At 72.2% G+C, this 52,997-nt stretch carries 64 protein-coding genes, 2 tRNA genes, 1 other RNA gene and 1 pseudogene (1 of these 68 running past the window's edge); 40 read left to right on the top strand and 28 right to left on the bottom strand.

Annotation, left to right across the window (positions count from 1 at the left end):
* A protein-coding gene (locus SM611_RS14780; RefSeq protein WP_371950105.1) for a helix-turn-helix transcriptional regulator crosses the window boundary here: on the top strand, positions 1-435 show its 3' portion. The gene continues 420 nt to the left of window position 1, outside the view; 435 of the gene's 855 nt are visible here — the last part of the coding sequence; its start codon lies beyond the left edge, outside the window; the stop codon is at positions 433-435.
* A gap of 1 nt (position 436) precedes the next feature.
* Here SM611_RS14780 and SM611_RS14775 read toward each other — a convergent pair whose 3' ends face one another.
* Positions 437-1,561 (bottom strand): methyltransferase, encoded by a 1,125-nt coding sequence (locus SM611_RS14775; RefSeq protein ID WP_371950104.1) that lies wholly within the window; start codon positions 1,559-1,561, stop codon positions 437-439.
* An 18-nt stretch (positions 1,562-1,579) separates the two neighbouring features.
* On the opposite strand from SM611_RS14775, the gene SM611_RS14770 reads away from it, so the two are divergent.
* Positions 1,580-1,750 (top strand): DUF2568 domain-containing protein, encoded by a 171-nt coding sequence (locus SM611_RS14770; protein WP_371950103.1) that lies wholly within the window; start codon positions 1,580-1,582, stop codon positions 1,748-1,750.
* Positions 1,751-1,887: 137 nt separating this feature from the next.
* On the opposite strand, the gene SM611_RS14765 is transcribed toward SM611_RS14770, so the two are convergent.
* Entirely contained in the window at positions 1,888-2,769 is an 882-nt protein-coding gene (locus SM611_RS14765; RefSeq protein ID WP_371950102.1) for a helix-turn-helix transcriptional regulator, read from the bottom strand.
* Positions 2,770-2,977: 208 nt separating this feature from the next.
* On the opposite strand from SM611_RS14765, the gene SM611_RS14760 reads away from it, so the two are divergent.
* Together SM611_RS14760 and SM611_RS14755 are read left to right on the top strand one after the other, a co-directional pair.
* Positions 2,978-4,363 carry an MFS transporter gene (locus SM611_RS14760; protein WP_371950101.1) on the top strand — a complete coding sequence of 462 codons (1,386 nt, stop codon included), beginning with the start codon at positions 2,978-2,980 and terminating at the stop codon, positions 4,361-4,363.
* An 11-nt stretch (positions 4,364-4,374) separates the two neighbouring features.
* Positions 4,375-5,130, top strand: a complete 756-nt coding sequence (locus SM611_RS14755; protein WP_371950100.1) for an SDR family NAD(P)-dependent oxidoreductase — start codon at positions 4,375-4,377, stop codon at positions 5,128-5,130.
* Between the two features lie 45 nt (positions 5,131-5,175).
* On the opposite strand, the gene SM611_RS14750 is transcribed toward SM611_RS14755, so the two are convergent.
* Complete coding sequence (locus SM611_RS14750) at positions 5,176-5,538, bottom strand: nuclear transport factor 2 family protein (protein WP_371950099.1); 363 nt, start codon at positions 5,536-5,538, stop codon at positions 5,176-5,178.
* Positions 5,539-5,779: 241 nt separating this feature from the next.
* Here SM611_RS14750 and SM611_RS14745 point away from each other — a divergent pair, with 241 nt between their 5' ends.
* The 3 genes from SM611_RS14745 to dnaN all read left to right on the top strand — a co-directional run bounded on the left by SM611_RS14745 (position 5,780) and on the right by dnaN (position 8,970).
* On the top strand, positions 5,780-7,252 hold the full coding sequence (locus tag SM611_RS14745) for an AlkA N-terminal domain-containing protein (RefSeq protein WP_371950098.1): 1,473 nt from the start codon (positions 5,780-5,782) through the stop codon (positions 7,250-7,252).
* Positions 7,253-7,260: 8 nt separating this feature from the next.
* Positions 7,261-7,761 carry a methylated-DNA--[protein]-cysteine S-methyltransferase gene (locus tag SM611_RS14740; RefSeq protein ID WP_371950097.1) on the top strand — a complete coding sequence of 167 codons (501 nt, stop codon included), beginning with the start codon at positions 7,261-7,263 and terminating at the stop codon, positions 7,759-7,761.
* Between the two features lie 63 nt (positions 7,762-7,824).
* Positions 7,825-8,970 (top strand): DNA polymerase III subunit beta, encoded by a 1,146-nt coding sequence (dnaN, locus tag SM611_RS14735; protein WP_371950096.1) that lies wholly within the window; start codon positions 7,825-7,827, stop codon positions 8,968-8,970.
* 132 nt (positions 8,971-9,102) lie between these two features.
* Here the strand turns inward: dnaN and SM611_RS14730 are convergent, their stop codons facing one another.
* Positions 9,103-9,666: a helix-turn-helix domain-containing protein gene (locus SM611_RS14730; RefSeq protein WP_371950095.1), complete on the bottom strand. Its 564-nt coding sequence runs from the start codon at positions 9,664-9,666 to the stop codon at positions 9,103-9,105.
* 260 nt (positions 9,667-9,926) lie between these two features.
* Here SM611_RS14730 and SM611_RS14725 point away from each other — a divergent pair, with 260 nt between their 5' ends.
* Entirely contained in the window at positions 9,927-10,592 is a 666-nt protein-coding gene (locus tag SM611_RS14725) for a B3/B4 domain-containing protein (RefSeq protein WP_371950094.1), read from the top strand.
* The gene (locus tag SM611_RS14720) at positions 10,592-11,473 is read left to right on the top strand and encodes an EamA family transporter (RefSeq protein WP_371950093.1); all 882 of its coding nucleotides are present in this window, start codon (positions 10,592-10,594) and stop codon (positions 11,471-11,473) included. The genes SM611_RS14725 and SM611_RS14720 overlap by 1 nt, the downstream gene beginning before the upstream one ends.
* A gap of 54 nt (positions 11,474-11,527) precedes the next feature.
* On the opposite strand, the gene SM611_RS14715 is transcribed toward SM611_RS14720, so the two are convergent.
* The 3 genes from SM611_RS14715 to SM611_RS14705 form a co-directional block, all read right to left on the bottom strand.
* Positions 11,528-11,612: transfer RNA gene (locus SM611_RS14715), tRNA-Ser, on the bottom strand.
* A 10-nt stretch (positions 11,613-11,622) separates the two neighbouring features.
* Complete coding sequence (gene tadA / locus SM611_RS14710) at positions 11,623-12,060, bottom strand: tRNA adenosine(34) deaminase TadA (RefSeq protein ID WP_371950492.1); 438 nt, start codon at positions 12,058-12,060, stop codon at positions 11,623-11,625.
* A 127-nt stretch (positions 12,061-12,187) separates the two neighbouring features.
* Positions 12,188-12,625: a tRNA adenosine deaminase-associated protein gene (locus SM611_RS14705; RefSeq protein WP_371950092.1), complete on the bottom strand. Its 438-nt coding sequence runs from the start codon at positions 12,623-12,625 to the stop codon at positions 12,188-12,190.
* A gap of 187 nt (positions 12,626-12,812) precedes the next feature.
* Between SM611_RS14705 and SM611_RS14700 the strand changes: the two genes are divergently transcribed.
* Positions 12,813-14,138 carry an alkaline phosphatase family protein gene (locus SM611_RS14700; RefSeq protein ID WP_371950091.1) on the top strand — a complete coding sequence of 442 codons (1,326 nt, stop codon included), beginning with the start codon at positions 12,813-12,815 and terminating at the stop codon, positions 14,136-14,138.
* Between the two features lie 119 nt (positions 14,139-14,257).
* Here SM611_RS14700 and SM611_RS14695 read toward each other — a convergent pair whose 3' ends face one another.
* Together SM611_RS14695 and SM611_RS14690 are read right to left on the bottom strand one after the other, a co-directional pair.
* Positions 14,258-14,743, bottom strand: a complete 486-nt coding sequence (locus SM611_RS14695) for a tRNA adenosine deaminase-associated protein (RefSeq protein ID WP_371950090.1) — start codon at positions 14,741-14,743, stop codon at positions 14,258-14,260.
* A 155-nt stretch (positions 14,744-14,898) separates the two neighbouring features.
* The gene (locus SM611_RS14690; protein WP_371950089.1) at positions 14,899-15,111 is read right to left on the bottom strand and encodes a hypothetical protein; all 213 of its coding nucleotides are present in this window, start codon (positions 15,109-15,111) and stop codon (positions 14,899-14,901) included.
* Positions 15,112-15,393: 282 nt separating this feature from the next.
* On the opposite strand from SM611_RS14690, the gene upp reads away from it, so the two are divergent.
* The 7 genes and pseudogenes from upp (at position 15,394) to SM611_RS14655 (ending at position 21,576) form a co-directional block, all read left to right on the top strand.
* Positions 15,394-16,032 (top strand): uracil phosphoribosyltransferase, encoded by a 639-nt coding sequence (gene upp, locus SM611_RS14685; RefSeq protein ID WP_371950088.1) that lies wholly within the window; start codon positions 15,394-15,396, stop codon positions 16,030-16,032.
* Between the two features lie 192 nt (positions 16,033-16,224).
* Positions 16,225-16,482, top strand: coding sequence for a hypothetical protein (locus SM611_RS14680; protein ID WP_371950087.1), 258 nt, complete (start codon positions 16,225-16,227; stop codon positions 16,480-16,482).
* Between the two features lie 160 nt (positions 16,483-16,642).
* Positions 16,643-16,801 (top strand): hypothetical protein, encoded by a 159-nt coding sequence (locus SM611_RS14675; RefSeq protein WP_371950086.1) that lies wholly within the window; start codon positions 16,643-16,645, stop codon positions 16,799-16,801.
* A gap of 10 nt (positions 16,802-16,811) precedes the next feature.
* Positions 16,812-17,321, top strand: a pseudogene (locus SM611_RS14670) (PH domain-containing protein); the annotation flags it as partial.
* Between the two features lie 408 nt (positions 17,322-17,729).
* Entirely contained in the window at positions 17,730-19,214 is a 1,485-nt protein-coding gene (locus tag SM611_RS14665) for a helix-turn-helix domain-containing protein (RefSeq protein WP_371950085.1), read from the top strand.
* A 188-nt stretch (positions 19,215-19,402) separates the two neighbouring features.
* Positions 19,403-20,116, top strand: a complete 714-nt coding sequence (locus SM611_RS14660; protein WP_371950084.1) for a FadR/GntR family transcriptional regulator — start codon at positions 19,403-19,405, stop codon at positions 20,114-20,116.
* 197 nt (positions 20,117-20,313) lie between these two features.
* The gene (locus tag SM611_RS14655; protein WP_371950083.1) at positions 20,314-21,576 is read left to right on the top strand and encodes a CynX/NimT family MFS transporter; all 1,263 of its coding nucleotides are present in this window, start codon (positions 20,314-20,316) and stop codon (positions 21,574-21,576) included.
* A gap of 1 nt (position 21,577) precedes the next feature.
* Here the strand turns inward: SM611_RS14655 and SM611_RS14650 are convergent, their stop codons facing one another.
* On the bottom strand, positions 21,578-21,886 hold the full coding sequence (locus tag SM611_RS14650; protein WP_131884496.1) for a type II toxin-antitoxin system VapB family antitoxin: 309 nt from the start codon (positions 21,884-21,886) through the stop codon (positions 21,578-21,580).
* A 203-nt stretch (positions 21,887-22,089) separates the two neighbouring features.
* On the opposite strand from SM611_RS14650, the gene SM611_RS14645 reads away from it, so the two are divergent.
* Complete coding sequence (locus SM611_RS14645) at positions 22,090-22,542, top strand: Lrp/AsnC family transcriptional regulator (RefSeq protein WP_371950082.1); 453 nt, start codon at positions 22,090-22,092, stop codon at positions 22,540-22,542.
* 71 nt (positions 22,543-22,613) lie between these two features.
* Here the strand turns inward: SM611_RS14645 and SM611_RS14640 are convergent.
* Together SM611_RS14640 and SM611_RS14635 are read right to left on the bottom strand one after the other, a co-directional pair.
* A tRNA-Ser gene (locus SM611_RS14640) sits at positions 22,614-22,701 on the bottom strand.
* A 10-nt stretch (positions 22,702-22,711) separates the two neighbouring features.
* Positions 22,712-23,056 carry a DUF952 domain-containing protein gene (locus tag SM611_RS14635; RefSeq protein ID WP_371950081.1) on the bottom strand — a complete coding sequence of 115 codons (345 nt, stop codon included), beginning with the start codon at positions 23,054-23,056 and terminating at the stop codon, positions 22,712-22,714.
* Between the two features lie 59 nt (positions 23,057-23,115).
* On the opposite strand from SM611_RS14635, the gene ffs reads away from it, so the two are divergent.
* Positions 23,116-23,211: signal recognition particle sRNA small type (gene ffs, locus SM611_RS14630), an RNA gene on the top strand.
* Positions 23,212-23,280: 69 nt separating this feature from the next.
* Positions 23,281-25,449: a DNA polymerase III subunit gamma and tau gene (locus tag SM611_RS14625; RefSeq protein WP_371950080.1), complete on the top strand. Its 2,169-nt coding sequence runs from the start codon at positions 23,281-23,283 to the stop codon at positions 25,447-25,449.
* A 45-nt stretch (positions 25,450-25,494) separates the two neighbouring features.
* Here the strand turns inward: SM611_RS14625 and SM611_RS14620 are convergent, their stop codons facing one another.
* Both SM611_RS14620 and SM611_RS14615 read right to left on the bottom strand, forming a co-directional pair.
* A complete protein-coding gene (locus SM611_RS14620; protein WP_371950079.1) occupies positions 25,495-25,842 on the bottom strand; it encodes a VOC family protein in 348 nt (115 codons plus the stop codon).
* A gap of 108 nt (positions 25,843-25,950) precedes the next feature.
* Positions 25,951-26,529 carry a sugar O-acetyltransferase gene (locus SM611_RS14615; protein ID WP_371950078.1) on the bottom strand — a complete coding sequence of 193 codons (579 nt, stop codon included), beginning with the start codon at positions 26,527-26,529 and terminating at the stop codon, positions 25,951-25,953.
* Between the two features lie 227 nt (positions 26,530-26,756).
* Between SM611_RS14615 and SM611_RS14610 the strand changes: the two genes are divergently transcribed.
* The 3 genes from SM611_RS14610 (at position 26,757) to SM611_RS14600 (ending at position 28,349) form a co-directional block, all read left to right on the top strand.
* Complete coding sequence (locus tag SM611_RS14610; protein ID WP_371950491.1) at positions 26,757-27,146, top strand: YbaB/EbfC family nucleoid-associated protein; 390 nt, start codon at positions 26,757-26,759, stop codon at positions 27,144-27,146.
* A gap of 65 nt (positions 27,147-27,211) precedes the next feature.
* Positions 27,212-27,811 carry a recombination mediator RecR gene (recR, locus tag SM611_RS14605; RefSeq protein ID WP_371950077.1) on the top strand — a complete coding sequence of 200 codons (600 nt, stop codon included), beginning with the start codon at positions 27,212-27,214 and terminating at the stop codon, positions 27,809-27,811.
* The gene (locus tag SM611_RS14600; RefSeq protein ID WP_371950076.1) at positions 27,804-28,349 is read left to right on the top strand and encodes a DUF5063 domain-containing protein; all 546 of its coding nucleotides are present in this window, start codon (positions 27,804-27,806) and stop codon (positions 28,347-28,349) included. The genes recR and SM611_RS14600 overlap by 8 nt, the downstream gene beginning before the upstream one ends.
* Before the next feature lie 22 nt (positions 28,350-28,371).
* On the opposite strand, the gene SM611_RS14595 is transcribed toward SM611_RS14600, so the two are convergent.
* The gene (locus SM611_RS14595) at positions 28,372-28,716 is read right to left on the bottom strand and encodes a hypothetical protein (protein WP_371950075.1); all 345 of its coding nucleotides are present in this window, start codon (positions 28,714-28,716) and stop codon (positions 28,372-28,374) included.
* A 319-nt stretch (positions 28,717-29,035) separates the two neighbouring features.
* The gene (locus tag SM611_RS14590; protein WP_371950074.1) at positions 29,036-29,398 is read right to left on the bottom strand and encodes a hypothetical protein; all 363 of its coding nucleotides are present in this window, start codon (positions 29,396-29,398) and stop codon (positions 29,036-29,038) included.
* A 250-nt stretch (positions 29,399-29,648) separates the two neighbouring features.
* Between SM611_RS14590 and SM611_RS14585 the strand changes: the two genes are divergently transcribed.
* The 3 genes from SM611_RS14585 (at position 29,649) to SM611_RS14575 (ending at position 32,894) form a co-directional block, all read left to right on the top strand.
* Positions 29,649-30,923: an aspartate kinase gene (locus tag SM611_RS14585; RefSeq protein ID WP_371950073.1), complete on the top strand. Its 1,275-nt coding sequence runs from the start codon at positions 29,649-29,651 to the stop codon at positions 30,921-30,923.
* A 131-nt stretch (positions 30,924-31,054) separates the two neighbouring features.
* Positions 31,055-32,119: an aspartate-semialdehyde dehydrogenase gene (locus tag SM611_RS14580; protein WP_371950490.1), complete on the top strand. Its 1,065-nt coding sequence runs from the start codon at positions 31,055-31,057 to the stop codon at positions 32,117-32,119.
* Between the two features lie 106 nt (positions 32,120-32,225).
* Positions 32,226-32,894 (top strand): TetR/AcrR family transcriptional regulator, encoded by a 669-nt coding sequence (locus tag SM611_RS14575; RefSeq protein WP_371950072.1) that lies wholly within the window; start codon positions 32,226-32,228, stop codon positions 32,892-32,894.
* Between the two features lie 26 nt (positions 32,895-32,920).
* Here SM611_RS14575 and SM611_RS14570 read toward each other — a convergent pair whose 3' ends face one another.
* The 3 genes from SM611_RS14570 to SM611_RS14560 form a co-directional block, all read right to left on the bottom strand.
* Positions 32,921-33,802 carry a hypothetical protein gene (locus tag SM611_RS14570; protein ID WP_371950071.1) on the bottom strand — a complete coding sequence of 294 codons (882 nt, stop codon included), beginning with the start codon at positions 33,800-33,802 and terminating at the stop codon, positions 32,921-32,923.
* Positions 33,803-33,940: 138 nt separating this feature from the next.
* Positions 33,941-35,716: a S9 family peptidase gene (locus SM611_RS14565; protein ID WP_371950070.1), complete on the bottom strand. Its 1,776-nt coding sequence runs from the start codon at positions 35,714-35,716 to the stop codon at positions 33,941-33,943.
* 66 nt (positions 35,717-35,782) lie between these two features.
* Positions 35,783-36,580, bottom strand: a complete 798-nt coding sequence (locus SM611_RS14560; protein ID WP_371950069.1) for a MerR family transcriptional regulator — start codon at positions 36,578-36,580, stop codon at positions 35,783-35,785.
* Between the two features lie 119 nt (positions 36,581-36,699).
* On the opposite strand from SM611_RS14560, the gene SM611_RS14555 reads away from it, so the two are divergent.
* Complete coding sequence (locus SM611_RS14555; RefSeq protein WP_371950068.1) at positions 36,700-36,927, top strand: hypothetical protein; 228 nt, start codon at positions 36,700-36,702, stop codon at positions 36,925-36,927.
* 2 nt (positions 36,928-36,929) lie between these two features.
* On the opposite strand, the gene SM611_RS14550 is transcribed toward SM611_RS14555, so the two are convergent.
* From SM611_RS14550 to SM611_RS14540, 3 genes are all read right to left on the bottom strand, one after another.
* Positions 36,930-37,073: a hypothetical protein gene (locus SM611_RS14550; protein WP_371950067.1), complete on the bottom strand. Its 144-nt coding sequence runs from the start codon at positions 37,071-37,073 to the stop codon at positions 36,930-36,932.
* A 14-nt stretch (positions 37,074-37,087) separates the two neighbouring features.
* On the bottom strand, positions 37,088-37,360 hold the full coding sequence (locus SM611_RS14545) for a hypothetical protein (RefSeq protein ID WP_371950066.1): 273 nt from the start codon (positions 37,358-37,360) through the stop codon (positions 37,088-37,090).
* A gap of 92 nt (positions 37,361-37,452) precedes the next feature.
* A complete protein-coding gene (locus SM611_RS14540; protein WP_371950065.1) occupies positions 37,453-38,376 on the bottom strand; it encodes a LysR substrate-binding domain-containing protein in 924 nt (307 codons plus the stop codon).
* Positions 38,377-38,464: 88 nt separating this feature from the next.
* Here SM611_RS14540 and SM611_RS14535 point away from each other — a divergent pair, with 88 nt between their 5' ends.
* The 4 genes from SM611_RS14535 (at position 38,465) to SM611_RS14520 (ending at position 41,826) form a co-directional block, all read left to right on the top strand.
* Entirely contained in the window at positions 38,465-39,556 is a 1,092-nt protein-coding gene (locus tag SM611_RS14535; protein WP_371950064.1) for a pyridoxal-phosphate dependent enzyme, read from the top strand.
* Between the two features lie 107 nt (positions 39,557-39,663).
* Positions 39,664-40,410, top strand: a complete 747-nt coding sequence (locus tag SM611_RS14530) for a MerR family transcriptional regulator (protein ID WP_371950063.1) — start codon at positions 39,664-39,666, stop codon at positions 40,408-40,410.
* 88 nt (positions 40,411-40,498) lie between these two features.
* Complete coding sequence (locus tag SM611_RS14525) at positions 40,499-41,377, top strand: SDR family oxidoreductase (RefSeq protein ID WP_371950062.1); 879 nt, start codon at positions 40,499-40,501, stop codon at positions 41,375-41,377.
* Positions 41,374-41,826, top strand: a complete 453-nt coding sequence (locus SM611_RS14520; protein WP_371950061.1) for a PucR-like N-terminal domain-containing protein — start codon at positions 41,374-41,376, stop codon at positions 41,824-41,826. Before SM611_RS14525 ends, SM611_RS14520 begins: the two co-directional genes overlap by 4 nt.
* A 29-nt stretch (positions 41,827-41,855) precedes the next feature.
* Here the strand turns inward: SM611_RS14520 and SM611_RS14515 are convergent, their stop codons facing one another.
* Positions 41,856-43,514 (bottom strand): catalase, encoded by a 1,659-nt coding sequence (locus tag SM611_RS14515; RefSeq protein ID WP_371950060.1) that lies wholly within the window; start codon positions 43,512-43,514, stop codon positions 41,856-41,858.
* Positions 43,515-43,693: 179 nt separating this feature from the next.
* Between SM611_RS14515 and SM611_RS14510 the strand changes: the two genes are divergently transcribed.
* Entirely contained in the window at positions 43,694-43,948 is a 255-nt protein-coding gene (locus SM611_RS14510; RefSeq protein WP_371950059.1) for a hypothetical protein, read from the top strand.
* A 21-nt stretch (positions 43,949-43,969) separates the two neighbouring features.
* Here the strand turns inward: SM611_RS14510 and SM611_RS14505 are convergent, their stop codons facing one another.
* Entirely contained in the window at positions 43,970-45,916 is a 1,947-nt protein-coding gene (locus SM611_RS14505) for an AfsR/SARP family transcriptional regulator (protein WP_371950058.1), read from the bottom strand.
* Positions 45,917-45,975: 59 nt separating this feature from the next.
* Here SM611_RS14505 and SM611_RS14500 point away from each other — a divergent pair, with 59 nt between their 5' ends.
* Positions 45,976-46,839 (top strand): alpha/beta fold hydrolase, encoded by an 864-nt coding sequence (locus SM611_RS14500; protein ID WP_371950057.1) that lies wholly within the window; start codon positions 45,976-45,978, stop codon positions 46,837-46,839.
* A gap of 43 nt (positions 46,840-46,882) precedes the next feature.
* Here SM611_RS14500 and SM611_RS14495 read toward each other — a convergent pair whose 3' ends face one another.
* The 4 genes from SM611_RS14495 to SM611_RS14480 form a co-directional block, all read right to left on the bottom strand.
* Positions 46,883-47,011 carry a hypothetical protein gene (locus SM611_RS14495; protein ID WP_371950056.1) on the bottom strand — a complete coding sequence of 43 codons (129 nt, stop codon included), beginning with the start codon at positions 47,009-47,011 and terminating at the stop codon, positions 46,883-46,885.
* A 96-nt stretch (positions 47,012-47,107) separates the two neighbouring features.
* Positions 47,108-47,908 (bottom strand): N-acetylmuramoyl-L-alanine amidase, encoded by an 801-nt coding sequence (locus tag SM611_RS14490; protein WP_371950055.1) that lies wholly within the window; start codon positions 47,906-47,908, stop codon positions 47,108-47,110.
* A gap of 154 nt (positions 47,909-48,062) precedes the next feature.
* Positions 48,063-48,734: an esterase/lipase family protein gene (locus tag SM611_RS14485; protein ID WP_371950054.1), complete on the bottom strand. Its 672-nt coding sequence runs from the start codon at positions 48,732-48,734 to the stop codon at positions 48,063-48,065.
* Positions 48,735-48,828: 94 nt separating this feature from the next.
* On the bottom strand, positions 48,829-49,725 hold the full coding sequence (locus SM611_RS14480; RefSeq protein WP_371950053.1) for an N-acetylmuramoyl-L-alanine amidase: 897 nt from the start codon (positions 49,723-49,725) through the stop codon (positions 48,829-48,831).
* A 209-nt stretch (positions 49,726-49,934) separates the two neighbouring features.
* Between SM611_RS14480 and SM611_RS14475 the strand changes: the two genes are divergently transcribed.
* The 7 genes from SM611_RS14475 (at position 49,935) to SM611_RS14445 (ending at position 52,917) form a co-directional block, all read left to right on the top strand.
* The gene (locus SM611_RS14475) at positions 49,935-50,192 is read left to right on the top strand and encodes a monovalent cation/H+ antiporter complex subunit F (RefSeq protein ID WP_371950052.1); all 258 of its coding nucleotides are present in this window, start codon (positions 49,935-49,937) and stop codon (positions 50,190-50,192) included.
* Complete coding sequence (locus SM611_RS14470) at positions 50,189-50,521, top strand: monovalent cation/H(+) antiporter subunit G (RefSeq protein ID WP_371950051.1); 333 nt, start codon at positions 50,189-50,191, stop codon at positions 50,519-50,521. The genes SM611_RS14475 and SM611_RS14470 overlap by 4 nt, the downstream gene beginning before the upstream one ends.
* On the top strand, positions 50,518-50,775 hold the full coding sequence (locus SM611_RS14465; protein WP_371950050.1) for a Na(+)/H(+) antiporter subunit B: 258 nt from the start codon (positions 50,518-50,520) through the stop codon (positions 50,773-50,775). The genes SM611_RS14470 and SM611_RS14465 overlap by 4 nt, the downstream gene beginning before the upstream one ends.
* Positions 50,772-51,494, top strand: coding sequence for an MnhB domain-containing protein (locus tag SM611_RS14460; protein ID WP_371950049.1), 723 nt, complete (start codon positions 50,772-50,774; stop codon positions 51,492-51,494). Before SM611_RS14465 ends, SM611_RS14460 begins: the two co-directional genes overlap by 4 nt.
* A complete protein-coding gene (locus SM611_RS14455) occupies positions 51,491-51,835 on the top strand; it encodes a sodium:proton antiporter (protein ID WP_371950048.1) in 345 nt (114 codons plus the stop codon). Before SM611_RS14460 ends, SM611_RS14455 begins: the two co-directional genes overlap by 4 nt.
* A complete protein-coding gene (locus SM611_RS14450) occupies positions 51,832-52,053 on the top strand; it encodes a hypothetical protein (protein ID WP_371950047.1) in 222 nt (73 codons plus the stop codon). Before SM611_RS14455 ends, SM611_RS14450 begins: the two co-directional genes overlap by 4 nt.
* A gap of 126 nt (positions 52,054-52,179) precedes the next feature.
* The gene (locus SM611_RS14445; RefSeq protein ID WP_371950046.1) at positions 52,180-52,917 is read left to right on the top strand and encodes a proton-conducting transporter transmembrane domain-containing protein; all 738 of its coding nucleotides are present in this window, start codon (positions 52,180-52,182) and stop codon (positions 52,915-52,917) included.
* Positions 52,918-52,997 lie beyond the last annotated feature (80 nt).

The following is a 52,997-nucleotide window of genomic DNA, read 5'->3' as shown; positions in this document are numbered from 1 at the left end:
GGCTGCGTCTGCACCGTGGCCGAGGGAGACCGCAACATCGTCTGGCGGTGGTTCACCGACCCGTTCGTCCGGGCGGCGTATCCGCCGGAGGAGCACGACGACTACAGCCGCCTGCACGTCGCCGACCTGCGCGCCGCCGTCGCCCGCCGCGGCTCCGACGAACCGGCGCGGACGCTCGTCCGGCGGCTCCGCGCGGCGAGCGAGGAGTTCGGCCGGCTCTGGGACCGCCATGAGGTCGCCGTCCGCCGCACCAGCCGGATGAGGGTCGTGCACCCCGAGGTCGGGCCGATCGAGTTCGACGCGGAGGTCCTGCTCACGCCCGCCGAGGACCAGCGGCTCGTCGTGTTCACGCCGCCGCCCGGCACCGCGACGCTCGACGCCCTCGCCCTCCTCCGGGTCATCGGCCCCGAGACCGCCCACCGGAGCCACATCTGAGTCAGGAGGACGGGACCAGCCGCCACAGGGACGTCGTCTCTGCGGCGCGGGCCGCGTGGAGCGGGTCGTCCGGGTCGGCGGCGCGAGGGTGGACGGGCTTGGTGTCGAGCCTGCCGGCGACCCGCAGGCCGGACGACTCGAACAGCGCGTGCAGGTCGTCGCGGGTGCGGAGCCCGAGGTGCTCGGCCAGGTCGGACAGGATGAGCCAGCCTTCGCCGTCCGGTTCCAGATGGTCTGCGAGGCCGGTGAGGAAGCCGCGGAGCATCCGGCCGGACGGGTCGTAGACGGCGTGTTCGAGGGGTGAGCTGGGCTTGGCGGGCACCCAGGGCGGGTTGCACACGATGAGCCCGGCACGTCCGTCCGGGAACAGGTCGGCTTGGACGACATCGACCTTCACGTTGAGGCGGTCGACGTTCTCTTGGGCGCAGGCGAGCGCGCGCGGGTCGAGGTCGGTGGCGACCACGTTCTCCACACCGCGGCGCGCCAGGACCGCCGCCAGGACGCCTGTGCCCGTCCCGATGTCGAAGGCGGTCTTCGTGGGGGGAAGTGGCGCTTCGCCGACCAGGTCCACGTACTCCCCTCTGACCGGGGAGAAGACACCGTAATGAGGATGGACCCGGTCGCCTCCCAGCGCGGAGATGGGGACGCCCTTCTCGCGCCACTCGTGGGCGCCGATCAGCCCGAGCAGTTCACGCAGTGAGGTGACGTAGGGCTGGTCGTCCGGCCCATAGACCTCCGTACAGGCGTCCTGGACGGACGGTGCCCGACGCAGCGGGATCACGTGTCCCGGGTCGAACGGTATGAGCACCATGCCGAGCGTCCGCGCGCGCTGGGCCCGGGCCTGACGGTGAAGGTGGAAAGCCTGAACCGGGGACGGTTCTGGCTTTCCCCTCCGTCTGCGTGGCGGACGGTCGATGCGGCGCGCCATCGCCTGGAGGAGCTGGCGCGCGTTCTGGTAGTCGCCGCGCCACAGCAGCGCGGTGCCTTCGCAGGCCAGCCGGTAGGCGTCGTCCGCGCGGGTCTCGTCGTCGGCCACCGCGACGCGGCGCGGCGGCGGCGCGCCGTTCTCGGACCGCCAGCGGACGCGATGGTCCCGGCCGTCCTCCCGCCAGGAGATCTCGTCCACAGGAGTACGGTATCCGGCGTGCGCCTGCCTGGTTCTTTGCATGTCCTGAACGAGTGCCCCGCCTTCCTCCTGGAGGTCGTGGCCATCGTCGCGCTCGCGTGGTGGGGGTTCACGACCGGCGGCAACATGCTGCTCAACATCGTCCTGGCGACGCTGGACCGTGAAGCGCACTTCCGTGTGGCCTCCTGAGGCCATGCGTCACTGAGGCCGCCCGACGACCGCTTGGGTTACGGTTGTCCGCACTTATCCGGGCGGGAGATGCGGGGCCACGCCACCACCCGCCTGGACGCGCTGACGGCCTGACTCGACCCCCGGGTACGGCCGCGTCACCCCGGAGCGGCCGTGCGGGGATCGGCGAGGTCGGCGCTGGAGCGGCAGGTGGACGTCTCGGCCAGCGTGCGCAGGGCCGCCTCCGAGGGCGAGCCCGGTTCGGCCGCGTAGAGCATCAGGCGGCTGAGGTCGGGGTCGCCGGGAAGGTGCAGGGTCTCGTACCGCAGGACGAGCCGTCCCACCTCCGGGTGGTCGATGCGGGCCTCGCCGTGCGTCAGATCGGCGACATGGTGCGCCGACCACATCCGGTGGAACTCGGGGCTCCGCTCCCGCAGGCAGTCGATGACCGCGCGCAGGCCCGGGTCATCCGGGTCCTGGGCGGAACGGAACCGGAGATAGGCGGCGTTGCGTGCGGCCACCGTCGGCCAGTTGGCGCCCAGCCGGGCCTTGTAGTCGTCGTTCAGGTGGATCTGGTGCGACCAGGTCCGCTCGTCCGCCGGGACGCTCGCGAGGTCGACGAACACGGCGGCGGTGAGCCGGTTCCAGGCGACGACGTTCGTGTGATGGCCGACGACGTACGCGGGCGCGTGCGTGATCGAGTCGAGCAGGTGCTGGAGCGGTGCCCGCAGGCGCGGCGGTCCGCCGCCGGGCGTCCGGCGCGGCGGATGCGCGAGACGGTGCAGGTGGGCGCGCTCGTCGCCGTTCAGCCGCAGCGCCCGCGCGACCGCGTCCAGGACCTCGGCGGACACGCCGTCGGCCGTCCCCTGCTCCAGCCGGATGTAGTACGCGACGCTGACGCCGGCGAGCTGCGCGAGCTCCTCCCGCCGCAGCCCGGGCACGCGCCGCCGCGTCCCGTAGGAGGGGACGCCGGCGTCCTCGGGCCGCAGCCGCGCCCGCCGCGACTTCAGGAATTCGCCGAGCTCACCGTTGCGCGCCATGCCGCCGAGGCTATCCGGCCAGTTTCGCGGCGATATCGCCGTTGCTGGTGGTCAGGTCGAGCGTGTAGCGCACGGAGCAGCGCGAGCCGCAGCCGCGCAGCTTCAGCACACGTCCGCCATCCCTCGCAGGTTCCTGAGCCTGCCACTGGGAGTAGTACGAATGAGCGGGGGCTGGGTAGGCGCGTCCTGGGCAGCGATGGTCTCCTGCATGACCGCACTCACCACCGCAGTCTCCGCTCCCGTCGAGCGGATGTCGTCGCGGCACAAGCTGGTACTGACCCTTCTTCTCGGCGCGCAGTTCATGCTCGCCATCGACTTCTCCATCCTGAACGTGGCGTTGCCCGTCGTCGGCAGTGGACTGGGCTTCAGCCTGGACGGCCTCCAGTGGATCGCCACGGCGTTCGCCCTCCCCGCCGCCGGTTTCACGCTCCTGTTCGGTCGCGTGGCCGATCTGTTCGGACGGCGCCGGATGCTGCTCGCAGGCATGGCTCTCTTGGCCGCAGGGTCCCTGGTCGGCGGGCTGGCCACGGCACCGGCGATGCTGCTGTTCGGGCGGGTTCTGCAAGGGCTGGCCACGGCGATCGCCACGCCGGCCGCCCTGTCGCTGCTCACCACGTCCTTCCCGGAAGGGCCGCTCAGGACGCGGGCGCTCGGGCTCAGCGGCGCGCTGATGTCGGCGGGGTTCACCGTCGGCGCGATCCTCGGCGGGGTGCTCACCGACCTGCTGAGCTGGCGCTGGGCCTTCCTGGTCAACGTGCCGGTCGCGGTGCTGATCCTCGCGGTCACGCCCGCGGTGATCACCGAGAGCCGGGCGCGGGACGGGGCGAAGCTGGACGTTCCAGGCGCGGTGACCGTCACCGGCGGCCTCCTCGCCCTCGTGTACGGGATCACGACGGCCGGAGCGCGCGGCTGGACCGCGCCCGCGATCGCCGCGCTCCTGGCCGCCGCCGCCCTGCTCGTCGCGTTCGTCCTGGTCGAGCGGCGCTCGCCGGCCCCGCTCGCGCCGGTGCACGTGCTGACCCGCCGGACCGTCACCTGGGGCAACGTGGGCGGATTCGTCGCCTTCGCCACCGAAACGTCGCTGGTGTTCCTGCTGACGCTCTACCTCCAGCAGGTCCTGGACTTCGCACCGCTCGCCACCGGCCTCGCGCTGGGCGTCCTCGGCGCCGGGACGTTCGCCGGCGGGGTCGCCGCTCCCCGGATCATGGGCCGGCTCGGCGGCCGGACGACGCTCGTCTCCGGGCTCGTCCTGCAGGCCGCCGCGACGGCCGCGCTGCTCGGTCTCGGCGAGTCGCGCGGCGGGCTCGGGCTGCTGCTCGCCGCCACCGCGATCGGGGGCTTCGGGAACCTCGTCGCGATCGTCGCGTTCATGGGGATCGCGACGTCCGGGCTGCCGGACGGCGAGCAGGGCCTCGCGACCGGCCTCGCGACCATGACGCAGCAGGTCGCCATCACCCTCGGCATCCCCGTGATGAGCGCGGTGGCCACCGCGAACACGTCCGTCCTCGGCGGCGTCCACGCCGCGACCGCGGTGAACGTCGCGATCGTCCTCGCCGGGGCGGCGCTCGTCCGCTCGTTCCTGCGCCGCACCTGAGAGGCAGCACCATGGATCTCGAACTCGACGGCAGGGTCTTCGTCGTCACCGGCGCGTCCGCCGGGATCGGCGAGGCGACCGCCAGACTGCTCGCCGGTGAAGGCGCGCACGTCGTCGGCGTCGCGCGCACCTCCTCCGACGTCGCCGCCGACCTCACCGACCCCGACGCCGCCCAGCGCGTGGTGGACATCGCCCTCGACCGGCATGGACGGCTCGACGGCCTGGTGAACAACGCCGGGGCGCTCGTGTCCCGGATCGGATTCCTCGACGTCACCGACGAGCAGTGGCACGCCACCTTCGAACTCAACCTCCACGCGGCCGTGCGCATGGCGCGCGCCGCGCTTCCCGCCTTGATCGACCAAGGGGCGGGAAGCATCGTCCACATCTCCAGCGAGGCCGGCCGTTTCCCTGACACGCCGCTGGTCGACTACGCGGCGTCCAAGACGGCCTTGCTGTCGGTGTCCAAGACGCTCGCGGGGGAGTTCGGCCGCTGCGGCATCCGCTCCAACGTCGTCACGCCCGGCCCTACCCGAACGCGACTGTGGGACGAGCCCGGCGGTTTCGCCGACCAGCTGGCCGCCCAGTACGGGCTGCCGGTAGAGGACGCCATCGAGCGGTTCGTCCGCGAGGACCGACGCCTTCCCACCGGACGTCTGGGCACTCCGCAGGACGTCGCACGGGTCATCGCCTACCTGCTGTCGCCCCTGGCCGTCCAGGTCACGGGCGCCGAATGGACGGTGGACGGCGGGGCGCTACGCCAGCTCTGAACGATCGGTGGCGTGCCGGACGGCCCCGGCACGCCACCGGCCGTCTCAGGCGGGCACCTTGTCGAGGAAGCCGTGGACGCGGTCGAAGCGGCCGTCATCGGTGAACACCGCCACGTCGAAACCGACGGCGACCGCCTCCCCGCCCTCAGGGCCGAGTTCCCAGGTGAAGCGGGCCACGTTGTGGTGGGCGTCCACGGCGCCCGCCGGACGGAACACAAAGTCGGGGAACTGCTGCTGCACGGCGCCGACGAACGCGTCGATCGCGTCCCGCCCCTCGGCCACACCGAGCGGATCGAGGTAGACCGGGTTCTCCGCCCACAGCTCGTCGATGGCCGCCCGCCGCGCGGCCGGGTCCGTCTCGTTCCAGATCGCCAGGTAACGCTCGACCCGCTGCTGAACATCGCTCATGTCATGACTCCCGTCGGATCACCCGGGTTCATCCCCCGGTGCCCACCACGCTGCCAGTGTCGTGCCGGAAGATCGATTACCTGGGACGTCATCCCCGGTCAGCCGAGCACCACCCCGCTCAGTGGACAGAAGCCACTCCACGTCTTCCCTCCCACTGTTCAAAGGGAAGACGTGGAGTGCCGTCGATGATGATGTCGTTTTCTCGCTAGTAAGGAGGTATCCCATCGGTGATGCTGGGGGCATGCACGAGGACGTGGAAAGGTGCGTGCGGGCCGTCCAGTCGAAGGACGCCCGTTTCGACGGATGGTTCTTCACCGGTGTGGTGACCACAGGGATCTACTGCCGTCCGAGTTGCCCCGTCGTCCCGCCCAAGCCCGAGAACATGCGCTTCTACCCCAGCGCCGCCGCAGCGCAGCAGGCCGGCTTCCGGGCCTGCAAGCGATGCCGGCCCGACACCTCCCCTGGCTCACCCGAGTGGAACCACAGGGCGGACGTCGTCGCGCGGGCCATGCGCCTCATCGCGGACGGTGTCGTCGACCGTGAAGGCGTGCCCGGCCTTGCGGGACGCCTCGGCTACAGCACACGCCAGATCGAACGCCAGCTCAACGCCGAACTGGGAGCCGGCCCACTCGCTCTGGCGCGGGCCCAGCGCGCTCAGACGGCACGCCTCCTCATCGAAACGACGCCCCTCCCGATGGGGGACGTCGCGTTCGCGGCGGGCTTCGCCAGCATCCGGGCCTTCAACGACACTGTCCGCGAGGTGTTCGCGCTCACTCCCACCGGGTTGCGGGACCGTGTCGTTAAGGGGCACCCACCCGCCGGCTCAGGGGCGCTCTCGCTGCGGTTGCCGTTCCGTGCGCCGCTCTGCCCGGACAACCTCTTCGGCCATCTCACGGCCACCGCCGTCCCGGGCGTCGAGGAATGGCGGGACGGTGCGTTCCGCCGCGCCATGCGCCTACCCCACGGGCACGGCATCGCGACCCTCCGTCCCCAGCCCGACCACGTCGCCTGCACGCTCGGCCTCACCGACCTGCGCGACCTCACCATCGCGATCAGCCGCTGCCGCTGGATGCTCGACCTGGACGCCGACCCCATCGCGGTGGACGACCTGCTCCGCGCCGACCCCGTCCTCGCCCCTCTGGTCGACAAGGCCCCTGGACGACGCGTACCCCGCACCGTGGACGCCCCCGAGTTCGCCGTACGGGCCGTCCTAGGGCAGCAGGTATCGACCGCCGCAGCCCGCACCCATGCGGCACGCCTGGTCACCGCCCATGGCGACCTCATAGACGACCCTGGCGGCGGCCTCACGCACCTCTTCCCGACACCGTCCGCGCTGGCCGGACTCGACCCGGAGGCGCTCGCGTTCCCCAAGACCCGCCGCACCACCCTTCTCTCCCTCGTCGACGCACTCGCGACCGGCGCGCTCGACCTCGGCGTAGGGAGCGACTGGGAAGAGGCCCGCGCGCGCTTGTCCGAACTACCGGGCTTCGGTCCGTGGACCGTCGAGACCATCGCGATGCGCGCCCTCGGCGACCCCGACGCCTTCATCCCCAGCGACCTCGGAGTCCGGGCCGCCGCCAAGACCCTCGACCTGCCGGCGACCCCGGCCGCCCTGACCCGACTGGCGTCCCGATGGCGGCCCTGGCGGGCCTACGCCGTCCAGTACCTGTGGGCCACGGGCGACCACCCCATCAACCTGCTTCCCGCACACTGAGGAACCCCATGCCTGCACACGTCGTCATCCACAGCCCCGTCGGCCCTCTCACCCTGGTCGCGACGGACGGCGCCCTGTCCGGGCTCTACATGGAGTTGCAGCGGCACCGTCCGTCCGAGGAGACGTTCGGCGCGCCCGCCGACCCGGACACCGAGCCCTTCGCGACAGCCGCCGCCCAACTCGCCGCGTACTTCGCCGGAGAACTGACCGAGTTCGACGTGCCGCTGCACCTTCACGGGACGCCCTTCCAGAAGCGCGTCTGGGCGGCACTCCAAGAGATCCCCTACGGCGAGACCATCACCTACGGCGAACTCGCCGCCGAACTCGGCAACCCGTCCGCGTCCCGCGCGGTCGGCCTCGCCAACGGACGCAACCCGGTCGGCCTCATCGTCCCCTGCCACCGCGTCGTCGGCTCCACCGGCTCGCTCACCGGCTACGGCGGCGGCCTCGACCGCAAGCGCCACCTCCTCGACTTCGAGCGCAAGACCCGCACCGCGACGCTCTTCTGACTGTTTGTCAGTGCCGGCGGCTAACGTGCGGGAGTAGACGTTGACCGTTGGAGGCTGATCGAGGTGGAGTTCCGAGTCGACAGGCAGACGCTCGCCGACGCCGTCGCGTGGGCGGCGCGGACGCTGCCGACGCGTCCCGCCCTCCCCGTCCTCGCGGGCATGCTCATCGAGGTCACCGACAAGGGCGAACTCACCCTGGCCGGGTTCGACTACGAGGTGTCCGCGCACGCCAGGGAGGACGCCGACGTCGCCGAACCGGGCCGCGTACTCGTCCCCGGCCGCCTCCTGTCGGACATCGTCCGGAACCTCCCCGCGCACCCCGTGGAGGTCTTCACGAAGGGCTCCGAGGTGGTGGTCCGCTGCGGCCCCGCCGAGTTCGGCCTGCTGACGATGCCCGTCGAGGACTACCCCACCCTCCCCGACCCGCCCGCCCGCGCCGGCACCGTCCCCGGCGACCTGTTCGCGACGGCGGTCGGCCAGGTCACCCCCGCCGCCGGACGCGACGAGACCCTGCCCATGCTCACCGGCGTCCGCATCGACATCGAGGGCGACACGATGTGGCTCGCCTGCACCGACCGCTACCGCATCGCCGCCCGCGAGCTGACCTGGTCGCCGGACGCCCCCGACTTCACCGCCGGCGTCGTCGTCCCCGCCCGCACCCTCGCCGACACCGCCAAGGCGATCAAGCGCGGCGCGGAGGTCGCCATCGACCTCGGCGGCACCGCCGACACCCTCATCGGCGTCTCCGGCGGCGGCCGCAGCATGACCAGCCGCCTCCTGGACGACCAGTACATCAACTACCGGTCCCGCCTCACCGGCACCTGGTCGTCCGTCGCCGAGATCCGCGTCGCCCCGTTCGTCGAGGCGATCAAACGCGCCGCCCTCGTCACCGAGCGCGGCACGCCCATCCGGCTCGCCTTCACCGCCGACGAGGTCCGGATCCGCGCCGCCACCGGCGACTCCGCACGCGCCAACGAGAGCGTCGGCGCGAGCCTCACGGGCGACGACATCGACATCGCCTTCGCCCCCCAGTACCTCCTGGACGGCCTCGCCGGCATCGACACCGAATACGCCCGCCTCGAATGCGCCGGCCCCACCAAGGCCGCGCTGCTCACCGCGATCCCCGACAAGAAGGACGACGAGGAGACCCCGGCCGAGACCGACACCGGCTACCGCTACCTGGCCATGCCCGTCCGCCTGACCAGCTGACCACTCCGCACCGTCGCCGCACACGTGCCGCTGACGGCGGCATCCCCTCACCGCCACGGCGCGGTGACCCGCGACCCGGCCGCGGCGTCCGTCGCGCTCGCCTTGGGAGCCCGACCCGACGGAGGACGGGCGCTAAAGGTCCAGGACGGCGAGGATGAAGCGGACCTCCTGCTCGCCGCCGTTCCCGTACGAGTGGGGGCGGTCGCCGACGAAGACGGCGGCGGCACCGGCCTCGACGAGGTCCGTCCGGCCGTCCACGCCGAGGGTCAGCGTGCCCTGCTGCACGTAGACGATCTCCTTGGTGCCCGGCACGTGCGGGTCGCTCTCCCGCGTCTCCCCGGGCTGGAGCACCCAGTGCCACAGCTCCAGCGAGGGCCGCGGGTCGCTGCCCGCCAGTAGCGTCCCCGTCCCGCCGTGCTCGCCCTCCCACAGGACGACGTGCCGCTCGGGCCGGAACATCCGTACCGGCGGCTCCTCCTCGACCTGCACGAGCCGCGTCAGGGGCACGCCGAGCGCGTCCGAAATGCGGATGAGCGTCCCCAGGTTCGGGTTGCCGCGGCCCTGCTCCAGCCCGACGAGCACGCCCTTGCTCACCCCGGCGCGCCCGGCCAGCTCGTCCAGGCTCCACCCGTGCCCGGCCCGCAAGGCCCGCACGGTCCGCGCCACGGCCTCCCCGATCGCCTCCTGCTCGCTCATCACCCTCCCGCGCCCGTCCGCGCGACCCCGGTGGCAAGGACGTGCGTCCTCCCCGCGTCGCTCCGCCGCACGATCAGTTTCTCGCAGACCCGCTCGGCGAGGGCGGCCGGGCGTCACGTCGTCGTTCATCCTTGGCCGCATCCATGGCCGGCCGGGGCTGGATGTCAGAGGCGCGGGGTGTTGGATGTCTGCGGTGGACCCGGCGCGCGGTCGGTATAGTGGTATGTCCATTACATTAAAGTGACCGTGGAGGATCGGGGATGCTGGAGCGGATTGCCGTGGACGAGGCGGTTCGGAAGCTGCGGCCCGACTTCGCCGTGCTCGTCATGACCGCCGAAGGGCTGGTGAACGGGGCCGGGGACCAGGCGTCGGAGGGCTGGCTCGCCGAGGCCGCCGGGAAGGCGGACGCCGCCGACCCGCACGTGGAGGCGTGGCGGGAGGCGTACCGGGCGTTCGGGGCCAAGCCGCAGCGGACGCGGCCGTCCGTGGACGCCCTGCTCCGGCGCGCCGACGCGCTCCCGTCCATCAACAGGGTCGTGGACGCCTACAACGCGGTGAGCATCGAGTACGCGCTGCCGATCGGGGGCGAGGACCTCGACGCCTACCGGGGGCCCGCGCGGCTGGTCAGGGCCACCGGGGACGAGCCGTTCGACGTGATGGCCGGCGGGGAGCCGGCCGTGGAGCACCCCGACGCCGGCGAGGTCGTCTGGCGGGACGACGCGGGCGTGACGTGCCGGCGCTGGAACTGGCGGCAGTGCGTCCGGACGCGCCTGACGGAGACCACGAAGAACGCCCTCTTCCTGCTCGAACGCCTGGAGCCGTACCCGATGGAGCGGCTGACCGAGGCGGGCGACCGGCTGGCCGGGCGGCTGCGCGCCATCACGCCGGACGTGCGGATCGAAAGCCGGCTGCTCGGCGGGCGGTGATGGTCACGCTCCTCGCGCTGAGCGCCGCGCTCGCGTACGGCGTCGCCGACTTCCTCGGCGGCACCGTGACCCGCAGGTCGACCGCGATCCGGGCGCTGACCTGGTGCGTCCCGATCGGCCTGGCGGTCGTGCTGGGGGCCGCGCTGCTCACCGGCGGCGACCCCCGTCCGCTGCCGATGACCTGGGGATTCGTGGCCGGGGTCGGCGGCGGCGCCGGGCTGATCACGTTCTACCGGGCGCTGGCCCGGGGGCCGATGAGCGTGGTGGCGCCCGTGTCCGCGCTGGCCGCCGCGGTCCTCCCGGTCGCCGTGGGCATCGCCAGGGGCGAGCGGCTGGACGCGTCCGTGCTGCTCGGCGTCCTGCTGTGCCTCGTGGCGATCGGGCTGGTCAGCATGGAGGCGGACGACGGGGCGGGGGCCGCGGCGACGCGTGCGCGCGGATGGCGGCGGGTCCTCGACTCGGGCCCCGTCATGGCCGGTGTCTCCGGTACCTGTTTCGGCGTCTTCTTCGTCCTGCTCAAGGCGGCCGGGGACGGCAGCGGGCTCTGGCCGATCGTCGGCGCGCGCCTGGGCAACCTGGTCATCGTCGCCGTCGCGCTGCTGTTTCTGGCGGTCCGCGGCGGTGACCGGGGCCCGCGGGTGTCGGGGCGGACGCTGATCGGGCTGGCGCTCCTGTCCGGGAGCCTGGACGCGGGCGCGAACGTCCTGTACTTCCTCGCCGTCCACGACGGCCTGCTCAGCCTCGCCGCGGTGCTCACGTCCCTCTATCCGGCGATCACCGTGCTGCTCGCGAGGGTCGCCTACAGCGAGCGTCTGCGCGCCGTCCAACGCGTGGGGCTGGCCGTCGCCGTGGCGGGTGTGGCGCTCGTCACGGTGGGTTGAGACCCCCGGAAGACCACAAGGGCCGCGATCTCGTATCGCGGCCCTCGGCGTAAGCGGTGGTGGTGGGATTCGAACCCACGGAAGCTTGCACTTCACACGCTTTCGAGGCGTGCGCCCTCGTCCACTAGGCGACACCACCGCGGGAGAGCCTACCTGACTCTGCGGTGCGTGAAGAACTCAATAAGCAGTGCGCCGCACTCGTCGGCCATCACCTCGGCGATGACTTCGGGCCGGTGGTTGAGCCGCCGGTCGCGGACGACGTCCCACAGCGACCCGACCGCGCCCGCCTTCGGGTCGACCGCGCCGTAGACGACCCGGTCGAGGCGGGCCTGGACGGACGCGCCCGCGCACATCGTGCACGGTTCCAGCGTGACGACCAGCGTGCAGCCCGACAGCCGCCACGTCCCGAGGGACGCCGCCGCCGCGCGCATCGCGACGATCTCCGCGTGCCCCGTCGGGTCGGACGAGCGCTCGCGGTCGTTGCGGCCGGTGCCGATGACCTCGCCGGACGCGTCCAGCACGACCGCGCCGACCGGGATCTCCCCGTCCTCGGCCGCCTTCCGCGCCTCCTCCAGCGCTCGCCGCATGGCCGGCGAGAACCCCGCGATCACCGGATCGGCGGCCCCGGTCGCCGGACCGCCCGAGCCGGGCGCCGGGTGGGCCCGGCCGGTCGCGGGGTCGCCGGGTGCGGGGGGCGTCGGGGGGCGGGGCGGGTCAGTCACGGAGGCGGTCGAACTCTTCGCCGAAGCCGGCGTGCTCGGCGACGGTGAGGAGGGCATCGCCGGGGAGGGCGCGCTCGCCGAGGTCGGTGAGGCGCTTGGCGTCGAGCCCGAGGTCTTCGAGGAGGGCCGGGTCGCCGCCGGAGTCGCCGTCCGGGACCTCGCCGACGAGCTGCTGGAACAGCGAGCCGAGCCGGTCCTCGCGGACGGTGGACACGTACGCGCGGGGCTCGTCCTCCCCGTCCAGCCGGACGATCGCGAACCAGTCGTCGTCCTGTTCGATCATCAGCAGCACCGGGTCGCCGTAGGACTCGACGGCGGCCTCCCGCATCAGGTCGGCGACGTCGTCGACGTGGTCCGCCTCGGCGAGCACGGCCTCGGTGCCGACCCAGCCCTGGGGGGTGTGGGCGAAGACGGCGGCGAAGTATGACACGTGCTCATTGTGACCCACGGGGTTGCCGCGGTCACACCCCTCGAGCCGGCGGAATCCGGGCACCGTCTGCCCGGCGACAGTCGTGAATAAACTTCGGGTTTTGTCCGGTGGCGGACGCCCCGGCGTCCTTCCCCCGCGTCCCACGGGTCCGGATACTGCACAGCGGTCCCCATCCGGGAGGAGAGCCATGGGCACGGACGAACTGACCAGGCGCGGGTTTCTCGCGGGGACGGCGGGCGCCGCGGCGATCCTCGCGACGAGTGCCGCCGGGGGGTCGTCCACCGAGGCCCACGCCGCGCAGCTCGCGATGGCGAAGCGCGCGCCCGTCGCCGAACTCCCCGATCCGGAGGAGTCCGGCATCGACCACATCGTGGTCGTGATGATGGAGAACCGGTCCTTCGACCACTACATGGGCTGGCTCCCGGGCGCGGACGGCCGCCAGGCCGGCCTCACCTTCACCGACGCCGAGGGCAACCCGCACGACACCCACCACTTGAAGGCGCCCTGGGGCTGCGGGTTCAGCGACCCCGACCACTCCTACGCGGGCGGCCGGATCGAGTACAACGACGGCCAATGCGACGGATGGCTGCGCGCCGGCGACAACGACGTGTTCTCCATCGGCTACTACGAGGGCCCCGACCTCGGGTTCCACGGCCACGCCGCCCTCGACTGGACGGTCTGCGACCGCTACTTCCCCGCCGTCATGTCGTCCACGTTCCCGAACCGGATCTTCCAGCACGCGGCCCAGACCGACCGGATCTCCAACACGCTGACGATCTCCGAGACCGCCACCATCTGGGACCGCCTCAAGGCCGCGGGCGTCTCCTGCCGCTACTACTTCAGCGACGTCCCGATCACGGCGCTCTGGGGGCTCCGCCACCTCGACATCAGCCGGAACATCGCGGAGTTCCGCAGCGACGCCCGGTACGGCCGGCTGCCCGCGGTCAGCTTCGTCGAGCCCGCGTTCCTCGGCGAGATCTTCCTGCCGGGCATGTCCGAGGACGAGCATCCGCTCGCCGACATCCGCTTCGGGCAGGCGTTCCTGAACGAGGTCTACACGGCCGTCGTGTCGTCACCGAACTGGCCGCGCACCCTGTTCGTCATCAACTACGACGAGTGGGGCGGGTTCTACGACCACGTCCCGCCGCCCGAGGGCCCCGACCCGCGTCCCGACCTCGGCACCGGTCTGCGCGGCTTCCGCGTCCCCTGCCTGCTGATCTCCCCGCGCGCACGGCGCGGCGCGGTCGCCCACGAGGTGTACGACCACACGTCCGTGCTGAAGGCGATCGAGTGGCGATGGGGCCTGGAGCCGCTGACCGTCCGGGACGCCGCCGCCCGCAACATCGCCGAGGTCCTGGACTTCACCGGCCCGCCCGACACCCGCGCACCCCGCTACGACGCGCGGCGCCCGATCAGCCTCGGCTGCCTGGACCCGGCCCACAGCCACACCGGCGACGACTGGGCCGGCCTCGCCGCCTACGCCCGGACGAACGGGTTCCCGGCGTCCACCTGACCCGGAGGCGGACGGGCGGGACGCCCACGGCTCGACGGTGGCGCCGACGGCCGCGATGACGTCCCGTCCGGCGATCGTGCCGCCCCGCGCGGGAACGCCGGGGCGGGCCATGGGACGGGCTACGGGACGGTGTCGAGGGCGCGTTCGAAGGCGGCGGCGAAGCCGATGCGGCCGGAGATGCTGAGGAGCATCTCGTCCGGGTAGAGCTCCAGGTCGCCGGAGATCGCGCCGAGTTCCATCTCGTCCAGGCCGAGGTCGGCGAAGATCGACATGTCGCCGACCGGGAGGACCTGGTCGAGCTCCTCGTCGTCGGGGATCGGGATGTCCAGGTAGTCGAGGACCTGCCGGGCGAGCGGCCAGTCGACCGAGGCCGTGACGTCCGACAGGAACACCATGACGTCGTCGCCGAGCAGGCGGATCGCGACGAAGAAGTCGTCGCCGACCGAGACCAGCCCGACCGTGCCGCCGAGGCTCGGCTGCTGGCGCAGGGCATGGATCAGCCCCGCGAGGTCCTCGGTCAGCGCGACCGGGAGGATCTCGGCCTCCCAGGCCTCGTCTTCCCGGTACACCACGACGGCGAAGTCCGTCGCGTCCACATCCGTCATTTCCACCCCACCGGCGCGTCTCCTGCCAGGGCATGGTCGCAGATGCGGCGCGCGAACGCGTGCCTCACCGTCAAACTCGGCGCCGCACCCGGCCGTAAGACCGGGAGTCGACACCACGTACTGGTACCTGGCGCCAAGAACCTATCCAATCCGCATCAATTGATGCGAAAGGTGCGGCGGCGCAGCGCCGCGTGGATCCGCGCCCGGCGCGACCGGTGCGGCGTCACCCGGCGGCGCAGCTCACGGGCCTCCGCGAGTTCGCGCAGGAAGATCGCCCGGCGGCGCAGGTGCTCGCGCACCTGCTCGGGGGAGATGTCGCCCTGCGGGCCCGGACGCGGCGGGGCGTCTCGTCCTGTGACGTCGGTCACCGCGGCGTCCGCGGGCGGGGGCGCGGCCTCGGAGGCGGGGCCGGGAGCGGCGCGTTCGTGAGGTTCGGGAGGTTCGGGAGGTTCGGAGGGTCCGGGAGCGGCGGCCCCGGGCGAGGGGCCCGCCGCGCCGGGCGGATCGGGCGCGGACTCGCGGGCCCGCGCCGGTCCTCTCGGCTGGTGATCGCTCTCGCTGTTCATATCGCCATACTGCCCAGCTCAGCGCCGTCCTATCCTAGATCGGCAGGGTCCGGCCGGACGGGCCGGGTGGGTTACGGTGACCCCATGCAGACCCTCGCCGTCGACCACCCCCTCGTCGCGCACAAGCTCACCACGCTGCGGGACGTCCGCACCGACTCCCCCACCTTCCGGCGCCTCGCGGACGAACTCGTCACCCTGCTCGCCTACGAGGCCACCCGCGACGTCCGGGTCGCGGAGGCGACCGTCCAGACCCCGCTCGTCGAGGCGGACGGCGTCCAGCTGGCGAGCCCGAAGCCGCTCGTCGTGCCGATCCTGCGCGCCGGCCTCGGCATGCTGGACGGCATGACGCGGCTGCTGCCCACCGCCGAGGTCGGGTTCCTCGGCATGATCCGGGACGAGGGCACGCTGCAGGCCCAGACGTACGCGACCCGGCTGCCGGACGACCTGTCGGGGCGGCAGTGCTACGTCCTCGACCCGATGCTCGCCACCGGCGGGACGCTCGCCGCCGCGATCCGGCTGCTGTTCGACCGCGGCGCCGACGACGTCACCGCGATCTGCCTGCTCGCCGCCCCGGAGGGGCTGAAGCACCTGGAGCAGGCGTTCGCCGACATCTCGGCGCCGGTCCGGGTGGTCACGGCCGCGATCGACTCCCACCTCAACGAGCAGGGCTTCATCATGCCGGGCCTCGGGGACGCGGGGGACCGCCTGTACGGCGTCGTCTGAGCCGGCCGCCGCGAGACCGGGCCATCCGCCCTTGAGCCCCCTTGAGACCTGACGTGACCTGCGATGTTCGTTCGCGGGCCCAGGGGGTAGCAACCCCCTACGGAACGCGGGTGCGCGTTCCCCTCCGCCGTCCCGGCACAGGGGACCGTCACGGACCGGGCGGTGCGAGCAAGCGAGGCCGAGGAAATCGTCATGGCTCACCAAGGGGACGACCTGCCGCGGTACGCCGCGATCGGCGAGCGGCTCACCGAGGAGTTCGACGGGGTGCACGGCGCCGACACGGTGGACCGGTGCGTCTCCGCCGCGCGCTACGGCGCAGAGGAGGTCACCGGGGCGGCACCGCCCGACCTGGTGGAGCGGATCGCGCGCCGGCACCTGGAGGTGCTCGCGACGGTCGCGGCGGAGAAGCGCCGCAAGGCGAGTCGCTCGTCGCTGGACAACGCGCCATAGCCGGCGGGCCGGGAGACCGCGGACCGGGAACGGCGCCCGCGGGCGTCGTCGTACGGCGTGCTTTGGGTCACGGCAACGCGCCACTGCCCTTGCTTTGCCGGTCGGACGCGCTGTGCGAAACTGAACCGGGGTCCGTGGGTCAACGCTCCGGGAGGCTGCCGTGCCCGCCAAGAAGTACATGACGTGGGCCGCCGCGGCCTTCGTGGCGTTCTACGTGATCAGCCGGCCGGACAGCGCGGCCGGTTCGGTGGAGAGCGCGGCCAACGGCCTCGCGTCCGCCGCGGGTTCCCTGGCCGCCTTCGTCAACGCGCTCGGCTGACGGGGCCGCGATGAGACTCGTCACCCCCGGCGACTCGGCGCCCGCGTCGGTCAACAAGTACCTGCTCCCGCACGAGAACCAGGTGATCACGGTGCGGCGGCATCCGGCCGTGCTGATGGTCCCGGTCGGGCTCGTCCTCGGCGGCCTGATCATCGCGGGGGTGCTGAGCAACACCGTCGCCAGCGACGCCGGGGCGGTCATCAGCTGGATCTGGTGGGGCTGGCTGATCCTGCTGGCCTGGTTCGTGTGGCGCGTCGCGGAGTGGTCCGTCGACTACTTCGTGATCACCAACCAGCGGATGCTGCTGACCACCGGGCTGATCACCCGCAAGGTCGCGATGATGCCGCTGGCCAAGGTCACCGACATGAGCTTCAAGCGGACGATCGCGGGCCGCATGCTCGGCTACGGCGAGTTCATCCTGGAGTCCGCCGGCCAGGACCAGGCGCTCACGAACGTCGACTACCTGCCCTACCCCGAGCAGCTGTACCTCGAAGTCTGCGAAATGATCTTCCCGAACAAGAACCCGGAGCCCCCGGAGAAGACCCTCCCGCCGCCCCCGCCGCCGCGCAGGCCCAAGCGGACGGAGGACGTCCCCACCATGCCCGGCCCCGCGGGCGGCCCCGACGCCGAGGCGTAGCCGTCCCGGTGACCGGAAAGCGCGGCGGACCGGTCAATATCGGCGGTGTTCGAGATCTTGAGCGCCCGGTCGGATAACGTCGGCGGGGTGACAGACGTCGCGACCGCCGGACGATCCAGCGGCACGAACCGGCGCGCCACCGCGCCACCGCGGGGTGCGCGCGGAAGCCGGACGGATCCGGCCGGACGGTCCCTTCGATCCCCGCTTCATTGCTCTCGATGTGCGATAACCCGCAATGTGCAATCATGTCGGCACCCCAGCCGCCTGTTTACTTCCGCTAAGTGAGTCCACATGCCGGGTCCAGGCAATGTCGGCGAACGTGTCCGCAACCTGCGGCTGACCAGACGCTTGTCGCAGGCACAGCTCGCCGGTCACGACCTTTCCGACAGCTACATCTCATTGATCGAGTCGGGTAAGCGCACGCCGACTCCGACCGTTCTGCGCATGCTGGCCGAGCGCCTCGGCTGCACCCCGGAGTACCTCGCCGAAGGCGTCGAACCGGAGCAGCGCGCCCATCTCGAGGTCCGGGAGCGGCACGCCCACCTGGCGCTGCTGCGCGGCGACGCCGCCACCGCCGAGACCGGCTTCGACGAGGTGATCGCCCGCAGCGACGACCCCGATCTGACGTCCCGCGCCCGCTGGGGCCGCGCCCGCGCCCTGGAGGAGATGGGCCGGACGGACGCCGCCATCGCGCTGTTCGAGGAGCTGCGCGAGCAGGCCGAGCGCGACCCGGGCCGGGCCAGCTGGCTGCCGCCCGTGATCGCGCTGGCGCGGTGCTATCACACGGTCGGCGACCTGGGGCAGGCGATCGCGCTGGGCGAGCGCGCCGTGGAACGGCTCGAACAGCTCGGGCTCGTCGCGGGCCACGAGTACACCGAGGCCGGGCGCATCCTGCTGCTCGCGTACGTGGATCGCTCCGACCCGGCGCGCGCGCACGAGCTCGGACGCCGTCTCCTCCGCCCGGAGCAGTCCGCGGAGGACGAGCCGGTGAGCGTCCATTACCAGCGGGCGAGCATGCGCGCGCTGGAGGAGGGAACCGTCGGCGATTCCCTGTACTTCGCCGACCAGGCCCTGGCGGCGCGCACCGACGCCACGCCCGTGCAGAGCCGCGCCCGTCTCGCCCTGGCCGGCGCCAAGGCGCTGCTCAGGGGCGTCCTCCCGTTCTCGGTCATCGCGCCGCCGGGGGCGATGCCGTCCGGCGAGTTCGAGCGCCCGCGTCCCGAAGGGTCGCGTGAGTCCGCCCAAGAGGCCCTGGACCTCCTGCAAGGGGCGACGAGCCTCGACGGCGAGGAGTGCACCGAGAGCACCATCACCAAGGCCCGCGCGCTGGTCCTCGTCGGCGAGCTGGACGACGCCATCGCGACCCTGGAGCGGTTCCTCGACACCGGGATGGCCCTGGCCGCCCCGACGAGCACCCACACCGTGACCGTGACGCCGCGTCCCGGCACCGACCTCGCCGTACGCACGCAGAAGACCATCCTGGCCAGGCTCGTCCTGGCGCGCGCCCGGGTGGCCCAAGGCGACCGCAACGCGGCCCTCGTCGTGCTGCGCGCGGCGTCCGACCAGCTCGCGACGCTGGCTCCGGGCCGTCCGGCCGCGCATCTGTTCAGGGAGCTGGGCGAGCTGTTCGAACTCGTCCAGGACCCCGAAGGCGCGGCCGACGCCTACCGCAGGGCGCTGCAGGCCGCCGGCCTCTCCGTGTCGCTCGCCGCGTCCGCCGCGGCCGGCGCGAGGACACCGTCCCTGCACGGCCCCCACGACGACCCGGGCCTCTAGCCGGAACCGCGGGGTCCGCCGCCGCCGAGGCGGTGCTTCCGGTAGGGCAGGCGATGTGGACCGGCCTGGCTTCCGCGTGCGCCGGAGGCCGGGCGGATGTGACGGATGTCCCCCGCGCGCGGAACAAAGCGCGGCCTGACTCTGCTTTACGATGAAACGTAGGATGACTGGTTGACCGGAGGTTCGGGATGGCGCTGCGGACGGCTCGCCGGTCCTCGCTGGTCGACCAGGTGATCGGGCAGCTCAGGGACGAGATCGTCGGCGGGACCTGGGCGGTCGGCGGCAAGATCCCGCCGGAGCCGGTGCTCGCGGAGACGCTCGGGGTCGGCCGCAACACCGTCCGCGAGGCGGTCCGCGCGCTGACCCATGCCGGGCTTCTCGAAAGCCGGCAGGGCGACGGGACGTACGTGCGCGCGACGAGCGAGCTGTCCGGGGCCGTCCGGCGGCGGCTGGAGACGGCGGAGCTCGTCGAGATCCTGGAGGTCCGGCGCGGGCTCGAAGTCGAGGCCGCCCGCCTCGCGGCGACCCGCCGCACCGAGGCCGACATCGCCGCGATCACGGCCGCGCTCGCGCGCCGCGACGCCTCCTGGGCGGCCGGCGAGCACGCCGCGTTCGTCGAGGCCGACCTCGCCTTCCACACCGCGGTCGTCGACGCCACGCACAACCGCGTCCTGATGGACCTGTACCGCGACTTCAGCGCGGTGCTGCGGGCCGGCATCGGGGCCGCGGGCGTCCTGCTGGAGCACGCGGACGTCCCGCACGGCCCCATCGCCGCCGCCGTCGAGGCGGGCGACGCCGACGCCGCGACGCGCGCCACCCACGCGTGCCTCGACCAGATCCTCGCCTCCACGACCGGACCGTCCCGCCCAGAGCCGGGACGCGAGGTCGTCCATGACACCTGACCGGCCCGAACACAGGAACAACGAGACCGGCCGGACGGGTCGGCACCGGATGGTGCGACCCAGCCGGTGGCGGTGCTGCACGTCCGCGGGTGACGTAGGGCGTCGGACGAGCGCCGCGCCTGCCTGAAGGCGCGGCCCGCAAGAAGAACGTGACCCGGTGCCCCTCGCCGGGACGATGCGATGACGAGCAAGGTGAGATGAACAGTTCTGCGACGACTCCGGTCTCCCGGGCCACGGCCGTCTGGTCACTGGCCGGGCTGGTGCTGCTGACGGTCAACCTGCGGTCCGCGATCACCGGCGTCGCCCCGGTGCTCGGCGACCTGCGGGACGTCTTCGGCCTGTCCGGCGCGCAGGTCGGGATCCTGACCACGCTGCCGGTGCTGTGCCTGGGCGCGTTCGCCGGCGTCGCGCCCGTCGTGGCGCGCCGGCTCGGCGCCGAGGTCGCGATCGCCGGGTCCCTCGTCATGATCACGGCGGGGATCGTGCTGCGCGTGGTGCAGTCGCCGGTCGCGCTGTTCGGTGGAACGGTCCTGGCGGGCGCGGGGATCGCGATGGGCAACGTCCTCATGCCGGCCGTCATCAAGCGCGCGTTCCCGTCCCGCGTGGGCTCGCTCACGGGCCTCGCGATGATGTTGATGGCGGCGAGCGGCGCCGTCGCGGCCGGGCTCGCGGTGCCGCTGGACGAGGCCGGCGGATGGCGGCTCGCGCTCGCCGTCTGGGCCGTCCCGTCCCTGGTCGCGGTGCTCGTGTGGGGGCCGCTGGCCGTCCGCGGGCGGCGGCGCGCCCCGGACGTCCCCGTCCGGGCCCCGCGCGAGGACGGGTCCCTGCTGCGCTCGCCGACCGCCTGGTTCGTCGCCGCCTTCATGGGGCTGGCGTCGCTGATGTTCTACGTCCTGATGTCGTGGCTGCCGGAGATCATGCGGGACGCCGGGTACGCGCCCGCCGCCGCCGGGATGATGGTCTCCGCCATGATGATCGTCGGCATTCCGCTGGGCTTCCTCGTCCCGGTGTTCGCCGCGCGGCTGCCCGACCAGCGTCCCCTGGTCGTCGCCGTCGCCGCCACGATGGTCGCCGGCACCCTCGGGCTGCTGGTCGCCCCGTCCGCCGGCTGGGCGTGGGTGCTCGTCCTCGGGATCGGCACCGGCAGCGCGTTCCCGCTGGCGTACACGCTGCTCAGCCTGCGCTCGCCGAGCCCGTCCGTGGCCGCCGGCCTGTCCGGGATGGCGCAGACGGGCGGCTATCTCCTCGCCGCCGCCGGCCCGTTCGCGGTCGGGGTGCTGCACGACGCCACCGGCGGCTGGACCGTTCCGCTCGTCCTGCTGCTCCTGCTGGTCGTGCCGGAGGTCGTGTTCGGTCTGCTGGCCGCGCGTCCCGGGTTCGTCCGCCCGGCCCGGCCGCGGTCGCGCATGGGCGAGCGGCCGCGGGAGCTCCCCGCGCTGGAACCCGCCAGGACGCGCTGACTCAGGTCATGTCGACGGCGTCCAGGTCCAGGACGCGCGCGTGCAGCACCTGCCGCTGGTGCAGCGCCGCCCGGAGCGCCCGGTGCAGGCCGTCCTCCAGGTAGAGCTCCCCCTGCCACTGGACGACGTGCGGGAACAGGTCGCCGTAGAACGTCGAGTCCTTCGAGAGGAGGGACTGGAGGTCCATCTCGCGCTTGGTGCTGACGAGCTGGTCGAGGCGTACCTGGCGAGGCGGGATCTTGGCCCAGTCCCGGGACGAGAGCCCGTGGTCCGGATAGGGCCTTCCGTCACCGACCGCCTTGAAGATCACCCTTCGAGTCTACGGCGTCCGCAGTGGCCGGAGAAGGCAACGCAACAACATGCGTCACGGGAGTTGCCGCAATCGGTAAACCAGTTACCGCGCAGCTCAGGCGCTTCGTGAGTAAGTACCGCCATCCGCCGTCCGATCCCGGTGGCTGCGTCCGGTTGCGGAACCGCTCGTCCAGAATCTGGTCCCACCGTATGGTCTGTCTGGTGAAGAACGTGGACGACATCGACCGCCGGCTGCTGGAACTCCTTCAGCAGGACGCCACCCGGTCCTACGCGGCGCTCGGCACTGCCGTCGGCCTGTCGGCGGGGGCGGTTCACGAACGGGTCCGGAAGATGCGCGAGGGCGGCGTCATCCGCCGCACGAGCGTGGACGTGGAACCGGCCGCTCTGGGGCAGGGCGTGCTGGCCTTCATCATGATCGACTCGTCGGTCTGGATGGGGGACCGCGCGGCCGACTTCGCCGCCATCCCGGAGGTGCAGGAGGCCCACGTCGTCGCGGGTGACGCGTCCGTGCTGGTCAAGGTACGGACGTCCACGACCACCCGGCTGCAGGACGTCCTGCGCCGGATCTACGACATCCAGGGCGTCAGCGGGACGAGGGCGACGGTCGTCCTGGAGACGTTCTTCGAACGCCCGCTGTCGCCCAAGAGCGAGTGACGGCGTCCCGCCCGAGTGAACGCCCCGGGAACGTCAAAGGCCGGTGCCCGCGTCGGGCACCGGCCTCGGTGTGGCGGAGGATGCGAGATTCGAACTCGCGAGCGCTTGCACGCAACACGCTTTCCAAGCGTGCGCCCTAGGCCACTAGGCGAATCCTCCACGGGAAAGCCTACCGGTTCCCGGGCAGTGACCTGACCTCAATAACGGCGGAGACCGGGATCGGCCCGTAGACGTGCGGGAAGACGTCGTCGCCGACGGGCTCGCGGCGGACGGGGGCGTCCAGCCGGGACGCGTCGATGACCAGCAGGACGAGGTCCTCCCTGGGGACGGCGCCGTAGAAGCGGGCGAGAACGCCGTCCACCTGGGACATGTCGGACGAGCAGTGGATGAAGCCCTCGTCGTCCAGCGTCCGGCCCAGCGTGGACATGGTGTACGACACACCGGTGGCGCGGGCGGATTCCCAGTGGGTTCGTTCGGCGATGTGCAGGAGCTTGTCCTGGGGCGCGGCGGGCATGAGGCGGAGACTACGCCGGAAGCGTGGCAATCCAGGGGCGGGGATGTCATAGACTCTGAGCAGACCCCTCGCATGGCGTCACCCTGTGAACCTCCCCAGGGCCGGAAGGCAGCAAGGATAAACAGGCTCTGGCGGGTGTGCGGGGGGTCCTCTGTTTCAGGTGACACCGTGCTTCGTGAAACCGTGCTGCTGACGCTCTGCTACTCCAGGAGGGCGGACCCCCGATGAGTCTGGCGCTGTACCGCAAGTACCGGCCAGCGACGTTCGCCGAGCTGAAGGGGCAGGAGCACGTCGCCGAGCCCCTGCAGCAGGCGCTGCGCAACGGCCGGATCAACCACGCGTACCTGTTCAGCGGCCCGCGCGGGTGCGGCAAGACGTCCAGCGCCCGGATCCTCGCCCGCTCCCTGATCTGCGAGAAGGGGCCGACCCCCGACCCGTGCGGCGTGTGCGACTCGTGCGTCGCGCTCGGGCCGTCCGGGACGGGGCACATCGACGTCATCGAGATCGACGCCGCCTCCCACGGTGGCGTCGACGATGCCCGCGACCTGCGGGAACGGGCCTTCTTCACGCCGGTGTCGGCGCGCTTCAAGGTGTACATCATCGACGAGGCGCACATGGTCACCAGCGGCGGCTTCAACGCGCTGCTGAAGCTCGTCGAGGAGCCGCCGCCGCACCTGAAGTTCGTGTTCGCGACCACCGAGCCCGAGAAGGTCATCGGGACGATCCGGTCCCGGACCCACCACTACCCGTTCCGGCTGATCCCGCCCGGCGTGCTGCAGGAGCTCGTCGAGGAGATCCTGCAGGCCGAGAACGTCCCGTACGAGCCGTCCGCGCTGCCGCTCGCCGTGCGGGCGGGCGCCGGGTCGGCGCGCGACACGCTCTCCATCCTCGACCAGCTGCTCGCCGGATCGGACGAGAAGGGCATCACGTACGCGCGTGCCGTCTCGCTGCTCGGATACACCGACTCCGCGCTGCTGGACGAGGTCATCGCGGCCTTCGCGGCCCGGGACGGCGCCGCCGTGTTCGCCGCCGTCGACCGCGTGATCGAGAGCGGCCAGGACCCGCGCCGGTTCACCACGGACCTGCTGGAACGCGTCCGCGACCTGGTGATCCTGTCGAACGTCCCGGAGGCCGGCGGGACGGGGCTGCTGAACGTCCCGCCGGACGAGCTGGACGCGATGTGCCGCCAGGCGTCGTCGATGGGCCCCGGCGAGCTGACGCGCGCCGCCGACCTGCTGCACACCGGGCTCACCGAGATGCGCGGCGCCACGTCCCCGCGGCTGCTGCTGGAACTGATCTGCGCCCGCATCCTGCTGCCGGCGGCGTACGAGGACGAGGCGTCCATGTTCGCCCGACTCGACCGCCTGGAGCGCCAGGCGGCCCAGGGCGGTCTGGCGGCACCGGCCTCGGGTGACGCGATGGCTCCGGCGTTCGCGGCGCCGGTCGCGCCGGTCGCGCCGCCGGCTCCCGCCGAGCGTCCGGCTCCGCCGCCTGCCGCCGCCGAACGTCCGGCCGCGCCGGAACGTCCCGCTGAATCCTCCCGTCCGGCCGCACCGGAACGTCCGGCCGCACCGGAACGTTCGGCGGAGTCGCGTCCGGCGGAGTCGCGTCCGGTCGCTCCGCAGCGGCCCGCCGCGCCCGGCGAGGCCCGGCCGAGCCCGCCGAGCGCCGACCCGGGCCCGCCCTCCGCCGGCGGGTTCGACTTCACGTCCGTCCAGCGGGTCTGGCCGGACGTGGTGGAGGCGGTCAAGCAGAAGAGCCGCGCCACCTGGATGGTCATCATGTCCGGGGTGCAGCCGGTGTCGCTCGACGGCAAGGTTCTGACCTTGGGCTTCGACGCCGAGGGACGCCGCCTGGGCTTCGTCAACGGCGGTCGCGACACCGTCCTTCGCGAGGTCTTCAAGGAGCGGATGGGCGTCGACTGGCGCATCGAGACGGTCGTCGGCGGCGGGGGCGGCGCCGGAGGCGGACGTCCCCCGGCGCAGGGCCCCGGAGGCGGCGGACGTCCGGGCGGCACCGGCGGCGGGCCCGACAACGGGTTCGGTTCCGCCTCGTCCTCCGGCTTCGGGTCGTCGGCGTCCGGAGGCTTCGGCAACGCCCCGCAGGCGCGGGCGCAGCAGAACGCGTCCCAGGGACGGCCGAACCCCGTCCCGCGGCCCGCGAGCAGCGGGGGTTCGCGCGGCCACACGGACCCGGGGCCGCTGCCACCGCCGCCGGACGAGCCTCCGCCGCCGCCCGAGCCCGCGCCCATGGACGAGAGCGACGAGGTCGACCCCGAAGGCGACGCGGACGCCGAGGGCAACGAGGCCGAGATGAACGGCATGGCCCTCATCCAGCGCGAACTCGGCGGTCAGATCATCCGCGAGATCGACAACTCGGCCTCCCCGTCCTAGCCGGGGCGACCGGCCAGGACGGGGAGGCCGCGTCCCGTCGGCGGATCAGCGGTGGCTCAGGACGTTCACCACGCGGCCGTCCGGGTCGCGGACGAAGAACCGGCGCACGCCCCACTCCTCGTCCCGGAGGGGGTGCACGATCTCCGCGCCGCTCTCCCGTACGGTCGCGTAGACCGCGTCCACGTCGTCGACCTCGACGCTGATGTCGGGGACGACCGGCCCGGTCCTGTCCTCGGTCATGAAGCTGACCTGCGCCGTCGGGACGGCGGGGGAGGCGACCGTCATGATCCAGCCCTGGTTCATGACCTCCTCGAAGCCCAGCAGCCCGTAGAACGCGCGGTTCTCCGGCATGGCCTCCGACCGGACATTGGGCACGACACGGCGAACGGACATCAGCGACCCCGAATCTGCAGGACGGTCAGTGGGACGAAACCATCGTCGCCCGGCACCGCGCCCCCGTCTTGGACGGAGGGGAACTCGGCTCCGCGACCGGCAGAGCCGTCACAGCGAACGGACGACCCTGGCGGGGCTGCCCACGGCGACGACGTTCGGCGGAATGTCCTTGGTGACCACGGAGCCGGCCCCGATCACGCTGTCGGCGCCGATCGTCACCCCGGCGAGGACGATGGCGCCGCCGCCGAGCCAGACGTTGTCCTCGATCACGATCGGCTCGGCGGACTCCAGTTTCGCGCGCCGCCGCTCGGGATCGAGGGGGTGGGTCGGGGTGAGGAGCTGCACGTTCGGGCCGATCTGCACGTCGTCGCCGATGGTGATGCGCGCCACGTCCAGGGCGGTCAGCCCGTAGTTCGCGAACGTGCCCGAGCCGACGGTGATGTAGGTGCCGTAGTCGACGTACAGCGGCGGACGGATGTGGGCGTCCGGGGCGATCGACCCGAGCAGGTCCTCCAGGAGGGGACGTGCGGCGTCCTGGTCGGTGGCGTAGACCTCGCCGTACCGGTGGGCGAGGGCGATGGCCCGCCTGGACGCGGCCTCCAGCTCCGGATCGTCCGCGATGTAGAGGTCACCGGCCAGCATCCGCTCCCGGTTGCTGCGCGGGTCCCCGGCGAAGAAGTCGGTCATCGGGCACGAGCCTAGCCGCGGCGGCGGACGCGGCGGCTCCGGGTGGTCCGCCCCCCGGCCAGGTGCGGGAGCACTCTCGCCAAGATCGTGACCGGCGCACTTACCGCATCGTGGCGCGAACCCGTAGTCTCGGGGGACGGACGACCGGAGGCTGGCGGAGCGACAGAGAGAAGGCCCTCGGGGGCCGGAAGAGGGAGTGCACCGTGGAACCCGGTGGACAGTTGAACATGCAGGAACTGCTGCAGCAGGCGCAGGCCATGCAGCAGCAGCTCTTCACCGCGCAGCGCGAGCTCGCGGAGGCCGAGGTGCAGGGCACCGCCGGGGGCGGGCTCGTCACCGCGACGGTCAACGGTCAGGGCGAGGTCACCGGGCTGTCGATCGACCCGAAGGCCGTCGACGCCGACGACCCGGCCGACACCGCGGAGACCATCGCCGACCTGGTCCTGGCCGCGATCCGGGACGCCGTCCGCGAGGCGCAGGAACTGCAGCAGGAGAAGATGGGGCCGCTCGCCCAGGGGCTCGGCGGCGGAGGCGGCATTCCGGGCTTCGGCGGGGGCGGCGGCGAGGGCGGCGGCCTTCCCGGCGGCTTCCCCGGCCTCGGCGGCCAGGGCGCCTGAACGAAGTCCTCAAAGACCTCAAAGACCTCGAAAGCAACGCGGACGACTAGGAAAGGAGGGGTCCGTTGTACGAAGGGGTGGTTCAGAACCTCATCGACGAGCTGGGCAGGCTGCCCGGCGTCGGCCCCAAGAGCGCGCAGCGGATCGCCTTCCACCTGCTCGCCGCCGACCCGGCCGAGGTCGAACGGCTGGGGAAGGCGCTCAAAGAGGTCAAGGACAAGGTTCGCTTCTGCAAGACGTGCGGGAACGTCGCCGAGGAAGAGGAGTGCCGGATCTGCCGGGACGCGCGCCGCGACCCCCACATCATCTGCGTCGTGGAGGAGTCCAAGGACGTCGTCGCGATCGAGAAGACCCGCGAGTTCCGCGGCACCTACCACGTGCTCGGCGGCGCGATCAGCCCGATCGAGGGCGTCGGCCCGGACGACCTGCGCATCCGCGAGCTGATGCGGCGCCTCGCGGACGGGGCGGTCACCGAGCTGATCCTCGCCACCGACCCCAACCTGGAGGGCGAGGCCACCGCGACGTACCTCGCCCGGCTCGTCAAGCCCATGGGCATCACCGTCACCCGTCTGGCCAGCGGCCTGCCGGTGGGTGGCGACCTCGAGTACGCCGACGAGGTGACGCTCGGCCGCGCATTCGAAGGACGGAGGCTGCTCGATGTCTGACACCAACAGCCCGCAGGACTGGAACGCCCTCGCCGAGCGCGTGGCGTGCCACGTCGACAACTACCTGAACGGACTGGAGGCGGTCGCCCGCGGCGACGGCGGGGTGCACACGATCCCGCTGCTCCTCCTCGAGGTGTCGCAGGTCATCCTGGCCGGCGCGCAGCTGGGCGCCAGTGCCGACGTCATCCTCCCCGACAACTGGGAGCCGGAGGTCGGCGACGACCCCGACCTCGACGCCGTCCGGCAGGGCCTGTCGGAGCGCCTCGTCGCGCTGGACGAGTACGTCGAGGTGTTCGACCCGTACAAGGACACCGAGCCCACGTCCTACCGCCTGTCGGACGACCTGGTCGACGTCGCCAGCGACCTCGTCCACGGGCTGCGCCACTACAACCAGGACCGCCCTCTGGAGGCGCTCTGGTGGTGGCAGTACTCGTACTTCAACCACTGGGGCAACCACGCCGGCGCCGCCCTGCGCGCCCTGCACGCCTTCGTCGCGAACGCCCGCCTGGACGTGTCCACGGAGGTCGCGACGGCCTAGCGCGGGCCGGCCGGTCCGCTGCCTAGGCGGTGCCGCCGGAGGTCACCGACGCGCCCAGCGTCCACGCCACCAGCTCGGCGGTCTTCTCGACGTCCGAGCCGAGCTGCCCGCCGGCTCCGCCGCCGCTGCCGTCGCCGTCACCGCTTCCGGGGCGCCACGCGTAGAGGGCGAGTTCGCCGTCCCAGACGACGACGCCGGACTGCCCGCGGTAGGCGACGCGCAGCCCTGCCTCATCGTCGTCCGGTCGCGTCGCGGACACTTGCGGGGCGCGCCGCCGCAGCGCCGCGTAGAGCGCGTGCAGCGGCCCCCTGCGTATCCGCGGCAGTTCGTCGAACGCGGCCATCGGCTCTCCCATCAGCTCGGTCACCGCCGCGTGCGCCCCGGCCGGGTCACGGCACGGGCGCGGCGGATCGCCGGTGGACGAGATGAACCACGGCGCACCCCGCCCCTTGCCCCCTAGCTAGACGCTTTGCCCCGCTATCTGGTGGTCAGCTGAGAAGATCCAACCGGGATCGTCCCGTCGGGGCGGATCGCCGATCGAGCCGCGTCCCGGCCCTGAGCCGCGAAAAGCCCGTGTGGCGAAGATCAGGTCTTCGCCACACGGGCCGTGGATCCGCTCTTCGAGACCAACCGTTCCATGGACTGATGTCTCCAGCCGATGGCGGACAGACCCTCGCCGGCGCGCGTCAGGCCACGCGGCCCCGGAAGGTGCCGGCGTTCTGGAAGGCGCCGTCCAGGACGCGGCCGACCTCGTCGAGCCCCTTGCGGACCTTGGCGACGCCGATCGCGCCGCCGGACATGCCGGTCGTCGCGAGGCCGGCGTCGACGATCACGCTGCCGTCCTGCTGCGGACGCAGGATGACGCGGTACTTGTAGTGCGTGGCGAACGCCCCGAGGAGGAGGGCCTTGGTGCGCGAGCCCTTCTCGATGATGGCCTCGCCCGGGTTCTCCCAGGTGAAGCGGTAGCCCTGGGCCCCCAGGACCTGCTCCAGGAAGGGGCCGACCTGGTCGGGCGTGCCGGTCACGTGAAGCTTGACGGAATCGGCCATGATGCTCCTCTGCGTGGGGGTACGGGGTCATCACCCCGCTGTCGCACCGATAGGACGAGATTGTCGGCCGATGTGTTCGGGGCAGTGCGGAAGTGAACCACAAATTTTCGCGACGAACCGGGAAACGGCCCAGGCCGGCCTGTGTCCTCCCTGTCGGGAAGGAGATAGTTACCTCGTTGTGATCCATCGGAGTGGGCTCGGTAGACTCGACGACCGGTACGCCTGACCCCGATCCGAGGAGCGCCCACTCGTGGCTCTTGTCGTGCAGAAGTACGGTGGCTCCTCCGTCGCCGACGCCGATGGCGTCAAGCGGGTCGCCCAGCGCATCGTCGCAACGAAGAAGGCGGGCAACGACGTGGTCGTCGTGGTCTCCGCCATGGGCGACACGACGGATGATCTCATCGATATGGCCAAGCAGGTCAGCCCCCTGCCGCCGGTCCGTGAGCTGGACATGCTGCTCACCGCGGGCGAGCGCATCTCGATGGCCCTGCTGGCCATGGCCATCGCGAACCTGGGCCACGAGGCCCGCTCGTTCACCGGCTCCCAGGCGGGCGTGATCACCGACGGCTCGCACGGGAAAGCGAAGATCATCGATGTGACGCCGGGGCGGATCAGGTCCGCGCTGGACGAGGGCTCGATCTGCATCGTGGCCGGGTTCCAGGGCGTCTCGCAGGGCACCAAGGACATCACCACGCTCGGCCGCGGCGGGTCCGACACCACCGCGGTGGCGCTCGCCGCCGCGCTGGACGCCGACGTCTGCGAGATCTACTCCGACGTCGACGGCGTCTTCACCGCCGACCCGCGCATCGTGCCCGCCGCCCGCAAGATCCCGAAGATCTCCTACGAGGAGATGCTGGAGATGGCGGCGAACGGTGCGAAGATCCTGCATCTGCGCTGCGTGGAGTACGCGCGCCGCTACAACATCCCGATCCATGTGCGCTCCTCGTTCAGTCAGAAGGAGGGCACGTGGGTCGTCGACAGCAGCGAGATCGAAGGACAGGACATGGAGCAGGCGATCATCTCCGGCGTCGCGCACGACCGGAGCGAGGCCAAGATCACCGTGGTGGGGGTGCCCGACAAGGTCGGTGAGGCCGCCGCGATCTTCACGGTGCTGTCCGACGCCGAGATCAACATCGACATGATCGTGCAGAACGTGTCGGCGGCGTCCACCGGGCGGACCGACATCTCGTTCACGCTTCCGGCGACCGACGGCCAGACCGCGCTCACCGCCCTCAACAAGCTCAAGGAGCGGATCGGCTTCGAGGCGCTGCGCTACGACGACCGCATCGGCAAGGTGTCGCTGATCGGCGCCGGGATGCGCTCGCACCCGGGCGTCACGGCGAAGCTGTTCAGCGCGATCGCCGAGGCCGGGGTGAACATCGAGATGATCTCCACCTCCGAGATCCGGATCTCGGTCGTCGTCGCCCAGGACGACGTCGACACGTCGGTGGCCGCCGCGCACCACGCGTTCGACCTCGACTCCGAGCAGGTCGAGGCGGTCGTCTACGGCGGCACCGGCCGCTGACCGCCGCGCGGGCCGCGCGGTGCCGCCGGCCGCGACACGCCTCCGGCGGCGCCGCCCCGGCGTCCGATTCCTAGGGCCCTGTCCGGGAACCGGGCGTGGGCGGCGGTAGTTCTGAGGATGTGAGTGCGACGATGGGCTCCGGCTCCGGGCTGCCGACTCTCGCGGTCGTGGGCGCCACCGGGGCGGTCGGCTCGGTGCTGCTCGACCTGCTGTCCACCCGCCGGAACGTGTACGGGGAGGTCCGCCTCGTCGGCTCGGAGCGTTCCGCCGGACGCGGCCTCCAGGTGCGCGGCGACCGGGCCGAGACTCTGGCGCTGTCCCCGGAGGTCTTCTCCGGTGTCGACGTGGCGATGTTCGCCGTGCCGGACGAGGTGGCCGCGGCCTGGGCGCCGGTCGCGGTCGAGCACGGCGCCGCGGCGGTCGACGCGTCGCAGGCGTTCCGGGCCGTCCAGGACGTTCCACTCGTCGTCCCCGAGGTGAACCCCGAGCGTGTCCGGGACCGTCCGCGCGGCATCGTCGCGGGCCCCGGCTGCGCGACCCTGTCGATGATCGTGGCGGTCGGCGCGCTGCACGCCCGGTACGGGCTGCGGGAGCTGGTCATCGCGTCCTACCAGGCGGCGTCCGGCGCGGGCCGGCACGGCGTCGACACGCTGTACGCGCAGCTGGAGAAGGTCGGCGGCGACCGGGCGCTCGGCAACCGCTCGGGCGACGTGCGCGGCGTGGTCGGCGACCTCGGCCCGTTCCCGGCGCCGCTCGCGCTGAACGTGATCCCCTGGACGGGCACGGGCGTGGACGGCGGCTGGACGTCCGACGAGACCGGCCTGCGGGACGAGACCCGCAAGGTGCTCGGCCTGCCCGGCCTGAAGGTGTCGGCGACATGCGTCCGCGTCCCCGTGATCACCGGGCATTCGATGGCGGTGCACGCCGCGTTCGCGGAGCGCACCGACCAGCGCGAGGCACAGGAGATCCTGGCCCGCTCGCCGGGCGTGGTGCTGTGCGACAGCCCGGAGACGCACGAGTTCCCGACGCCGTCCGACGTCGCGGGCACCGACCCGACGTGGGCGGGCCGCGTCCGCCGCTCGCTCGACGACCCGCGGGCCCTGGACCTGTTCCTGTCCGGCGACAACCTCCGCAAGGGCGCCGCGCTCAACACCGTCCAGATCGCCGAGCTGATCGCCGCCGAGTTGACCGCGTGACCCGCCCGGCCGCGCCCGCGGGGCACCGCCCCGGGGCGCGGGGTTGCGCCGGGCGGCGGTTCATGGCATGAGCGGGACGCCGCACGCGGGCTTTAGGGTGGCATGCGTGACCGACACGAAGGCCGTGAAGTCCGAGCAGACGCGGGCCGCGATCGTCGAGACGGCGCTGCGCCTGTTCCGGGAGCGCGGTTACGAGGCGACGACGATGCGGGCGATCGCCAAGGAGGCGGGCGTCTCGGTCGGCAACGCCTACTACTACTTCGGGTCCAAGGAAGAGCTGATCCAGGCCTACTACGACGAGCTGCAGGACGAGCACGTCGCCGCCTGCCGGGCCGTCCTCGACACCGAGCGGGAGTTCGCGCCACGGCTGCTCGGCGTGCTGAGGGCCCGGGTCGACACGATGGTCCCGTACCACGAGTTCGCCGGGAAGTTCTTCAAGTTCGCCGCCGAGCCGACGAGCCCGCTCAACCCGTTCAGCGCCGAGTCCGGTCCGGCCCGCGACTCGGCGGTCGCGATCTACCGCGAGGTCGTCGAGGGCTCCGACCTGAAGATCGACAGGGAGTTCCGGGCGGAGCTGCCCGAACTGCTGTGGATCTACTCGATGGGCATCGTCCTGTACTGGGTGCACGACAGCTCGCCCGGCTGCCGCAAGACGTACCTGCTCGTCGAGCGGACGGTCCCGCTGGTCAACCGCATGGTGGCGATGTCGCGGCTGCCGGGCTTCAAGTCGGTGACGCGGGAGCTGGTCGGCATCATCCGCGAGGTCCGGGCCTGACCGGCGCCGCCGGGCCGCGGAGCGGGTCAGCGGAAGGTGATGTCCCAGTGGTCCTTCTCGCGGGCGAAGACGGTGCCGTCCGGTGACCGGTGGAGCCGGGCGCCGTCGCCGCGCGTCCCGGCGGACGGGTGGCGCCTGATGGCGGCGTCCACGCACCGCCCCGGCGCGATGTCGAGTTTGTAGCCGTTCGCATGGCTGTAGGCGCCGGACGCGTGACCGCGCTCGGTGCCCCCGGTGACGGTGATCTCGCAGCCGCTCGACTCGGCGAAGTCGATCAGGCCCTTGATCGTCCCCCATCGGACGCCGTCGAACGAGGTGCAGTTCCGGCCCTTCCGGTCCGAGCAGCCGCCGGTCGACCGCCAGCGGATGCCGAAGGCGCGCAGCACGTCCCCGGCGAACGCGTGCTTCAGCCGCGCCGACGCGGGCAGTTCCGGCAGCCCGCCGAGCGCTTCCGCGTCTTCTGGGGCGGAGTCCGTCTCGGCGCCCGATACGTCCTGGCCCGCTTCCGGTGCGGGCGGACCCGGCGGGACCGCCGAAGCGGGATCATCGGACCCCGGGGGCCGCCCGTTCGGTGCGAGCATCGGCGAGGCCGTCCCGGGTTCCGCGCCAGGGCCTGGAGCGGCCGTGGCCAGCGAGGGCCGCCGCGACCCGGGGACGGGTGAGCCCCGACGCAGCGCCGGCAAGGTGACGGAAGGGCGGCCCGGTTCGGAGGCACTTGCCGGCACGGCGCGCCGGTCGGCGGGCATGGCCGAACCGGCGGCGTGCGCGGGCGGTGCGGTGAGCGGCGTGGCGGCGAACGCCAGGGCCGCCGCCAGGGCGGTCAGGCGGAAGGCCGGGCCGTGCGGCCCGGGTATTCGGTCGCCGAAGGCGTGCCGGACGAGCGCATGGGCGTGCCGAAGACGTGTCATGTGGTCCCCCCGATCGGTGATCTCCGATTGACCGGGGGGCGTGCCGGCCGTCATGATCAACGGCCGACCGGAGGATGCCCGAGGTTCGATCGTGTAAACCCGGGGGACGGGCGGCCGCGCGCCCGTCCCCCGGACAGGTCACGACATGCCGAGATGTTTGCGGGCGAAGCCGATTTCGGCGGCCATTTGCGTGATCCGTTCCTCGACGACGAGCGAGCCGTGCCCGGCGTCGTACCGGTACACCTCGTGCGGGAGGCCCAGCTCGGCGAGCCGCCCGAGGTAGTTGTCGATCTGCCGGATGGGGCAGCGCGGGTCGTTCTCCCCGGCCAGGACCAGCACCGGCGCCTTGACCCGCGACACGTAGGTGATCGGGGACGATTCGCGGTACCGGTCCGGGACCTCGTCCGGCGAGCCGCCGAACAGGGAGCGGTCGAACGCCTGCAGGCCCTCCATCTCGTCCTCGTACGCGGCGACGTAGTCGGCGACGGGGACGGCGGCGACCGCGACGCTCCAGTCGTCCGGCTGCGTGCCGATGCCGAGCAGGGTGAGGAAACCGCCCCACGAGCCGCCCGTCAGCACGAGCTTCGACGGGTCGGCGAGACCGGACTCGACGGCCCAGTCGCGGACGGCCTTGATGTCCTCCAGTTCGGTGAGGCCGACGCGGCCCTCGATGGCGTCGCGCCACTCCGACCCGTATCCGGTGGAGCCTCGGTAGTTGACGCGGACGACCGCGAACCCGTGGTCGACCCAGGCGGCGGCGGTCGGCACGAACGAGTCGTCGTCCTGCGCGGTCGGCCCGCCGTGGACGTCGAAGACGGCCGGGTAGGGGCGGTCGCCGTCCGGCCTGCTGACCAGCGCGTGGATGCGGCCGCCGGGGCCGTCCACCCACACGTCCTCGACCGGGACGGACGGCGGCGCCGGCTCGCCGGGCGGGGTGAGGACGACCGCGCCGGACGTGGAGCGGATCACCGGCGGCTCCGCGGCGGACGACCACGAGAACTCGACCGTCCCGTCCGGCCGGACGTCGGCGCCGCCGATCACGCCGCGCGGCGTGTCGATCCCGGTCAGCGAGCCGTCGGCCAGGTCGTACCGGTACAGCTCGTCGCGCGCCTCGTGCGAGTGGGAGATCAGCAGCGCCGTTCCGTCCGGATACCAGCCGGCGCCGATCTCGCCGGGCAGGTCGAGGACGATCTCCTGCTCGGTCCCGGCGACCGGGTCCCAGATGAGCATCTCGTCCCGGCCGCGCCGCTCATGGTTGACCAGGAGCCGCGAATCGCCGTCGACCGGGGCGAACCCGGCGCCGTAGACGCCCTTGCCGGGCCCGTCCCACAGGTCGGCGACCGCGGACCCGTCAGGGCGCAGGACTCGCAGCGCCATGTGCCGGCTGTCCCCATGCTCGCTGTGCCCGATCGCGATGAGGGTCTCGTCCCGCGAGAGGGCGGCGATGTGCGCGTCCTCCGCGTGGTGGTAGAGCACTTCGGGTTCCGCGCCGGGAGGGCACAGATGGATCGTGTTGCCCTGCTCGGACGTCCGTCCGACGACGGCGAGACCACTGCGCCCTAGGGACAGCCCAGACGGATACGACGGATCCAGCCCGGGGACGGCGGGTTCGCTCTGCGAGTCCTCGAACGACCCCCCGAACGGGAGACGCCTCCATATGCCGAACTCGTCTCCGTCCGTGTCCGCGAACCACCACACCCATTCGCCGGACGGGTCGACGGTACCCATCCATGTGCCGTTGGGACGATCGGTCATCTGGCGCTGCGCACCGGTCTCCCGGTCCCAGGCGTAGATCTCCCACGTCCCCGTCACGTTCGACCGGTAGATGCTGCGGTTCGGGGCGTCACGCGCCCATCGGGGCAGGCTCATCCGGGCGGCCCGGAAACGCGCCTTCCAGCGCTCGTCGTCGACCATGCCCCCAGTATCCCGGCCGATCGGCGCCCGCACACCCGCCGCGGCGGCAGGGCCCCAGGGGGTGCGTCAGGGGGTGGTCAGGCGGCCGAGCAGCTGGTCGATGGCGCCGCGGACCTGCCGGTCCATGGCCCGCGCGAACCCGGCCTCGACCGTGACCTGCGCGCCGGGACGCAGCCGGGCGAGGGTCTCGGTGAGCTCGCCGAGGTCCTGGTCGTCGATGCTCGCGACGATGTGCGTGGTGATCAGCCGGACGAACATGGCGGCGAGGTCGTCCATGCTGCGCTGGAGCTCCTGCCCGGCCGACAGCACCGCGTCCAGCGGCACCCCGGCGCGGACGAGCGCGACCGTCGCGTCCAGCTGGCGGCGGCTCCAGTGCGTGACCCGGTCGCCGTCCACCTCGATGTGGCCGAGCGCGACGGCCCGCTCTACCGAGTCGGGGCCGACCTCGCCGGGGAACAGGGCGGCCAGCTCGTCCAGCGTCATCGTCACCGGGACCTCGTTCGACCACGGCGTCGTGACCGCCTTCTCGACCCCGAGGACGGTGCCGATGTCGCGGCCCTGCTCCCACGCCGACAGCAGCTCCCGGATGCCCTCCAGGGTGTGTCCGCGCTCCAGCAGGTTCCCGATCATGCGCAGGCGGGCGAGGTGGTCCTCGGAGTAGAGGCCGATGCGCCCCTCGCGGCGGGGCGGCGGCAGCAGCTTGCGCTCCTGGTAGTAGCGCAGCGTCCGCACCGGGACGCCGGCCGCCGAGGCGAGCTCGCCGATGCGGTACTCGCGGCCGCCGCCGGGGCCGTCCGCCGGGGCGCGGTCCGCCGGCCCTTCGCTTTCCGCGGGCCCTTCGGCCTCCGTCGGCTCATCGCTCACGGGCGTCAGCATAGTTCGCGGCCGGTGCCGGGCACGTCGTCCGCTCGCCCGGCCATGGAACGGGATCGGGGTCGCGGACGTCCGACCTGCGTCGTCGTAGCAGAGAAAGGTCCACCGCCATGCCCAAGACCCGTTCCGTCGCACTCGCGCTGACCGTGCTGGTCGCCGCGTTCGGGCTGACCGCGTGCGGTCAGAAGAGGTGGTGCGAGCACGACGCGACCGACACCAAGGTCAGCGACAGCTACTGCAAGAAGAACACGCCCGGGTACGAGTGGGAGTCGGGCGGCGGCCACAAGACCAAGCACAAGAAGACCACGTCCAAGACCGGGACCAAGTCGCGCCACTGAGGCTAGGGCGCCCGCCGGACGGTCTTGGTCCTGCGTTGCCGGCGGCGCGGCCGGTCCTTCGCGGCCTGCGCCGCGTCGGCGGCGATCAGGTCGCGGAGCGTGCGGGGAAGGATGTCCCGGCGCCGGTCGATGAACGGTGAACGCATCGGATTCTCCCTGGTCAGGCGGCTGTCCCGACACGGGGGTAGGCCTCGGACACGGTGCTGAGCGCCCAGCGCATCCGGGCGCTGTAGGTCTCCGGGTGGTCGCCCGCCTCCTGCGCGACGAGGGCGAGGCAGACGGAGCGGTCCCCGCCGCAGGCGCCGATCCGGTGGTCGATCGCCGCGCGGACCTGCTCGGCGGAGGGACGGTCGGACTCCTGGAGCCCGCTGCAGAACAGGATCTCGGCCAGGTCGGAGGTGGTCATCGAGGTGGGGGGCGGCGTGTTCGACATCGTGTGCCTTCTTCCTGCGGAGGGGCCTCGGTCCCCTGCTGCCAGATACGACTCTGCCCGCCTGGCGAACTAATCGCCATAGGGGGAAACCCCTAACCACGGTGGAGTAATCCCCCGGGCGACCGGTTCCGGTTCGCGAACCCGTCCGCGAGCGCCGTCCGGAAGGCGCGCACGGCCGGGTGCTCACCGCCTCCCCGGCGGGACGCGGTGAACAGGCGGCGGATCCGCCGCTCCGCCGGCAGCCGGACCACCGGGACCGTCGGCGGGCGCCCCGCCCACACGAGGCCGGGCAGCAGCGCGGCGGCGTGGCCCCGCTCCACCAGCCGCAGGTGGAGCAGCAGGTCGGTGGACTCGAACCGCACGTCCGGTTCGAACCCGGCCTCGCGGCACAGCCTCGTCGCCCACTGCCGGGACGCCGTCCCTTCGGGCTCCATGACCCACGGGACGCCGGCCAAACCCCGCAGGCCGCCGTCCGGCGCGCCGGGCCCCGGGTGCGCGAGGCGGATCTCGTCCGCGCCGAGTTCCGCGTACTCGACGCCCACCGGCCGCGGCCCCGGCTCCCCCGGATACTCCTCGGTGATGACCAGGTCGAAGTCCCGCGCGAGGAGGGCGGGCAGCGCGCTCTCCGGCTCCCGCTGGGTCATCTCGATCCGCAGCCGCGGGTGGGCGTCGCGGAGCAGGCTGAGCGCGTCCGGGACGAGCGCGAGCGCGGCGGTCTGGAACGCGGCGACCCGCAGCACCCCGGTGATGCCCCGCAGGGACGCCGCCAGGTCGGCCTCCGCGCGTTCGAGCCGCTCCAGCACCGCCTCGGTGTGCGCGACGAGGATCTCGGCCTGCGCGGTCAGCCGGACCCGGCGTCCCACCGGTTCCAGCAGCGGCACCCCGACCTCCTTCTCGAGGACGGACAGCTGCTGCGAGATCGACGACGGGCTGTAGGAGAGGGCCTCGGCGACGGCGGCGAGCGTGCCGCGGTGCTTCAGCTCGCGCAGCAGGCGCAGCCGGTGCAGATCCAGCATGGCCCCTCCATTCATCGGATCAGCTGATGTTTATCGCTCGGAAACATTCGCTGGACCGACCATAGACCGCTGCGGAAGCGTATCGTCCATGGTCAACGCCCCCGCCCGCTGGTTCAGCCGCCCGGCCGCCCGCGCCTGGACGTGCCCGCCCGTCCCCCGCGACGTCGCCGCCTTCCACCGGACGCTCCCCGGGTACGTCCCGACGCCGCTCGCCGAACTCCCGCCGCTCGCCGCCGGACTCGGCGTCCGGCGGGTCTTCGTGAAGGACGAGTCGTCCCGGCTCGGGCTGCCCGCGTTCAAGATCCTCGGCGCCTCGTGGGGGATCTACCGCGCGCTGTGCGACAGGTACCGCCTGCCGGACGTTCCGCTGGCCCGGCTGCGCGAGCTGGGCCCGGTCCGGCTGGTCACGGCGACGGACGGCAACCACGGCCGCGCGGTCGCCGCGATGGCCCGCCTCCTGGGGCTGGCGGCCGACGTCTACGTCCCGTACGGCGTCCACCCCGCCGCCGTGGCGGCGATCAAGGCGGAGGGCGCCGGCCTGACCGAGGTGCCAGGCCCCTACGACGAGGCGGTGCGTCTCGCGGCGGACGTGGCGGCGTCCGACCCCTCGGCCCTCCTCGTGCAGGACACGGCGTGGCCGGGTTACGAACGCGTCCCCCAGTGGATCGTGGAGGGCTACTCCACGCTCTTCACCGAAATCGACGAACAGCTGGCCGCTGTAGGGGCCGATCCCGCCGGGCTGGTGGCCGTCCCAGTGGGGGTGGGGTCGCTGGCTCAGGCGGCCGTGACACATTACAGGTCGGGCCCTGCGCGGCCCACCGTTCTCTCCGTGGAACCCGATGCCGCCCCGTGCGTTCTGGCGAGCCTCCACCACGGTGACCGGGTCACCGTCGAGACCGGTTCCACGGCCATGGCCGGCCTGAATTGCGCTACCCCGTCCACACTCGCCTGGCCCGTCCTAAGCTCTGGTCTGGACGCGGCGGTGGCGATCACCGACGCGGACACGGCGCAAGCCGCCAAGGACCTGTCCGCCCTGGGAATCTCGGCGGGCCCCTGCGGCGCCGCCTCCCTGGCCGGCGCCCGCACCGCCCTCGCCCACACGACTCCGATCCCCGACCACATCCAGACGATCGTCCTTCTGAACACAGAAGGACGGGCAGCCAACCCGTCCCTCCCCTAGAAACCGGCGCCCCGGCGACGCGTGTGCGCGCGCTGGAGCGTTCGCGGGCATCCCGGTCGTTGGGTGAGGAGGCGATACTTACAGTTCAGATTGTTAAGGTGAGCGCGATGGGCGACGATGGCCGCGAGTACAGGGTCGAGGAACTGGCGGCCGAGGCGGGGGTGCCGGTCCGCACGTTGCGCTACTACCAGGAGCGACGCCTACTGCCCGCGCCGCGCCGGCAGGGGAGGGTCGCCCTCTACAACGCGTCCCATCTGGGCCGGCTGCGGCTGATCGGCGAGCTGCTGGACCGCGGGTACCGGCTCGACGGCATCGAGGAGCTGCTCGCCGCCGCCGACGAGGGCCGCGACGTCACCGAGCTGCTCGGCTACGAGTGGGCGGCCGCCACGCCGTGGGCGGAGCGGGCGTCGACCGAGATCGGCGCGGCGGAGCTGGCCGCGATGTTCGACGGACGGCTCACCCCGGAGATCGTCGCGGAGGCGGCCGAGCTGGGCTACATCACGGTGCGGGACGACGAGCGGATCGTGATCCACAGCCCGCGGCTGTTCGACGCGGCGGTCCAGCTCGCCCGGGCCGGGATCCCGCTGCGCGCGATCCTGGCGCTGAGCTGGGAGCTGGAGTCCGCGTTCGACCGGATGGCGTTCGGCTTCGTCCAGCTGGTCAGGGGCCAGCTGCTGGACCGCCCCGCCGGCGACCCGACCCCCGAGGAGCTGGAGCGGCTGGCCGAGCTGGTCGGCCGGCTGCGCCCCATCGCCAGGACGGTCGCCGACGAGCATTTCGCCCGCGCGATGGATCGCCGCCTTACCAAGGACATTTCGGAGATCAGAGAGCGAATCCGGCCTACGCGCCGGTAACATACCCCTACCGCATCCCCGCGGAATTGGTTACTCTCGGCCAACTATCCCAGTCCGGACTGGGAGCGAGTCGTGAGGGGGTCGCACGGTGGCAGGGACGAACGACGGCCAGGTGGCGGTGGTGACCGGCGCCGCCCGCGGGCTCGGCGCGCTGCTCGCCCGCCGGCTGGCCGACCGCGGCATGCGGGTCGCGCTGCTCGGCCTGGAGCCCGCCGAACTCGCCGCGGCGGCCGCCGCCTGCGGCCCCTCCGCCCGGCACTGGGAGGTCGACGTCACCGACGACGCGGCCCTCGCCCGCGCCGCGGCCGACATCAAGGCCCGCTACGGACGCGTCGACATCGTGATCGCGAACGCGGGCATCGCCACCGGCGGCCCGGTCGAGTACTCCGACCCGCGCACGTTCAACCGCGTCATCGAGGTCAACCTGCTCGGCAGCGTCGCCACCGCCCGCGCGTTCCTGCCCGCGCTCCGCGAGAGCAAGGGCTACTTCTTCCAGGTCGCGTCGCTCGCCGCACTGTGCTCGGCGCCGATGATGGCCGCCTACAGCGCCAGCAAGTCGGGCGTCGAGGCGTTCGCGCACAGCCTGCGCGCCGAGGTCGCCCACCACGGCGTCGACGTCGGCGTCGGCTACCTGAGCTGGACGGACACCGACATGGTCCGCGGCGCCGACCAGGACGCCGCGCTCGCCGACATGCGAGCGAAGCTCCCGTTCCCGACCAACCGCACCTACCCGATCGAACCGACGGTCGACCGGCTGGTGGCCGGCATCGTCCGCCGCCGCGCCCACGTGTACGGCCAGCGCTGGCTCCCGTTCCTGCAGGCCGTCCGCGGCTTCGTCCCCGCGACCGTGACCCGGCACGCGCGCCGGCACCTCGCCGACGCGGAGACCCGCTGGCTCGCCGCCGGCGCGGACACCCGCCTCGTCGGCGCGGGCGGTGCCGCCAACGAGACCGGGGACGACCGGTGAAGCCCGACCTGCAGCGGTTCCTGACCGACCGCGTCGACGAGATCACCGCCGAGGTGGCCCGCGAGGTCGCCGGCCGCGTCCCCGCCTACACGCACCTGCGCCCCGCCGAGATCTCCAACCTCGTCAGGGAGGCCATCGCCGCCTACTCGGGCGCGTGCGAGGCGCGCGCCGTGCTGCCGGTGTTCCGCGCGCTCGGCGCCAGCGAGGCGTGCGCCGGGCACGACGCCCGCCACTTCGAGTCCGCGCTGCGCACCGCCGCCCGCGTCCTCGTCCGCCGGACGGCCGGCGCCGCGGCCCGGCTCTACCCGCCGACGGCGGAGTTCATCACGATCATGGAGACCGCCTTCACCGCCGAGAGCGAGATCGTCGGCGCCGCGGTCGACGGCCACCGCCGCGCGACCCGCCCCGCCGTCGCCCGCCGCATCCACCCCCTGCTCAGCAACAACTGAGGCGGGGTCCGGCGACGGCGCGGAACCGGCTAGCGCTTCTGGACGGCCCGCTCGTTGGGGACGCAGTGCGTCATCTGCAGCCCGCTGACGTCCCGGGGGCCGTTCTTGCCGAGGTTCGCGAGCCGCCGCCGGTCCTCGTCGGTGAGGTCCTGACCGGGCAGCGGGTCGAGGTGCTCGACGTCGTCCGGGCCGATTCCGAGGCCCTCGCCGACGCGCAGCCCGAGGTCGTCCTCAACGAGCAGGAAATGCCACACCATGCGCTCCTGGACGGGACGCGCGCACTGCGAGATGAGCTCGACGAAATTGTGCACGAGGTCGTCGCGCTCCCAGTCCTCCATGAGGCGGTAGCGCTGCCCGGCCTGCTTGTAGTCATTGGCGCGGGCGATGCGCTTGCGGGTCAGCCGGCCGTGGATCTCCGGGCCCTGCTCGTCGTGCGTCGGGTATTCGGCCTCGCGCAGCCCGCCCGTGATGGACGGCTCGTAGTTCACGTGCGGGTTCGAGCCACCGGCGTCCACGTGATAGGCCATCTGACCGTCGCGCTGGTTCGTCCGGACATTGGCGCCCTTGGCCCGGTTGACCGGCAGTTGCAGATAGTTCGGGCCCACCCGGTGGCGCTGGGTGTCGCTGTAGGAGAACGTCCGCCCGACGAGCATCTTGTCGTCGGAGAAGTCGAGGCCGTCGACCAGGACGCCGGTGCCGAACGAGATCTGCTCGTTCTCGGCGAAGTTGTCGTCGACGTTCCGGTCCAGGACGATCCGCCCGATCGGCTTCGCGGGGAACTCGTTCTCGGGCCACACCTTGGTGTCGTCGAGCGGGTCGAAGTCGAGTTCGGGATGCTCGTGGTCGTCCATCATCTGGACGAGCAGCTCCCATTCCGGGAAGTCGCCGCGGTCGATGGCGTCGCGCAGATCCCTCGTCGCGTGCCCGAGGTCGCCGGACTGCACGTTCGCCGCGTCCTCCGCGGTCATGCTCCGCACGCCCTGCTTCGGCATCCAATGGTATTTGACGAGCTTCGTCTCCCCCGACCCGTTCACCCACTTGTAGGTGTTCACGCCGAACCCCTGCTGGTGCCGGTAGTCGGCCGGGATTCCGCGCGGGCTGAACAGGTTGACGAGCATGTGCATCGACTCGGGGGTCTGCGACATGAAGTCGAAGATCCGGGCCGGCTCCTGCCGGAACGTCACCGGGTCGGGCTTGAGGGAATGGATGACGTCGGGGAACTTGATGGCGTCCCTGATGAAGAACACCGCCAGGTTGTTGCCGACGAGATCCCAGTTGCCGTCCTCGGTGTAGAACTTGACGGCGAATCCGCGCGGGTCGCGGGCCGTCTCCGCGGAGTCGCGCCCGCCGATGACCGTGGAGAACCGGAGCGCGATGGGCGTGCGCTTCCCTTCCCCCTGGAACAGACTGGCCCGGGTGTAGTTCGCGATGGGCTCGCCGCCCCATGTGCCGTACGACTCGAAGAAACCGTACGAGGTCGTGCCCCGCGCGTGGACGACCCTCTCCGGAATGCGCTCCCGGTCGAAGTGGCTGATCTTCTCCAGGAACTGGTAGTTCTCCAGCGTGGCCGGGCCCCGGGCGCCGACCGTCCGCTGGTTCTGGTTGTCGTAGACCTGGTGGCCCTGCCGGTTGGTCAGCACCGGACGATCGTCCCCCGGCTCCGGTCCCCTGCTCGAAACGTCCGTCACGACGCCTGCCCCTCTCCTCTGGTTCGAGGGCGCCCTACCCGAAAAGGGACAGGCCATGGGTCCGAAACAGGCAAACCCTCCCGTCCGCAACCCCCGGGGCACGGCCGACGTCCCCACTCGGCGCACCTCGCGCAGGTGGGAGTTTGCCTTGACCGGAGGGTGTGGCGAGGATGTGGCCGGTGATCCCCATTTACACCACCGACACGGTGCCCATCGACGGGTCCCCGCCGGTGACGCACGCGTGGCCCGTCTGGACGGTGGCGGCGGACATCGGGCAAGGGCTCGAAACGCTCGCCGTGGCGGCGGGCACGCGCGGGGCGCACGCCATCATCGGTGTGCGGGTGACGGCGTACTCGAGCACCCCGATGCTGGAGCGCTGCGCGCTGATGGGGACCGCCGTCGTGCTGGCACACGAACCGGCGCCGCCGCAGTGAGACCGGACGTTCGCCGACCCGTCATTCGGCGGGTCCGGCGCCGAGCGCGGCGGCCAGTTCGTCCAGGTAGCGGGAGACCGGGCCGAGGGTGAGCAGGCCGCTGCCCGCGCCGGCCAGCTCGCCCGCCGCCGGGGCGAGCGCGCCGTGCGCGCGCCGCATCGCCGCGCGGTCGTCCACGGCCAGGGCCGCGGTGGCGATCAGGCACCACAGCGCCTCGGACAGCAGGTCGTGCGGCGGGTCCGGGACGTCCCGCAGCGCGGCGGCGGCCTCGTCCGGACGGCCGCGCGCGAGCAGGACCAGGGGACGGGCCCACGGCTCGTACAACCCCCAGCCGACCGGGCCGGTCTGCGCCGGGCGCCGGTGCAGGACGCGGAGGCCGAGCAGCGCGAGCGGCAGCAGCCCGTCCGAAAGGCCCGGCATGCCGGAGCCCTCCATGCGCTCGGCCGCGTCCCGGTAGGCGGCCTCCGCCTCCGCCATGCCCGCCCCGGACGCCGCGAGCCGCAGCGCCCGGTACCACCCGGTGAAGACACCCACCAGCGGACGTTCGTGACGCTTCCCCAGCCGGTCGGCGGCGGCCGCCTCCGCGTCGGCCCCGGCGAAGTCGGCGAGCGCGCCGCGCGCCTGCACCCGGATCAGGCGCCCGAGCACCTCGTAGGACGCCAGGTCGTGCCGGACGGACAACTCGACCAGCTCGGCGCCGATCCCGTCCCGCCGGGAGGCGAGCCCGGCGCGCTCGAACGCCTGCATGAACAGGCCGTTCAGCGCGAAGGCGAGCAGCGCCGGATCGTCCAGCCCGCGGGCGATCTCCTCCGCCTCCCGGGCCGCCTCGCATGGGCGCGCCGTGCCGGCGCCGCGCGACTCCAGGGCGATCGTGGCCAGCAGCCGCGCCCGCGCGGACGCGTGCCCGGCCGGGAGCGCCGCGAGCGTGCGCTCGGCCGCCGCCACGACCTGGGCGGCCTGCCGCGGGTCGTCCGACCGGGTCCAGATCGCCGGGACGTCGTACGCGCCGATCACCCGCGCGGTGAGTTCCGGGTCGCCCAGCTCCTCGGCCGCGCCGATCGCCGGCACGCGCTGCTCGCGGGCCGCCTCCAGGCCCCCGCCGCCGGTCACGGCGAGGTTGCGCAGGATGCCGACCGTCGACTCCAGCCGAGCCCTCGCCCCCGTCGCGACGGTGCGGTCGTACGTCTCGGCGGCCCGAGCCCACAACCGCGACGTCGCGTCCAGGTGGTCGGCCTGGCGGAGGATGTCCTCCTCTAGGCGGCGCAGTTCCGGCCCTGGGTCGACCCCCAGTTGCTCTACGAGGAGGCCGCGTGCACGGCGAAGCACCTCAAGCGCGTCCCCTTGGCGGCCCGTGCGGTAGAGGGCGAGCGCGAGCAGGCGCCACGCGTCCTCGCGCCACGGATGCTCGGCGACGTGCGCGTCCAGGTCCGGTACGGCGTCGGCCGCGAGGCCCAGCTCCAGGCGCGCCTCGGCCCGCCGCTCGATCGCGCGCAACCGCAGCTCCGCCAGCCGGGACCGCTCCGCGCGGGCCCACGGCTCGTCGGCGAACTCGGCGTAGGCGGGGCCGCGCCACCGGCCGAGCGCCGCGTCCAGGTCGTCGAGCAGCGCCGCGGGGGGACGCGCCGCGGTGGCGGCCCGCTCGAAAAGCCAGGCGTCGACGCCGTCCGGTCCGGGCCGCAGCGCGTACCCCGGCCCCTCGGTGACCAGCAGCCGGGACGGCGTCCTGGGCGGGCGATCAGGCTCCAGGGCGCGCCGCAGCGCTGCCACGAAGGTGCGTACGGCCCCGACGCCGTCCGAAGGGGGATCCATCCACAGGTCGTCCACGAGCAGCGGCACCGGGACGACCCGTCCGCGCGCGATGATCAGCCGGGCCAGCACGGCGCGGTGCCGCGGTCCCTTCAGGGCGATCGGGTTCCCGGAGCCGTCCCAGGCCGTCACCGGCCCCAGAACCCCGAACAGGACGTCCACCCCACCCACGGTATAGCGCGCTCATCGGATGCTCATCCACGCCGGGCAGCCTGAGGAGCATGCCGACCATCAACGGATTCGAATACAAGCGCGTACCCGTGGCCGAGGGTGTTTCCCTCAGCGCGGCCGTCGGCGGCTCGGGCCCGCCGATCGTCCTTCTGCACGGCTTCCCGCAGACGCACCTGATGTGGCGGCACGTCGCCGAAGACCTCGCCGCCGACCACACCGTCATCTGCCCAGACCTCCGTGGATACGGGGCCAGCGACAAGCCGGACGGCGACTATTCCAAGCGCACCATGGCCGCGGACGTAGTCGCCCTGGCGCGCGCGCTCGGCCACGCAAGGTTCGCCCTGGCCGGGCATGACCGCGGAGCCCTTGTCGCCTTCCGCGCCGGCCTCGACCACCCGGACATCATCACCCACCTGGCCTGCCTCGACGTGCTGCCCACCTTGGACATGTGGGACGTCATGCACGGCACCACCGCCGCCGTCGGCTTCCACCTGTACCTGATGGCCCAGCCGCCCGGCCTGCCCGAGCAGCTGATCGGGGGCGCGCCGGACGCGTTCTTCGGCCACTTCCTCGACCTGTGGACGAACGACCCGTCCGCGATTCCGCCCGACGTCCGCGCCGCCTACCTGGCGGCGTGCCGCGACGCGATCCCGTCGATCGTCGACGACTACCGCGCGTCCGCCGGCATCGACGTCGAGCACGACACGGCCGACCGGGACGCCGGAAACCGGCTGCGCATGCCCGTCACCGTCCTGCAGCAGGACTGGGGCGCCGCCCTCGGCTACGACGCGGTCGCCCTCTGGCGCGCCTGGGCGGATGACCTGGACCACGGCACCGTGACCTGCGGCCACTTCATGGCGGAGGAGGCGCCCGCGGAGATCGCCAAGTCCCTCCGCGCCCTCCTGACCCGCTAGGACGTGGCGGTGCGGGCGGCGCGCGGTGCGGCGACGCTGCGACCTACCAGGGCGGTCCGCCCTGCGTCGCCGCCCACACCCACACGTAGATGATGAAGGCGGTCGCCACCAGCCCGAGCAGCAGTTCCCAGTTGAGCGGCGTGCTCTGCCTCCGCTTGCGTGCCCTGCTCATCGTCCGCCCCCGTTCGTCCGGTAACTACGTCATGTAGCCGGACGAACCGCCCATAACCTCAGCGAACGAGAAACAGGCCGCTTGATGGAGTACGCCTTACTTGAAGTACATCTCGAAGCCGTTCGCCATGGAGTCGGCCATACGCTGCCGGAACGACGCGCTGGACAACTTGGCCGCGTCCCCCGGATTCGCCATGTTGCCGCACTCGATGAACGCGGCCGGCACCGTGGACAGGTTCAGCCCGCCCAGATCGTCGCGCTGGTCGAGGCCGTCCTTCCCGATGTAGGTGGCGAAGGGCATGCCCGTCCCCGCGTGGTAGGCGTCGCGGATGTCCACGCCCAGGCGGCGTGACTCGTCCACGATGTCCTTGTTCTTGCCGACCGGCTTCGGCACGATGACGTGGAACCCGTGCCCGGACGCCGCGGCGCCGTCCGCGTGGATCGAGAGCGTCGCGTCCGCGCGCGCGGCGTTGGCCAGCGCCGCCCGCTCGTTGATGCAGGGCCCGACGCCGGTGTCGTTCTCGCGCGTCAGCTTCACCGTGGCGCCCTCGGCCCTCAGCACCTCCGCGAGCCGGTTCGCCACGTCCCAGGTGAAGGCATGCTCGCTGTAACCGCCGGGCGTGCTGGTCCCGGTCGTGTTGCACGGCTTGTGACCGTTCCCGACGAAGACGTGCTTGTTGATCTCCTCCGGATGGGACGCGTTGCCGCCGTTGTGACCGGGATCGAGCACGATCACCTTCCCCTTCACCGCGGACGCGCTCCCGGTGCCGGGCGCGCCGGTGGTCGGCGCCGGGCTGCCGCCGTTCCCGCCCTGGTCCGACGAGCCGCCGCCGCACGCGGTCAGCAGGCCGAGGCACAACACCGCCCCGGCCGCCGCACTCCCCGAGAACCTCCGCACAAGCCCGCCTCCCTCGAAGACCGCCCCATACCTCACCCAGTGTGCACCCAGAGTCACGGGACCAAACGCCCGGGCGACGCCCCACGCACGACGGGTGGGACGCCCCAGAGGACGTCCCACCCGATGCGTTTGGCGGGTCCGGCCGCCGTCCGCGTCAGCTCTTCGTGAACTGGGCGATGGCGCCGAGCGTCACCGCGTCCGTCAGGTAGCCGAGGTGGGTCTGGCAGGCCACGTAGTGGTTGTTCGCGCCGTCCAGGCGGGTGCTGGTGTAGGGGATGATGATGCCGTCGCAGGGCGAGTACCAGGTGGCGTACCGGGTGCTGCCCGGCGTCTCGTCGCCCGCCGAGATCTGCTGGATGAAGGACGAGCCGGGGAGCATCTGGCGGCACGTCTCGAAGATGGTGCAGGCGCTGGCGAACGTCGTCCCGTGGTTGGCGCCCGCGATCGACGCCAGGTGCGCGACATTCCCGTTGCCGTTCAGGACCTTCAGGTAGTACTGGCTGACCAGCCCGCCCATGGAGTGGTTGACGATGTCGACCTGGGACGCGCCGGTCCGCGACTTCACCTGGCTCACGTACGAGGCGAGACCGGCGGCGTTCTGCTTGTTGTCGCCGTAGGAGTTGTACTCGTACGCGAACAGCTGGTCGCTGCTGTAACCGGCGGCGCGGAACACCGACATGGCCGTGACCCAGTTGGACGCGCTGCCCGTGTACCCGTGCACGAACACCACGGGCCGCGGTCCGGCGGCGTTCGCCGGCGCCAGTCCGAGCCCGAACGTCGCGAGCGCCGCGCACAGCGCCACGAGCGATCCGAGGATCCGTTTCATGAGGCCTCCAGGGGTGGGGGAACCAACGCCCTGAACTGTGACCCCTCGGATCGCCGTCCGCATCGGCGAAATCACCGGCCTCGCGGCCGGCGGGTCAGGTGGGCCAGACGAAGCCCTTGGCGCCGCCGTCCGTGACGCGGCCCGTCCCCGAGCCGTACTGGACGACCTGGAAACGCACTCGGTGACCCTTGCGCACCGTGTCCGCGGCGACGTTGTAGTGGAGGAACGTCGATCCATTGCTGGCGACGTACTCGGCGATCGGGCCGTTCTCCACGTTCCCGCCGGACTCGGCGCTCTCGATCACGCGCGCCTGCAACTCCGTGCCGGGCGGCAGCCCCTCGACACGGACGTTCACGGTCAGCGCGTAGCGGGCGGAACCTATGATCAGCGACGGACCGCCCCTGTCCCAGTGGTGATGCGCCGAGTCGGAGTACTCCTTGCCCCAGTTGACCGTGACCCACTGGCCGGAGGGGAGGTCTTGGCCCTCGGTCATCCCGACCGACACATAATCCGGCATATCGTCCTCCTCGATCTCGGCGGGCATACCGGCCCGCACCCACGCGTACAGCTGGTCGCCCGGACAACTCGTGGCGTACACGTCCCGATGCCCGAGCTTCGCCAGGTTCCGGCCCGCGCGCCGGCCGGCCTCGTCGTACAGCGCCCGGATGGACCGCGTGGCCGCGGTGGTCGCGTCGCCGTCCCGTCCGATCATGCAGACGCCGATCCCGGACGAGTTGTGGCCGGGCGCGTGCGCGCCGACCGTCAGCCATCCGCGTCCCTCGTAGATCCGGCCCTGGACGTCGACCAGGAAGTTGTAGCCGATATCGGACCAGCCGTTACCGTCCATGTGGAAGTCCTGAATGGACCGTACGGACTGGGTGGTGGGGCCCTCGGAGTAGTGGACGACGAACTCCGTGCGGTCTCCCCAGGTGACCGTCGAGCGGGATCGCGGCGCGCGGGCGCCCCACTGCTCCCGGCTGATGATGTCCACGGCCGCCCTCCAAACGGATCGCAACGTGACCGGAAAGCCTAGGCGCAACGCCGGTGCCCTTCACCGCGAATCGGCGAAAGAGCGTCCCGGCCCACATCAAGAGCGGGCTTTACCCAGCTTGACCTTCATCAACCAAGAGGCTGGAAACAGCACTCTGGACGGCGGTTGATGCACGACCTCCGTCCGCACCGCTCCTCGGAGCTTCCCTCGTGACCCACCCCCTGTTCCTCGTTGCGGCCGTCGCCCTTCTCGCCGGCTGGCTGCCGCTGCTCGCCGTCGCCGTCCGGGCGAGGACGCTCGACGGCGTGGCCGCGCTCCAGACGGCCGGAACGCAGACGACGCTGGTACTCGCCTGCCTGGCCACGGGACTGCGGCAGTCGTCCTTCGGGTCCGTCGCCCTGATCACCGCGGTCTGCGTCGTCGTCAGCGGACTGATCTTCGCCCGCTTCCTGGACCGGCTGCCGTGAGCCCCGCCCAGCTCGCCGCGCAGGTGCTGCTCTGGGCCGGGGTCGCCGCCCAGCTCGCCTGCTGCGCCGGCGTCTGGTGGATGCGCGACGTCTTCGACCGGCTGCACTACACGGCCGGCGCCGCCACGGTCGGACCGGCGCTCATCGGCACGTCCGTAGTGCTGACCGGCGGCGCCGGAGCGGTGTCCGGCACGGTCGAGGTGGTCGCGGCGACGGCGGTGCTGCTCCTGCTCGGCCCCGTGGTGACCCACGCCCTCGGACGAGCGGCACGCCGCGCCCTCCACGGCGACATCGGGGAGGGCGACATCGGGGAGAAGGCGGACCCATGACCGCGACGCTGACGACCGTCCTGCAGGCGGTCGCGCTCACGCTGGCCGGCGTCCTGGCCGTCGCGACCGTGCTGGCGCGCGACCCCCTCCGCCAGGTCGTCGTCTACGGCCTGTTCGGACTGTCGCTCGTCATGGCCTTCGCGACGATGATGGCCCCGGACGTGGCGATCGCCGAGGTCGCGGTGTCGTCGATCGGCGTCCCGATGGTGCTGCTGCCCGTCATCTACCTCACCCGCGGGAGTGGGAAGGGATGAGCGAACGGCGGCGGCGGGCGCTGGTCCTGCCTCCCTTGGCGGCGATCCTCGGCGTCCTCATGTGGGGATATACGGACCTTCCCGACTTCGGCGACCGGATCGGCGAGTACGGCCGCCTCCTCAACGAGAACGCCCAGGGACAGCGACACATCACCAACTTCGTGACCGTCGTGATGTTCGGCTACCGGGGCCTGGACACGATGGTCGAGGAGTTCATCCTCTTCACGGCGGTGATGGGCCTGGTGCTCCTGCTCCGCTCCAGCCGGACCGCCCTCGGACGGCCGCGACGCGACACCGTGACCAGCGACGCCGTCCGCACCGTCGGCGGCGCGCTCGCGCCGGTGCTGCTGCTGTTCGGCCTCTGGGTGATCACCTTCGGGTACATCACGCCCGGCGGAGGCTTCCAGGGCGGAGTGATCGCGTCCGGCGGCGCGCTGATGCTGTGGGCGGCCGGCGGCCACCGCCATTTCCGGCGCCTCGCACCGTCCACCCTGCTGGACGCCACCGAGGGCCTGGGCGCAGCCGCCTACGTCGCGGTGGGCTTCCTGGGCCTGACCGCGGGCGCCGCCTTCCTGGCGAACACCCTGCCCCTCGGATCCGCCGGAACCCTCGCCTCCAGCGGCACCATCGCCCCCCTGAACTGGGCCTCCGGCATCGAGGTCACCGCCGCGTTCGTCCTGATCTACCAGGAGTTCATCGAGGAGTACGCGCAGACGTGACCCACTACCCGTACGCGGTGGCCGGCGTGCTGTTCGTCGCTGGCCTGTACGGGGTCGCGACCAGCCGCAGCTACGTCCACCTCGGCGTCTGCCTGAACATCATGCAGTCGTCCACCTACCTGCTGCTGCTCGCCGTCGGCTACCGCCGCGACGCGTCCCCGCCGGTCACGCAGGGCCAGCCGGCCGGCACCCCGCTGACCGACCCGGTCGTCCAGGCCCTCACCCTCACCGACATCGTGGTCAGCGTCGTCGTCCTGGCTCTGGTCCTGTCGCTGGCCCTCCAGGCCCACCGCCACGCCAAGACGGTGGACCCGGAACAGATGCGGCCCACCCGCGGATGAACCAGCTCGTCCCCCTGGTCGTCGCGCTGCCCCTGGTCTGCGCGGCCCTGCTCGCCGCCGTGGGCCGGCACGTCCCCCGCCTGGTCCCGGACGCGGTCGCCATCGCCTGCGCCGCCGCGGTGACCGCCATGACGCTGACCCTGACCGTCCGAGCGGGCGACGGAACCATCGTCTACTGGTTCGGCGACTGGCACCCGGTACAGAACGGATTCGCTTAGGGAATCGGTTTCGTGGTCGACCCCTTGGCCGCCGCCGAGGCGACCCTGGCCGCGGTCACCGTCCTGGCCGCCCTCGTATTCTCCTGAGGCCACTTCGAGCACGTCCGCCACCTCTTCTACTCGCTCATGCTGGCCTTTCTCGCGGGCATGGTCGGCTTCGTCCTCTCCGGCGACCTGTTCAACATCTTCGTGTTCCTGGAACTGATGAGCGTCGCCGCCTACGCCCTGAGCGGCTACCACGTGACGCGTCCGGAAGTCCTCCAGGGCGCCCTCGACTTCGCGGTACTGAACACCATCGGAACACTGACGCCGCTGATGGGCATAGCCGTCCTCTACGGCCACACGGGCAACCTGAACCTGGTGGGCATGGGCACCGCCCTGGCCCGAGACCACCCGTCCGGCCTTCTCGTCCTGGCACTCACGCTGATCACCGTGGGCTTCCTGGTGAAAGCCGGAACGGCCCCCTTCCATTTCTGGCTCGCCAACGCCTACGGCGTGGCGACCGCCCCCTCGGCCGCCATCTTCACGGCGGTCATGAGCGACCTGGCCTTCGACGTCTACTCCCGCGTCCACGCCACCGTCTTCGCCCCCACAACGGGCACGGACGACGCCGTACGCAACGCCCTCCTGGCCCTGGCACTGCTCAGCGCGCTCCTCGGCGCGGTCATGTGCTTTCTGGAAGCCGACCTCAAACGCCAACTGGCCTTCATGACCGTGAGCAACGGCGGCATAGTCCTCGCCGGAATGGCGACCCTGACGGACACCGGCCTGGCCGGCTCCATCATGTACATCATCACCGCCGGGCTCCTACACGGCGCACTGACCCTTTTTCATCCTCGGGCGGGCTGGTTGATCACAGCATGATCGCGAGTTGATGGATTCCCTTTGGACGCAGAGAAGCCCCTGGTAGACGGGTTGATCACCACAACCCACACCGTCTCACC

The organism is Actinomadura monticuli (genome assembly GCF_041463655.1).
Taxonomy (GTDB): domain Bacteria; phylum Actinomycetota; class Actinomycetes; order Streptosporangiales; family Streptosporangiaceae; genus Spirillospora; species Spirillospora monticuli.
The sequence above is the reverse complement of the archived record's forward strand: the minus strand, read 5'-3'. Positions and strand labels throughout refer to the sequence as shown.

Coding starts and splice junctions, on each gene's coding strand:
- SM611_RS14765 (WP_371950102.1), bottom strand. CDS start 2,769: ATGGCGCGCAACGGTGAGCTCGGCGAATTCCTGAAGTCGCGGCGGGCG.
- SM611_RS14760 (WP_371950101.1), top strand. CDS start 2,978: ATGACCGCACTCACCACCGCAGTCTCCGCTCCCGTCGAGCGGATGTCG.
- SM611_RS14755 (WP_371950100.1), top strand. CDS start 4,375: ATGGATCTCGAACTCGACGGCAGGGTCTTCGTCGTCACCGGCGCGTCC.
- SM611_RS14750 (WP_371950099.1), bottom strand. CDS start 5,538: ATGAGCGATGTTCAGCAGCGGGTCGAGCGTTACCTGGCGATCTGGAAC.
- SM611_RS14745 (WP_371950098.1), top strand. CDS start 5,780: ATGCACGAGGACGTGGAAAGGTGCGTGCGGGCCGTCCAGTCGAAGGAC.
- SM611_RS14740 (WP_371950097.1), top strand. CDS start 7,261: ATGCCTGCACACGTCGTCATCCACAGCCCCGTCGGCCCTCTCACCCTG.
- SM611_RS14730 (WP_371950095.1), bottom strand. CDS start 9,666: ATGAGCGAGCAGGAGGCGATCGGGGAGGCCGTGGCGCGGACCGTGCGG.
- SM611_RS14725 (WP_371950094.1), top strand. CDS start 9,927: ATGCTGGAGCGGATTGCCGTGGACGAGGCGGTTCGGAAGCTGCGGCCC.
- SM611_RS14720 (WP_371950093.1), top strand. CDS start 10,592: ATGGTCACGCTCCTCGCGCTGAGCGCCGCGCTCGCGTACGGCGTCGCC.
- tadA (WP_371950492.1), bottom strand. CDS start 12,060: ATGCGGCGAGCGCTGGAGGAGGCGCGGAAGGCGGCCGAGGACGGGGAG.
- SM611_RS14700 (WP_371950091.1), top strand. CDS start 12,813: ATGGGCACGGACGAACTGACCAGGCGCGGGTTTCTCGCGGGGACGGCG.
- SM611_RS14695 (WP_371950090.1), bottom strand. CDS start 14,743: ATGACGGATGTGGACGCGACGGACTTCGCCGTCGTGGTGTACCGGGAA.
- upp (WP_371950088.1), top strand. CDS start 15,394: ATGCAGACCCTCGCCGTCGACCACCCCCTCGTCGCGCACAAGCTCACC.
- SM611_RS14680 (WP_371950087.1), top strand. CDS start 16,225: ATGGCTCACCAAGGGGACGACCTGCCGCGGTACGCCGCGATCGGCGAG.
- SM611_RS14665 (WP_371950085.1), top strand. CDS start 17,730: ATGCCGGGTCCAGGCAATGTCGGCGAACGTGTCCGCAACCTGCGGCTG.
- SM611_RS14660 (WP_371950084.1), top strand. CDS start 19,403: ATGGCGCTGCGGACGGCTCGCCGGTCCTCGCTGGTCGACCAGGTGATC.
- SM611_RS14655 (WP_371950083.1), top strand. CDS start 20,314: ATGAACAGTTCTGCGACGACTCCGGTCTCCCGGGCCACGGCCGTCTGG.
- SM611_RS14635 (WP_371950081.1), bottom strand. CDS start 23,056: ATGCCCGCCGCGCCCCAGGACAAGCTCCTGCACATCGCCGAACGAACC.
- SM611_RS14625 (WP_371950080.1), top strand. CDS start 23,281: ATGAGTCTGGCGCTGTACCGCAAGTACCGGCCAGCGACGTTCGCCGAG.
- SM611_RS14620 (WP_371950079.1), bottom strand. CDS start 25,842: ATGTCCGTTCGCCGTGTCGTGCCCAATGTCCGGTCGGAGGCCATGCCG.
- SM611_RS14615 (WP_371950078.1), bottom strand. CDS start 26,529: ATGACCGACTTCTTCGCCGGGGACCCGCGCAGCAACCGGGAGCGGATG.
- SM611_RS14610 (WP_371950491.1), top strand. CDS start 26,757: ATGCAGGAACTGCTGCAGCAGGCGCAGGCCATGCAGCAGCAGCTCTTC.
- SM611_RS14600 (WP_371950076.1), top strand. CDS start 27,804: ATGTCTGACACCAACAGCCCGCAGGACTGGAACGCCCTCGCCGAGCGC.
- SM611_RS14590 (WP_371950074.1), bottom strand. CDS start 29,398: ATGGCCGATTCCGTCAAGCTTCACGTGACCGGCACGCCCGACCAGGTC.
- SM611_RS14580 (WP_371950490.1), top strand. CDS start 31,055: ATGGGCTCCGGCTCCGGGCTGCCGACTCTCGCGGTCGTGGGCGCCACC.
- SM611_RS14570 (WP_371950071.1), bottom strand. CDS start 33,802: ATGACACGTCTTCGGCACGCCCATGCGCTCGTCCGGCACGCCTTCGGC.
- SM611_RS14565 (WP_371950070.1), bottom strand. CDS start 35,716: ATGGTCGACGACGAGCGCTGGAAGGCGCGTTTCCGGGCCGCCCGGATG.
- SM611_RS14555 (WP_371950068.1), top strand. CDS start 36,700: ATGCCCAAGACCCGTTCCGTCGCACTCGCGCTGACCGTGCTGGTCGCC.
- SM611_RS14550 (WP_371950067.1), bottom strand. CDS start 37,073: ATGCGTTCACCGTTCATCGACCGGCGCCGGGACATCCTTCCCCGCACG.
- SM611_RS14545 (WP_371950066.1), bottom strand. CDS start 37,360: ATGTCGAACACGCCGCCCCCCACCTCGATGACCACCTCCGACCTGGCC.
- SM611_RS14540 (WP_371950065.1), bottom strand. CDS start 38,376: ATGCTGGATCTGCACCGGCTGCGCCTGCTGCGCGAGCTGAAGCACCGC.
- SM611_RS14535 (WP_371950064.1), top strand. CDS start 38,465: ATGGTCAACGCCCCCGCCCGCTGGTTCAGCCGCCCGGCCGCCCGCGCC.
- SM611_RS14530 (WP_371950063.1), top strand. CDS start 39,664: ATGGGCGACGATGGCCGCGAGTACAGGGTCGAGGAACTGGCGGCCGAG.
- SM611_RS14500 (WP_371950057.1), top strand. CDS start 45,976: ATGCCGACCATCAACGGATTCGAATACAAGCGCGTACCCGTGGCCGAG.
- SM611_RS14495 (WP_371950056.1), bottom strand. CDS start 47,011: ATGAGCAGGGCACGCAAGCGGAGGCAGAGCACGCCGCTCAACTGGGAA.
- SM611_RS14485 (WP_371950054.1), bottom strand. CDS start 48,734: ATGAAACGGATCCTCGGATCGCTCGTGGCGCTGTGCGCGGCGCTCGCG.
- SM611_RS14465 (WP_371950050.1), top strand. CDS start 50,518: ATGACCGCGACGCTGACGACCGTCCTGCAGGCGGTCGCGCTCACGCTG.
- SM611_RS14460 (WP_371950049.1), top strand. CDS start 50,772: ATGAGCGAACGGCGGCGGCGGGCGCTGGTCCTGCCTCCCTTGGCGGCG.
- SM611_RS14450 (WP_371950047.1), top strand. CDS start 51,832: ATGAACCAGCTCGTCCCCCTGGTCGTCGCGCTGCCCCTGGTCTGCGCG.
- SM611_RS14445 (WP_371950046.1), top strand. CDS start 52,180: ATGCTGGCCTTTCTCGCGGGCATGGTCGGCTTCGTCCTCTCCGGCGAC.